Origin of the sequence: Planococcus maitriensis, from assembly GCF_003289925.1 — a bacterium.
GTDB classification, from domain to species: Bacteria; Bacillota; Bacilli; order Bacillales_A; family Planococcaceae; genus Planococcus; species Planococcus maitriensis.
Window position 1 is genome coordinate 980,418 of the sequence record NZ_QLZQ01000001.1, and the last position, 57,671, is coordinate 1,038,088.

General features: G+C 50.5%; 61 protein-coding genes and 1 other annotated feature (2 of these 62 cut by a window edge). Of the genes, 53 read left to right on the forward strand and 8 right to left on the reverse strand.

Annotated features, from left to right (window positions below; all coding sequences use genetic code 11):
• The 6 genes from coxB to DP119_RS04735 all read left to right on the forward strand — a co-directional run.
• A protein-coding gene (gene coxB, locus DP119_RS04710) for a cytochrome c oxidase subunit II (protein WP_112231312.1) crosses the window boundary here: on the forward strand, positions 1–597 show its 3' portion. It extends 486 nt beyond the left edge of the window; the window shows 597 of its 1,083 coding nt (coding positions 487–1,083); its start codon lies beyond the left edge, outside the window; the stop codon is at positions 595–597.
• 25 nt (positions 598–622) lie between these two features.
• Complete coding sequence (locus DP119_RS04715) at positions 623–2,536, forward strand: cytochrome c oxidase subunit I (protein ID WP_112231314.1); 1,914 nt, start codon at positions 623–625, stop codon at positions 2,534–2,536.
• Positions 2,523–3,149, forward strand: coding sequence for a cytochrome (ubi)quinol oxidase subunit III (locus DP119_RS04720; RefSeq protein WP_068869481.1), 627 nt, complete (start codon positions 2,523–2,525; stop codon positions 3,147–3,149). Before DP119_RS04715 ends, DP119_RS04720 begins: the two co-directional genes overlap by 14 nt.
• Before the next feature lies 1 nt (position 3,150).
• Positions 3,151–3,483, forward strand: coding sequence for a cytochrome c oxidase subunit IVB (gene ctaF, locus DP119_RS04725; RefSeq protein ID WP_112231316.1), 333 nt, complete (start codon positions 3,151–3,153; stop codon positions 3,481–3,483).
• Between the two features lie 143 nt (positions 3,484–3,626).
• Positions 3,627–4,553 (forward strand): cytochrome c oxidase assembly factor CtaG, encoded by a 927-nt coding sequence (gene ctaG, locus DP119_RS04730; RefSeq protein ID WP_112231318.1) that lies wholly within the window; start codon positions 3,627–3,629, stop codon positions 4,551–4,553.
• Between the two features lie 20 nt (positions 4,554–4,573).
• Entirely contained in the window at positions 4,574–5,035 is a 462-nt protein-coding gene (locus DP119_RS04735; protein ID WP_112231320.1) for a DUF420 domain-containing protein, read from the forward strand.
• A 315-nt stretch (positions 5,036–5,350) separates the two neighbouring features.
• On the opposite strand, the gene ytvI is transcribed toward DP119_RS04735, so the two are convergent.
• Both ytvI and DP119_RS04745 read right to left on the reverse strand, forming a co-directional pair.
• Positions 5,351–6,409 carry a sporulation integral membrane protein YtvI gene (ytvI, locus tag DP119_RS04740; protein WP_112231322.1) on the reverse strand — a complete coding sequence of 353 codons (1,059 nt, stop codon included), beginning with the start codon at positions 6,407–6,409 and terminating at the stop codon, positions 5,351–5,353.
• Between the two features lie 87 nt (positions 6,410–6,496).
• Positions 6,497–6,862, reverse strand: a complete 366-nt coding sequence (locus DP119_RS04745) for a YugN family protein (protein WP_112231324.1) — start codon at positions 6,860–6,862, stop codon at positions 6,497–6,499.
• A 140-nt stretch (positions 6,863–7,002) separates the two neighbouring features.
• On the opposite strand from DP119_RS04745, the gene DP119_RS04750 reads away from it, so the two are divergent.
• A complete protein-coding gene (locus DP119_RS04750) occupies positions 7,003–8,067 on the forward strand; it encodes a CAP domain-containing protein (RefSeq protein ID WP_112231326.1) in 1,065 nt (354 codons plus the stop codon).
• A gap of 111 nt (positions 8,068–8,178) precedes the next feature.
• Positions 8,179–8,625 carry a YlbF/YmcA family competence regulator gene (locus DP119_RS04755; RefSeq protein ID WP_112231328.1) on the forward strand — a complete coding sequence of 149 codons (447 nt, stop codon included), beginning with the start codon at positions 8,179–8,181 and terminating at the stop codon, positions 8,623–8,625.
• 34 nt (positions 8,626–8,659) lie between these two features.
• On the opposite strand, the gene DP119_RS04760 is transcribed toward DP119_RS04755, so the two are convergent.
• The gene (locus tag DP119_RS04760; protein ID WP_112231330.1) at positions 8,660–9,577 is read right to left on the reverse strand and encodes a glycerophosphodiester phosphodiesterase family protein; all 918 of its coding nucleotides are present in this window, start codon (positions 9,575–9,577) and stop codon (positions 8,660–8,662) included.
• A 126-nt stretch (positions 9,578–9,703) separates the two neighbouring features.
• Here DP119_RS04760 and DP119_RS04765 point away from each other — a divergent pair, with 126 nt between their 5' ends.
• On the forward strand, positions 9,704–9,976 hold the full coding sequence (locus DP119_RS04765; protein WP_058383491.1) for a YlbG family protein: 273 nt from the start codon (positions 9,704–9,706) through the stop codon (positions 9,974–9,976).
• On the opposite strand, the gene DP119_RS04770 is transcribed toward DP119_RS04765, so the two are convergent.
• A complete protein-coding gene (locus DP119_RS04770; protein ID WP_112231332.1) occupies positions 9,977–10,357 on the reverse strand; it encodes a DUF7147 family protein in 381 nt (126 codons plus the stop codon).
• Between the two features lie 83 nt (positions 10,358–10,440).
• On the opposite strand from DP119_RS04770, the gene rsmD reads away from it, so the two are divergent.
• From rsmD to DP119_RS04785, 3 genes are read left to right on the forward strand one after another with little or no spacing between them, the layout of a single operon-like run.
• Positions 10,441–11,016: a 16S rRNA (guanine(966)-N(2))-methyltransferase RsmD gene (gene rsmD / locus DP119_RS04775; protein WP_112231334.1), complete on the forward strand. Its 576-nt coding sequence runs from the start codon at positions 10,441–10,443 to the stop codon at positions 11,014–11,016.
• Positions 11,009–11,488 carry a pantetheine-phosphate adenylyltransferase gene (coaD, locus tag DP119_RS04780; protein ID WP_112231336.1) on the forward strand — a complete coding sequence of 160 codons (480 nt, stop codon included), beginning with the start codon at positions 11,009–11,011 and terminating at the stop codon, positions 11,486–11,488. Before rsmD ends, coaD begins: the two co-directional genes overlap by 8 nt.
• Before the next feature lie 55 nt (positions 11,489–11,543).
• On the forward strand, positions 11,544–12,569 hold the full coding sequence (locus DP119_RS04785; protein ID WP_112231338.1) for a SepM family pheromone-processing serine protease: 1,026 nt from the start codon (positions 11,544–11,546) through the stop codon (positions 12,567–12,569).
• On the opposite strand, the gene DP119_RS04790 is transcribed toward DP119_RS04785, so the two are convergent.
• Positions 12,542–13,756 (reverse strand): nucleotidyltransferase, encoded by a 1,215-nt coding sequence (locus tag DP119_RS04790; protein WP_112231340.1) that lies wholly within the window; start codon positions 13,754–13,756, stop codon positions 12,542–12,544. The two genes, DP119_RS04785 and DP119_RS04790, sit on opposite strands and share 28 nt — an antisense overlap.
• A gap of 127 nt (positions 13,757–13,883) precedes the next feature.
• On the opposite strand from DP119_RS04790, the gene DP119_RS04795 reads away from it, so the two are divergent.
• The 41 genes from DP119_RS04795 to DP119_RS04995 all read left to right on the forward strand — a co-directional run bounded on the left by DP119_RS04795 (position 13,884) and on the right by DP119_RS04995 (position 54,965).
• Positions 13,884–14,420 (forward strand): YceD family protein, encoded by a 537-nt coding sequence (locus DP119_RS04795; protein ID WP_112231342.1) that lies wholly within the window; start codon positions 13,884–13,886, stop codon positions 14,418–14,420.
• 24 nt (positions 14,421–14,444) lie between these two features.
• Positions 14,445–14,621 (forward strand): 50S ribosomal protein L32, encoded by a 177-nt coding sequence (gene rpmF, locus DP119_RS04800; RefSeq protein WP_082799159.1) that lies wholly within the window; start codon positions 14,445–14,447, stop codon positions 14,619–14,621.
• Between the two features lie 103 nt (positions 14,622–14,724).
• Entirely contained in the window at positions 14,725–15,477 is a 753-nt protein-coding gene (locus DP119_RS04805) for an enoyl-CoA hydratase/isomerase family protein (RefSeq protein WP_112231344.1), read from the forward strand.
• A gap of 162 nt (positions 15,478–15,639) precedes the next feature.
• A complete protein-coding gene (locus DP119_RS04810) occupies positions 15,640–16,989 on the forward strand; it encodes an acetyl-CoA carboxylase biotin carboxylase subunit (RefSeq protein WP_112231346.1) in 1,350 nt (449 codons plus the stop codon).
• Positions 16,986–17,201, forward strand: coding sequence for an acyl-CoA carboxylase biotin carboxyl carrier protein subunit (locus DP119_RS04815; RefSeq protein ID WP_112231348.1), 216 nt, complete (start codon positions 16,986–16,988; stop codon positions 17,199–17,201). Before DP119_RS04810 ends, DP119_RS04815 begins: the two co-directional genes overlap by 4 nt.
• Before the next feature lie 28 nt (positions 17,202–17,229).
• Positions 17,230–18,780, forward strand: coding sequence for an acyl-CoA carboxylase subunit beta (locus tag DP119_RS04820; protein ID WP_112231350.1), 1,551 nt, complete (start codon positions 17,230–17,232; stop codon positions 18,778–18,780).
• A gap of 110 nt (positions 18,781–18,890) precedes the next feature.
• Entirely contained in the window at positions 18,891–19,748 is an 858-nt protein-coding gene (locus tag DP119_RS04825) for a ketopantoate reductase family protein (protein ID WP_112231352.1), read from the forward strand.
• Positions 19,748–20,128, forward strand: a complete 381-nt coding sequence (locus DP119_RS04830) for a DUF3397 family protein (RefSeq protein WP_112231354.1) — start codon at positions 19,748–19,750, stop codon at positions 20,126–20,128. Before DP119_RS04825 ends, DP119_RS04830 begins: the two co-directional genes overlap by 1 nt.
• A 75-nt stretch (positions 20,129–20,203) precedes the next feature.
• Positions 20,204–21,823 (forward strand): bacillithiol biosynthesis cysteine-adding enzyme BshC, encoded by a 1,620-nt coding sequence (gene bshC / locus DP119_RS04835; protein WP_112231356.1) that lies wholly within the window; start codon positions 20,204–20,206, stop codon positions 21,821–21,823.
• A gap of 147 nt (positions 21,824–21,970) precedes the next feature.
• Complete coding sequence (gene mraZ, locus DP119_RS04840) at positions 21,971–22,402, forward strand: division/cell wall cluster transcriptional repressor MraZ (RefSeq protein ID WP_112231358.1); 432 nt, start codon at positions 21,971–21,973, stop codon at positions 22,400–22,402.
• Between the two features lie 21 nt (positions 22,403–22,423).
• A complete protein-coding gene (gene rsmH, locus DP119_RS04845; RefSeq protein ID WP_112231361.1) occupies positions 22,424–23,362 on the forward strand; it encodes a 16S rRNA (cytosine(1402)-N(4))-methyltransferase RsmH in 939 nt (312 codons plus the stop codon).
• A gap of 12 nt (positions 23,363–23,374) precedes the next feature.
• Complete coding sequence (gene ftsL, locus DP119_RS04850; RefSeq protein ID WP_058383507.1) at positions 23,375–23,734, forward strand: cell division protein FtsL; 360 nt, start codon at positions 23,375–23,377, stop codon at positions 23,732–23,734.
• Positions 23,731–26,052: a penicillin-binding protein gene (locus DP119_RS04855; protein ID WP_112231363.1), complete on the forward strand. Its 2,322-nt coding sequence runs from the start codon at positions 23,731–23,733 to the stop codon at positions 26,050–26,052. The genes ftsL and DP119_RS04855 overlap by 4 nt, the downstream gene beginning before the upstream one ends.
• Before the next feature lie 37 nt (positions 26,053–26,089).
• Complete coding sequence (gene mraY, locus DP119_RS04860; protein ID WP_112231365.1) at positions 26,090–27,058, forward strand: phospho-N-acetylmuramoyl-pentapeptide-transferase; 969 nt, start codon at positions 26,090–26,092, stop codon at positions 27,056–27,058.
• Entirely contained in the window at positions 27,059–28,423 is a 1,365-nt protein-coding gene (gene murD / locus DP119_RS04865; protein WP_112231366.1) for a UDP-N-acetylmuramoyl-L-alanine--D-glutamate ligase, read from the forward strand. It abuts the gene before it with no gap.
• 18 nt (positions 28,424–28,441) lie between these two features.
• Entirely contained in the window at positions 28,442–29,224 is a 783-nt protein-coding gene (locus tag DP119_RS04870; protein WP_112231367.1) for a cell division protein FtsQ/DivIB, read from the forward strand.
• The gene (locus DP119_RS04875; RefSeq protein WP_112231368.1) at positions 29,202–29,939 is read left to right on the forward strand and encodes a DUF881 domain-containing protein; all 738 of its coding nucleotides are present in this window, start codon (positions 29,202–29,204) and stop codon (positions 29,937–29,939) included. Before DP119_RS04870 ends, DP119_RS04875 begins: the two co-directional genes overlap by 23 nt.
• Before the next feature lie 2 nt (positions 29,940–29,941).
• The gene (locus DP119_RS04880) at positions 29,942–30,658 is read left to right on the forward strand and encodes a DUF881 domain-containing protein (RefSeq protein WP_112231369.1); all 717 of its coding nucleotides are present in this window, start codon (positions 29,942–29,944) and stop codon (positions 30,656–30,658) included.
• A gap of 2 nt (positions 30,659–30,660) precedes the next feature.
• On the forward strand, positions 30,661–31,023 hold the full coding sequence (locus tag DP119_RS04885) for a small basic family protein (protein ID WP_112231370.1): 363 nt from the start codon (positions 30,661–30,663) through the stop codon (positions 31,021–31,023).
• A gap of 104 nt (positions 31,024–31,127) precedes the next feature.
• Positions 31,128–32,417: a cell division protein FtsA gene (ftsA, locus tag DP119_RS04890; protein ID WP_112231371.1), complete on the forward strand. Its 1,290-nt coding sequence runs from the start codon at positions 31,128–31,130 to the stop codon at positions 32,415–32,417.
• Between the two features lie 58 nt (positions 32,418–32,475).
• Positions 32,476–33,666 carry a cell division protein FtsZ gene (ftsZ, locus tag DP119_RS04895; protein WP_112231372.1) on the forward strand — a complete coding sequence of 397 codons (1,191 nt, stop codon included), beginning with the start codon at positions 32,476–32,478 and terminating at the stop codon, positions 33,664–33,666.
• A gap of 196 nt (positions 33,667–33,862) precedes the next feature.
• Positions 33,863–34,534: a YggS family pyridoxal phosphate-dependent enzyme gene (locus DP119_RS04900; protein WP_112231373.1), complete on the forward strand. Its 672-nt coding sequence runs from the start codon at positions 33,863–33,865 to the stop codon at positions 34,532–34,534.
• Positions 34,531–35,034, forward strand: coding sequence for a cell division protein SepF (locus DP119_RS04905; protein ID WP_112231374.1), 504 nt, complete (start codon positions 34,531–34,533; stop codon positions 35,032–35,034). The genes DP119_RS04900 and DP119_RS04905 overlap by 4 nt, the downstream gene beginning before the upstream one ends.
• 18 nt (positions 35,035–35,052) lie before the next feature.
• Positions 35,053–35,316 carry a YggT family protein gene (locus tag DP119_RS04910; RefSeq protein ID WP_112231376.1) on the forward strand — a complete coding sequence of 88 codons (264 nt, stop codon included), beginning with the start codon at positions 35,053–35,055 and terminating at the stop codon, positions 35,314–35,316.
• A 156-nt stretch (positions 35,317–35,472) separates the two neighbouring features.
• Positions 35,473–36,258: a YlmH family RNA-binding protein gene (locus tag DP119_RS04915; protein ID WP_112231378.1), complete on the forward strand. Its 786-nt coding sequence runs from the start codon at positions 35,473–35,475 to the stop codon at positions 36,256–36,258.
• A gap of 88 nt (positions 36,259–36,346) precedes the next feature.
• Entirely contained in the window at positions 36,347–36,874 is a 528-nt protein-coding gene (locus DP119_RS04920; RefSeq protein ID WP_112231380.1) for a DivIVA domain-containing protein, read from the forward strand.
• Positions 36,875–36,923: 49 nt separating this feature from the next.
• Positions 36,924–37,132: a binding site (T-box leader), on the forward strand.
• 43 nt (positions 37,133–37,175) lie between these two features.
• Entirely contained in the window at positions 37,176–39,938 is a 2,763-nt protein-coding gene (ileS, locus tag DP119_RS04925) for an isoleucine--tRNA ligase (protein ID WP_112231382.1), read from the forward strand.
• Positions 39,939–40,042: 104 nt separating this feature from the next.
• Entirely contained in the window at positions 40,043–40,516 is a 474-nt protein-coding gene (lspA, locus tag DP119_RS04930; protein WP_205853835.1) for a signal peptidase II, read from the forward strand.
• Complete coding sequence (locus DP119_RS04935) at positions 40,516–41,418, forward strand: RluA family pseudouridine synthase (RefSeq protein WP_112231386.1); 903 nt, start codon at positions 40,516–40,518, stop codon at positions 41,416–41,418. Before lspA ends, DP119_RS04935 begins: the two co-directional genes overlap by 1 nt.
• A gap of 218 nt (positions 41,419–41,636) precedes the next feature.
• Positions 41,637–42,176 (forward strand): bifunctional pyr operon transcriptional regulator/uracil phosphoribosyltransferase PyrR, encoded by a 540-nt coding sequence (gene pyrR, locus DP119_RS04940; protein WP_058383525.1) that lies wholly within the window; start codon positions 41,637–41,639, stop codon positions 42,174–42,176.
• 30 nt (positions 42,177–42,206) lie between these two features.
• The gene (locus DP119_RS04945; RefSeq protein ID WP_112231388.1) at positions 42,207–43,496 is read left to right on the forward strand and encodes a solute carrier family 23 protein; all 1,290 of its coding nucleotides are present in this window, start codon (positions 42,207–42,209) and stop codon (positions 43,494–43,496) included.
• A 135-nt stretch (positions 43,497–43,631) separates the two neighbouring features.
• Complete coding sequence (locus DP119_RS04950; RefSeq protein WP_112231390.1) at positions 43,632–44,501, forward strand: aspartate carbamoyltransferase catalytic subunit; 870 nt, start codon at positions 43,632–43,634, stop codon at positions 44,499–44,501.
• Position 44,502: 1 nt separating this feature from the next.
• Positions 44,503–45,777: a dihydroorotase gene (locus DP119_RS04955; RefSeq protein ID WP_112231392.1), complete on the forward strand. Its 1,275-nt coding sequence runs from the start codon at positions 44,503–44,505 to the stop codon at positions 45,775–45,777.
• Positions 45,777–46,871 carry a carbamoyl phosphate synthase small subunit gene (locus DP119_RS04960; protein WP_167399194.1) on the forward strand — a complete coding sequence of 365 codons (1,095 nt, stop codon included), beginning with the start codon at positions 45,777–45,779 and terminating at the stop codon, positions 46,869–46,871. The genes DP119_RS04955 and DP119_RS04960 overlap by 1 nt, the downstream gene beginning before the upstream one ends.
• A complete protein-coding gene (carB, locus tag DP119_RS04965) occupies positions 46,864–50,052 on the forward strand; it encodes a carbamoyl-phosphate synthase large subunit (RefSeq protein ID WP_112231394.1) in 3,189 nt (1,062 codons plus the stop codon). The genes DP119_RS04960 and carB overlap by 8 nt, the downstream gene beginning before the upstream one ends.
• On the forward strand, positions 50,049–50,816 hold the full coding sequence (locus DP119_RS04970) for a dihydroorotate dehydrogenase electron transfer subunit (protein WP_112231396.1): 768 nt from the start codon (positions 50,049–50,051) through the stop codon (positions 50,814–50,816). The genes carB and DP119_RS04970 overlap by 4 nt, the downstream gene beginning before the upstream one ends.
• Positions 50,813–51,727 carry a dihydroorotate dehydrogenase gene (locus DP119_RS04975; RefSeq protein ID WP_112231398.1) on the forward strand — a complete coding sequence of 305 codons (915 nt, stop codon included), beginning with the start codon at positions 50,813–50,815 and terminating at the stop codon, positions 51,725–51,727. The genes DP119_RS04970 and DP119_RS04975 overlap by 4 nt, the downstream gene beginning before the upstream one ends.
• Positions 51,724–52,416: an orotidine-5'-phosphate decarboxylase gene (gene pyrF / locus DP119_RS04980; RefSeq protein ID WP_112231399.1), complete on the forward strand. Its 693-nt coding sequence runs from the start codon at positions 51,724–51,726 to the stop codon at positions 52,414–52,416. The genes DP119_RS04975 and pyrF overlap by 4 nt, the downstream gene beginning before the upstream one ends.
• Positions 52,413–53,042 (forward strand): orotate phosphoribosyltransferase, encoded by a 630-nt coding sequence (gene pyrE, locus DP119_RS04985; RefSeq protein ID WP_112231401.1) that lies wholly within the window; start codon positions 52,413–52,415, stop codon positions 53,040–53,042. The genes pyrF and pyrE overlap by 4 nt, the downstream gene beginning before the upstream one ends.
• Positions 53,043–53,151: 109 nt before the next feature.
• Positions 53,152–54,486 carry a D-serine ammonia-lyase gene (locus DP119_RS04990; protein WP_112231403.1) on the forward strand — a complete coding sequence of 445 codons (1,335 nt, stop codon included), beginning with the start codon at positions 53,152–53,154 and terminating at the stop codon, positions 54,484–54,486.
• A 68-nt stretch (positions 54,487–54,554) separates the two neighbouring features.
• Positions 54,555–54,965 (forward strand): VOC family protein, encoded by a 411-nt coding sequence (locus tag DP119_RS04995; RefSeq protein ID WP_112231405.1) that lies wholly within the window; start codon positions 54,555–54,557, stop codon positions 54,963–54,965.
• Positions 54,966–55,012: 47 nt separating this feature from the next.
• Here the strand turns inward: DP119_RS04995 and DP119_RS05000 are convergent, their stop codons facing one another.
• The 3 genes from DP119_RS05000 to DP119_RS05010 form a co-directional block, all read right to left on the reverse strand.
• Positions 55,013–55,690, reverse strand: a complete 678-nt coding sequence (locus DP119_RS05000; RefSeq protein WP_112231407.1) for an amino acid ABC transporter permease — start codon at positions 55,688–55,690, stop codon at positions 55,013–55,015.
• 15 nt (positions 55,691–55,705) lie between these two features.
• Complete coding sequence (locus tag DP119_RS05005) at positions 55,706–56,545, reverse strand: transporter substrate-binding domain-containing protein (protein WP_112231952.1); 840 nt, start codon at positions 56,543–56,545, stop codon at positions 55,706–55,708.
• Positions 56,546–56,713: 168 nt separating this feature from the next.
• Positions 56,714–57,671, reverse strand: the 3' portion of a protein-coding gene (locus DP119_RS05010; RefSeq protein ID WP_112231409.1) for an Rqc2 family fibronectin-binding protein. 698 nt of this gene lie beyond the right edge of the window; the window shows 958 of its 1,656 coding nt (coding positions 699–1,656); the start codon falls outside the window, past its right edge; it ends in the stop codon at positions 56,714–56,716.

Consider the following 57,671-nt stretch of genomic DNA (forward strand, 5'->3'; position numbering starts at 1 on the left):
GTACCGACTGGCGAACGCGTCTACTTCAACTTGATTGCTGCAGACGTTAAGCACTCGTTCTGGATCCCTTCAATTGGCGGTAAGCTCGACGTCAACCCTGAAAACGTCAACACATTCTATTTGGAGTTCGATAAAGAATCTTCGGAACTTGAAGAAGGCGTTTACTTCGGTAAATGTGCCGAGCTTTGCGGCCCATCACACGCTTTGATGGATTTCAAGGTCAAAACGCTTAACCGTGAAGACTTTGATGCTTGGGTAGCTGCAATGCAGGAAGAACAGGCTGCGCCTACAGAGACAGTTGCTCAAGAGGGACAGGAAATCTTCGAGCAGAGCTGTATCGCATGCCACGCAACCAACGCAGCGGGAGCAGCTCCTGGCGTGGGGCCAAACCTTACGACATTCGGCGACCGCAACACAATCGCCGGCTTCATGGAACACGATGAAGAAACACTGAAAAACTGGATTGCTGATCCCCAGCAATACAAACCAGGCAACTTGATGCCTGACCCAGAAGAAATCAACAATGGAGAACCATTCTCCGATCAAGAGCTCGATGCGCTTGCAGCATACTTGATGGGCTTGAAAGTTGAAGAGTAAAAGTTAAAAAAGGAGGTAAACTATTGTGAGTTCTAACTCTCAGAAAAAGGGTTTCGGCGCTACAATATGGGACTACTTGACAACAGTAGACCATAAGAAAATCGCGATCCTCTACTTGATCTCCGGCGGATTCTTCTTCCTAGTCGGCGGCGTGGAAGCGATGTTGATCCGGATTCAGCTTATGAAAGCCGGAAACGATTTCCTTAGTGCCGGAACATACAACGAAGTTTTAACAATGCACGGAACGACCATGATCTTCCTTGCGGCGATGCCAATTCTCTTGGCATTCATGAACGCCGTCTCACCTTTGCAAATCGGTGCGCGCGATGTTGCGTTTCCTTTCCTGAACTCACTTGGGTTCTGGCTGTTCTTCTTCGGGGGCGTATTCCTGAACCTTTCATGGTTCCTGGGCGGAGCACCGGATGCAGGATGGACAAACTATGCTTCTCTGGCACTTGCCTCTGAAGGCCACGGCATCGACTTCTATTCACTTGGTTTGACGATATCCGGTTTCGGTACCTTGATTGCGGGGATTAACTTCCTGGTGACAATCATCAATATGCGCGCGCCGGGTATGACTTACATGAGAATGCCGCTTTTCACATGGACGACTTTCGTAGCGTCCGCTTTGATCCTGTTGGCGTTCCCTCCGCTGACAGTCGGGATCTTCTTCATGGTCTTCGACCGTTTGTTCGGGGCTAACTTCTTCGATGTAACAATGGGCGGTAACACGATCATCTGGGAGCACTTCTTCTGGATCTTCGGCCACCCGGAAGTTTATATCCTAGTGTTGCCAGCATTCGGTATTTTCTCTGAAATCTTTGCGATTTTCTCCCGCAAACGCCTATTCGGTTACACGGCATTGGTATTTGCGACTATCCTGATCGGTTTCTACGGATTCATGGTTTGGGCCCACCACATGTTTACAGTTGGTCTTGGACCGACAGCTAACGCGGTATTCGCCCTTGCAACGATGATCATCGCAGTTCCGACAGGGATCAAGATCTTTAACTGGCTTTTGACGATCTGGGGAGGAAGCATTTCCTTCACGGTGCCGATGATCTACGCAGTTGCGTTTATCCCGTCATTCGTTGCCGGTGGGGTAACGGGTGTCATGCAGGCGATCGCGCCGCTTGATTACCAGCTTCACGATTCCTACTTTATCGTGGCCCACTTCCACTACGTAATCGTCGGTGGTGTCGTATTGGCAATTCTGGCAGGTACGCATTTGTACTGGCCGAAGATGTTCGGTACGATGTTGAGCGAAAAACTCGGAAAATGGACGTTCTGGTTCTTCTTCATCGGATTCCATTTGACATTCTTTATCCAGCATTTCCTCGGCTTGATGGGTATGCCACGCCGTGTTTACACGTTCGGAGCAGACCAAGGCTGGGATCTATTTAACGCTATCAGCTCGGTCGGAGCCTTGTTCATGGCAATCGGTGTTATCATTCTCCTCGTCAACGTCGTCATGACGGTTGCGAAGAATGAGCGCGTCGGAAATGACCCATGGGGCGACGGGCGTACGCTTGAATGGGCGATCCCGTCACCACCGCCATTCTATAACTTTGCACAAACACCGCTTGTCCGCGGGCTTGACCCGTATTGGATCGAGAAAATGGAAGGCAATAAAGAAGGCATGGTCTATGCAGAACCGCTCGGCGATATCCACATGCCGAACGGATCATTCATTCCTTTCGTCATCTCTCTCGGAATGTTCATCGCATCATTCGGTGCCATGTACTTCATGGACGATAAAGCATGGGCGTTGCCGGTATTGATCGGCGGTCTTGCGATCACATTCGGTTCGATGCTCGTCCGTTCGTTGAAAGATGACCTCGGTTTCCATGTAACGAAAGAAGAATTGATTGCGGACAATGAACGCATTCAAAGAGAAGCAAGAGCGTTGGAAGGAGGCAAAAAAGGTGGACTTAAATAAACGATATACCCCACAAACATGGCCCGATCATCCTGAAACGGCGACGCTCGAAGGGAAGAACAAGTTCGTTGGTTTCTGGCTGCTGCTGGCAGCTGAGACCGTCACCTTCGCCTCTCTCTTCGCAACATATCTTGCGTTGAAAGACAAAGGCCCAAGCGGAATGGAATTTTCCGCTGCCGGCCTGTTCGAACTGCCGCTCGTTTTTGCCATGACGATGATCCTTTTGACATCTTCGTTGACTAGTGTCTATGCGATCTATCATATGAAGAACCATAATTTCAAAGCGATGCAGGCATGGCTTGGGATTACTGTCCTTTTGGGTCTCGCGTTCCTAGGCTTGGAGATTTACGAGTTTAACCATTATGTACATCTTGGCTTCGGCTACACCAATAGTGCCTTCAGTTCCGCTTTCTACACCTTGGTTGGAACTCACGGGGCACATGTAGTATTCGGGCTCAGCTGGTTCATCGCATTGATGATCCGCAACGCTAAACGCGGGTTGAACATGTACAACGCACCGAAGTTCTATCTTGCCGCCCTATACTGGCATTTCATTGACGTAGTGTGGGTGTTCATCTTCACTGTAGTTTATCTGATGGGAGTGATCGGTTAATATGGCACACGATACTCATGATATTCACAGATCCAGAGCGGAATTCGAATTCATCAAGAAAAAACGTGCTGCTGAAATGCGCGGCCAGTTAACATCATTCGCTATGATGATCTTCTTGACATTGATCGCGTTCACTCTAGTGGCAGCTGATTTCTCAACTTACTTGATCGTGCCGATCATCTTGTTATTGGCTGCAATCCAAGTAGTGCTCCAGCTGTATCATTTCATGCACATGAGCAATAAAGGCCACGGCATGATGGCATTCTTCATGTTCAGCGGCATGTTTGTCGCATTCATGACGATCATCGCAATGGTCACCATCGTTTGGTGGTAAAAATGAAAAACTCCGGACTTCTTACAGTCCGGAGTTTTTTCTGTTTACGGCTTAAGCCGGTTAAATGTCATGATTCGTTCATTGATATGCCAAGGCATCCCCTATATAATGAGGTTACTTAAGGAAAAAGGAGGTACGGTCTAATGCCGATCAGCATTTTTGGCTTCGAAGCGTTATGGAGCCCCTGGTATTTCGGATTTCTCGTACTGATTACACTTTTATACTTTCTGCTTACCACTAAGTGGAGACATAAATTCACTGATAGTGAACCGCTTCAAACGAAACAAGCATTGCTTTTCGTCTCAGGGATGGCATTGATCTATGTCTTGAAAGGATCGCCGGTCGATTTGCTTGGACATATCACCTTGACGATGCATATGGTCCAGATGGCGCTGCTCCTGTTATTGGCTGCCCCTTTAATTATCATGGGAATCCCTTCATATCTATGGCGGGCATTCATCGCTTTGCCAATCATTAACCCTTTGTTCATGTTTTTCACTAAACCATTGATTGCTTTGCTGTTGTTCAGCTTGTTCTTCTCCGTTTATCATTTGCCGCTTGTCTTCGATTTCGTCAAGCAGGACATGCTGATCCACAGCATCGTCAGCACTTTGCTGTTCGTGTCGGCGCTTCTTTACTGGTGGCCGGTGGTCAACAATCTGGAAGGCATGCACAAATTCCACGGACTGAAGAAATTGGGCTATTTATTCGGCTTGAGCGTCTTGATGACGCCAGCTTGTGCCTTGATCATTTTCAGCACCACCCCATTTTACGCAACCTATTCAGACGGGGAAGCCTGGATGCAGGCAATGGCTTTATGTGTGCCTGCAGGGACATTGGCCCAGCTTAACTTATCGGGACCGGAACTCTTCACGAATATGTCGCTGATCGAAGACCAGCGCACAGGCGGTATTACGATGAAAATCATCCAGGAATTGGTGTTCACAGTCTTTATCTGGCTGGTCTTTCATGAATGGCTTAAAAACGAAACCGCCAATGCGGATGAAATCACTGCCAAAGTTTTGCAGGACCGCAAGGATATGGCGTATTACAGACATAATGGGCAATGACCCAAAAGGAGTTTAATTAAATGAATTTGCCGCTTTTGCCAACCATCAGTACATTCTTTATCGTCTTGAGCGCCATTTTGGTTGCGATCGGATGGAACTTGATCCTCAAACGCCGTATCGAAGCACATAAAAAAGTGATGCTTGGCGCCGGGGCTGCCGCGCTGACGTTTTTCATCATCTATGTCTCGCGCACCTTGTTCGTAGGAAACACCGCATTCGGCGGGCCGGACGAGTTGAAGATCTATTATACCGTCTTCCTGATTTTCCATATCACGCTTGCAACGATCGGGGCTGTGATGGGGCTGGTGACCATTTACTGGGGCTTGAAAAACCGCCTCGACAAGCACCGCAAGATCGGACCGTTCACGAGCGTCGTCTGGTTCTTCACTGCAATTACAGGAGTAATGGTTTACTTATTGCTCTATGTATTCTACGAAGGCGGCCATACGACATCAGTTTTCAAAGCAATTCTGGGTGGATAATAAAAGCACTGAGCATAACTTGCTCAGTGCTTTTTCGGTTTTCGAGAAAGGTTAGACACCGTATTTTCCGAAGCTTATCGCTCGCTTTCCGTGGGCTCGCGCCCAAGCCTCCTCAGCCGCTTCGCGCCTTGCGGGGTCTCGGTCGTCTCGCTGATCCACTGGAGTCGAGCGAACGCTTCTCCAAATACTTGCATAGAACATTGATTTTTGATTGTGGAATAAGTGGTTTCCTTTTTCATTTATAGCGATTTCAAATTTCTTCAACACTATGAAAAAGCACTGAGCATAATTTGCTCAGTGCTTTTATTTTGCCTTTTAAACTTTAAACTCCATCTTGATGATTCCGGCTTCGCGTGCCGAAGTAAAGAGGATGACCAGTAATGGCCCGATAAAGAATCCGAGAAAGCCGATCAATTGAAGGCCGATGAACATGGCGATCAAGGTGGCAAGGGGAGAAAGCCCGATTTGGGTTCCCATCACTTTCGGCTCGACTGTTCTTCTGATGACCAATAGCACCAGGGCCAAGATGGCCAATTGCGTTCCTTGGACGATATCGCCGACGATGAACATATAGATGAACCAAGGAGTCAATACGATGATCGAACCGAGAATCGGGATGAAATCGATGATCCAAATGACCAGCGACATGACCAGTGCATATTCCGGTGCAATGAATAATAAGGCGATCAATGAAACCGCAAAGATGATCAAGCTGACCAGGAACTGGGCTTTCAGGAAGCCGAAGACGACATTGTTCAGCCGGGCGCTCATGAAGCGGACTTTCTCGGCAGTCGACTCCTTCAGCCGGTTGAAGAGCATGCCTTTCAAATCCATTAGATCAAGCATGAACAAGAATAAGGCGATGAGGAAGACGATGAAACTGACCAAAAACGAAGGGATGCCCGTCAATAAATTGGTCACTGTATCATAATTGACGAAGGTCAAGATCCAATCACGGATGCCTTCGGCAAAAGTGATCATTTCAGTTTCAAATGAATTGACGACTTCTACCGGCATCTCGGCGGTGGAGCGCAGGAAGAAAGCTTCCACTTCACCCCACATTTGTGAAAGGGAATTTGTATATTCTGGGACCATTTTTGAAAATTGTATAATTTGCCCAACCAATTGCGTGATGATCCAATAGACCAAGCCTGAAGCGATGACTAGGAAAAGGATGAACACTGTAATGACAGCGCCTTTACGCTCCCACTTGAACCTTCTCTGCACGAATTTCACAAAGGGCTCCAGGAAGATGGCGGTAAGCAAGGCGAGGATCAGCGGAACTGCAATCGGCAATATGTATATAGAGATTAATACCAATACGGCGATGACCAGCAAAATTGTCGCCAGTTTTTTATTAAACCACTTGCCCACAATAAACCTCCTTCAATTGACTGCGTGAAATTTCACGGCAAAGCATTTGTTTAAAAAAACCGCAGTTCATATTGAACTGCGGAAATTTTACGCTTTGATTTCGAACTCGGAAATTTCTTTTTTGATGGAAGCCAAAATTTCAGCGCTAGTTTTCAATAGGTGGTCCGGGAAATGCTCGTCTTCGCCATATTCCACGCCGTGCGGATAGTAATGCTTGCCGATGACTGGCTTCAAGACACGGACAACCGCATCGTTCGCGTCAACATCTCCATCAATGGCATATGCGAATACGCGCAAATAATATGTGCCTTCACGGACCATGAATTTGCGGTCGTATGTGACGCGCTCATAATCCCACTGGCCTTCTTTCGTCAAGCCATGCTTGTTCATGATGTCCTCAAGCAATGTAATATCCACTTCGATGTTCTCTAGTCCTGTATTTTCAAAATACATGGGATCTCCTCCTCTATAACAAAAAAAGACTGAATGCTCCTTTAATAATAGATCATATTTTGGGTACATGCAATGGCTAGATTGTGTCAGAATGCAGGCGGCTGTTATAATGGGGAAAATGGGTGTCAGGAGCTGATTCAATGAAGGACTTGTTACGCATCATGATTTTCTTGGCGATTGTCCTGATTGGGCTGTTCTACTTGGACCCGTCAATCAGTGAAAACGAATTGCTTGAAGCTCCACGCCCTGCCGACCCTTTGCCGGCGGATAACTTAACGGAGTCGGCACTCGATGTGGAACGGCCGGCGAGCGGGCTTTCCGTACATATCGGGGGGGCAACGGAAGATTGGCTTGAAGAGCATGGCCAGCCCGACCGTATCGAACCATCCGCCTATGCATATGAATGGTGGGTTTACGACGCTGCATATTCCAATTTTGTCATGGCCGGGGTCAAGGAAGGGCGGGTTGTCCAGGTGTTTGCGGCAGGGGAATCGACGGATATCGAACCTTATGACATCGGCCAGACGCTGGAGCAGCTCTACAGGTTTACGATCGTCCAGAACGAAGTGACCGTTAAATACGGCACCAATACCTATACATTCAATTTAAGTGAACAGGACATGGATAAGCGGCTCTTGGTCAGTTTCGAAGACCTGTATGCACAATTGTATATCGATGCTGAAGACCAGCAACTGGAGGCAGTCAGGTTCATGGATGCAGAAACGCTGATCCGGCACCAGCCTTACGATATGATGTACTCTGGGGATCTATTGGTGACGCCAATGCCGTCATCGACGCTGCAGCGGTCGATCGATGAGGCGAACGCCAAGCAATTGGTCGATTTGACCAATGTTTATAGGCTTCGCCATCAACGTTCCTTGGTCGAGGAAAATTTCGGCATCAGTTTATTGGCCAAACAAACGAGTGAGGAAATGGCGCGTATGGAATTCACTTCCGCAGAGATGGAAGTGGCGGATCTGGAAGCCCGCCTGCAAGGGGCGGATATCCCGTTCGACCTCGCTGCCATCAATACGGCTTCGCGTTACTATGATGCGCCTGAGACATTGCACGGGTGGTTCAACTCCCCGGCCCACCGGGGAACTTTATTGAGCACGCAATATAACCAGGTCGGCGTCGGGGTGTTTGGCAAATACTACAGCCAGATCCTGTTGAAACAGGCTCCCGGTGCCTATGAAAGCCAATAAATAAAGCAGCGGCACTGGACAATCCATCGCTTTCAGCCATTTATGGGAGTGAACAGCATAGGAATCCGGAAATAAATCTGATATGATGTAAGCGTAGAGGAGGAATGCAAAGTGATCATGACCTACGAATGGGTCGGTATAACTGACTCTGCGGACGAGCTGAGTGAAATGATACTGCAATCAGAGCAGGCAGCGAAATATCGCGAGGCCTATGACTCTGTCTATAGCGATAAACTATTGGCGAGAGAGATCCACGATTTCGCCAGGCTGAAGGAGCTGTACGAAGAAGTGCAGCGCTTCGGCAAATACCACCCGGATTATAAGCGGGTAATGAAACAAATCCGTGTAGACAAGCGGCGGCTGGACCTGAATGAGAAAGTTGCAGAGCTTCGGCTCGCGGAAAACGAGCTGCAGGACTTGATGGACCAAGTCAGCTTCATCCTTGGCCGGTCGGTGTCAGAAGCGGTCAAGATCCCTTCGAGCAATCCGTTCTTTTCTTCGGATTCCTCATGCGGGAGCGGCTGCGGCACAGGCGGCGGCTGTTCTTGCTCCGCATAATAAAAAAAGTGCAACCGATGTCGGTTGCACTTTTTTATTGGCGTTTTTCTTCCACTGCCGAGATCAATTCAAGGGCGATATCAGGGCGGTCGGTAATGATGCCTTTGGCTCCGGCGCCGATCAATTTTTCCATCGCTTCCTTGTCGTCGATGACCCAGTAATGGACCGGGACATTCAATCGGTCCAGGAAGGCAATGAACCGTGCAGAGTCGAGGCGGAACACCGAATGCTTCACCGGGATCTGCACAACGTCAGCCCGGGGCACATAAAGATGGCCGAACTGGCTATTGAATGCAGTGAAGGCTTTGCGCACTTCGTTTTCCCCGGCGCCGAGAGCCACGCGGTTCTGTGCGTATAGATTGAAGCGGTCGATCTGCTCGTCGTAAAAGCTGGTGACGACGACGCGGTCTTCCGCACCCATGGATTCGATCAAGCGCCAAAGTTTGGAAGGGACCAGGCTGCCCTCATAGGTATCAGGGGCATCTTTGATGTCGATATTGATGTACATCTGCGGGAATTTCTCCAGCAATTCACGAAGCAGGACGGCTTTTTCGCCTTTTCCGCGATAGGAATTCTCGCCTTTGCCATCGACGAAATGGTAACCGAAATCAAGCGCGCGCAGCTCATCCAGTGTCATTTCAGCCACTCGGCCAGCTGAGCCGGAGGTACGGTCGACAAACTCATCGTGGAACACCAGGATTTCCTCATCGTTGGTCATGCGGATGTCGATTTCGAAACCGTGCACCCCAAGTTCTGCAGCCCGGTCGAAGGCTGCCATCGTATGCTCAGGTGCGAGTGAGCTGCCCCCGCGGTGGGCGAGGACGATTGGATGCCCATAATCGAGAACGGCTTTCTGCGGCCGTTCCTGCGGTTCGGTAAATGCTTTTGAACCGGCCCAGGCAGCGGCGCCGACTGCGGCGGCGGCCAGGCCGATTTTCGTTTTCTTGCCCATATATGTATTACCCCCTGTTTTGGTAGTATCCACATTATAGCGGAACGCTGCACTTGCTGTCAGTTTATTCGGTTGCGGCTTTTTTTAAACCTATGGTATTCTAGAGTTTAGAAAAGAGGGATAGATATGCATGATCGCCAAGGTCTGATTGTCTATGTGCATCAGCTGAAACAAGCCAAATCGTTGCGGAAGTATGGGCACGTCCATTTTATTTCCCGCAAATTGAAATATGTCGTCGTCTACATGGACCAGGACAAAATCGAAGCCACGAAAGAAAAATTATCCAAACTCCCGTACGTAAAGAAAGTGCTGGAATCCCAGCGTCCTTTCCTTAAGACGGAATATGAGAATGCCAAGCCGGATAAAGCGAAAGAATACGATTATAAAATCGGCTTGTGATCATTGCATCGGCGGAATATAATGGTTGAGCCTGAGAATGGCGATGAGATGGCCGAAATAAAGTTTGGTGTCTGCGTATTGCGAAGAATGCTTGACGTCCATGCGAATCGGCTCATGGCCAAGTCGTTTAACCGCATCCTCGAACACGGCCAGGCGCTTAGACCCGTCCGGTATGCCTTCGCGGCATAGATAGATCGGCATGAAATTGCCTTCTTGGGCCGGCTTGAATGCAGCGGCGATGGAAACGACAGGATGCCCGTCTTTCGTTTTGGAAACGAAAACGAATCCGTGCATGAACCGCTCTTTATTGCTCTCCATCAATTGGCGAAGTTCATATATATCGCCGTACCCTTCTCCAAGTTCGATAAAACGTTGTATCATTTAAAACACGTCCTTTCCAGAATCCATTCTACCATTGTGGGCGGCATTTGCAGTACTAAAATGATAAAGTAAGAGGCGATAGTATGCGTGTAGTAGCAGGACAGGCAAAAGGCCTGCCTTTGAAAGCGGTTCCGGGAAATTCGACGAGGCCGACGACTGATAAAGTGAAAGAATCCATCTTCAATATGATCGGCCCATTTTTTGACGGCGGAACGGCAGTGGACTTGTTTGCCGGCAGCGGCGGGCTTGGGATTGAAGCGTTGAGCCGTGGGGTTGACCATGCCATATTTACCGACAAAGACAAAAAAGCTGTGGAGACGATCCATGCCAATTTGGAAAAAACCAGATTCAAAGAATCGGCGGAAGTCTACCGTGCCGATGCTGAACGCGCATTGAAAGCCATGAAGAAAAACGGCGTAAAGGCGCGCTTGCTGTTTCTCGATCCGCCTTACCAGATGGAAAAAGCTTACGGGCTGTTGGGGAAGGCGGCTGAACTCGGCCTGCTTGAAGACGAAGCGATTATCGTGTGCGAACACGAGCGGGATATCGAATTGCCTGATGAAACAGCGGGATGCGTCCGTTTTAAAAAGGAATTATATGGAAACACCATCATTTCAATTTACCGCTACCAGGGGGAAGAGGGAGAACGTATTGACTAAAATTGCAGTAGTACCGGGGAGTTTCGACCCGATTACGATGGGCCATTTGGACATCGTAAAACGGGCATCATCGATTTTCGATGAAGTGAAAGTGGTGGTCATGAACAATTCATCAAAAAATCCATTATTCGATGTGGATGAACGGATGGCCTTGATTGCCGAAGTGACCAAAACCATTCCGAATGTGACCGTCGATTCTTTTGCAGGCTTGTTGATCGACTACGCGGTGGAAGTAAAAGCGAATGCGATCATCCGCGGCTTGAGGGCGGTATCGGATTTTGAATACGAGATGCAGATTACGTCCATGAACCGTTTTTTGAATGAGAACATCGAGACTTTGTTCATGGTGTCAAACAACCAATATTCTTTCCTCAGTTCGAGTATCGTCAAAGAAGTGGCGAAGTATCAAGGCACGATATCCGGGCTTGTACCCGAAGCGGTGGAAAATGCATTAATAGAAAAGTTCAAATAAGTCACGTGATACGTGGCTTTTTGTTGTTGGCCGAACAAAAAGGAGAGGATATCCGATGAAAAATAAAAAACTGTGGTTTTTTGTGCTGGTGATGGCGCTCGTCGTATTTGTCAGCTCCTACCGTCTGGATGCATATATTTCGCGCCCCGGCGACGCGTACGAGCTATCGCCGCTGGTGGAAGTCGATGGGCGTGACGAAGATGACGCGGGCACACTCAGCTTGATGACCGTGACGATGTTCAATGCGACGCCTGCATTGTATATCATGGCCCAATTCCAGGAAGGGTATAAAGTGCTCGACCCGGAACAAGTAAGAAGCCCGCATGAAAGCGATGAGGAGTACAATGTCAGGCAATTGAAGCTGATGTCCGATTCCCAGGTCAATGCGCTGCAAGTAGCCTTTGAAGAGGCTGGAAAGCCGTATGAAGTTTCAAGCAACGGCGTCTTCATCTTGAACGTACTCGAAGACGGAGCTGCTGCCGGTTTATTATCGCCCGGCGACCGCTTGATGGAAATCGATGGGCAGGCCTATGATTCGATGGAAGAATTCCTTGATTACTTAAGCACAAAAGAAGTGGGGGATGAAGTGGAACTGGTGATCGAGCGCGATGAGCGCACCATCAACCAAACGGTCACACTCGCGCCGTTGCCGACGGAGCCAGAGCGGGCGGGCATCGGCATTTCATTTGTCGAAGACAAGGAAATCGAAACGACTCCGGATGTTTCGATCGATTCGGACACCATCGGCGGGCCGTCTGCGGGGTTGATGTTCACTTTGGAGATCTTGAACCAATTGCTGGATGAAGACATTACCAAAGGCTATGATATAGCGGGAACCGGTACGATGGAAAGCGACGGGACGGTCGGCCGCATCGGCGGGATCGACCAGAAAGTCATGGCGGCGGACCGTGCCGGCATCGATATTTTCTTCGCGCCCGATGATGAAACCGATTCGGAATTGCCGAGCAATTTCGACCAAGCCCTGGAAACGGCAGAGGAAATCGGCACCGGGATGGATATCGTCCCGGTCACCGACATCGATGCCGCGCTTGATTATCTAGCGGAACTATCGCCGATGTAAATAGGCGGTGTCGTGTATTCTTTTTTCAATGAGTCTGCGCCTGCCGCTTGAAGGTAGAGCGCGGAAGCGCGAATATCGAGCTGTCCCATGTTTCCTGTCAAATCCGCGGCGCGGCTGATGACAGGGAGCGGGGTGGCTTTTTTCTGTTCGTTCAAATAACGCCTGCCATTGTTTGTCATGCCCAGCAAGCGGAGGTATTCGGGACGGATGGCGGCTTGTGCTTCCGACTGTGTGTACCCGGTGAAGATGTGGGTCAGCATGCGCTGTATGCGCGTACGGGTAAAGCGTTTGCTTTTCACCCGATTGATGAACGCATCGAAGGTTTCCGAACGCTTGGCCGACTCATGAATGAGGTTTTCGATGCCTTCAGTCACTTCGGCAAACCGGGCAAGCGCTTTTGGCCCTTCGCGCAAAATGGTGAAACGCAGCATCGGGTAGAATCTTTGCCAGTCGACGAATCCTTCCTGCTCCGCGTGAACACGCTCAAGCAAGCGGATGCTGCTCGGTGGAAGATACGGAGCCAGTTCGGCAAGTTCTTCGCCCTCGAAGAAAGCATTGCGGATTCCCGTCGCGCTTGCGATTGCGACGCCTGGCTCCAGAGGGTCGTGGTAACCCGCACCGATGCGCTGTATCGTCAAGGGGGCCATCGTGCTGTGGAGGGCGTGGGCAGCTTCTACATAATGATAGCCAAGGATATTGTTCGGTTTGGTCAAGTCGGCATAACGCCCGCTGCCATTCGTTAAGCTCAAGTATGCGTCGTTCAGCGCTTTCGGGTAGCTGATGCCGGTCTGGACCCGGTCATGGATGACTTTTTCGTATTGCTCTTTTTCAGTACTCAATAATTCCAGGCTGTTCAGGAACGGCTCGATCTCGCCTTGCTCGCTGCCAAAGCAAAAAGAAGCGCATCCTGCTGCATCGAGCAAGTGGATGGCGCCACGCGCAAATTCTGAAGCCTGAGCTGTCGCGAAAGCATAGGGCAATTCGATGACGACATCGACGCCAGCCGAGAGCGCCATTTCAGTGCGCACCCATTTATCGGCGAACGCCGGCTCGCCGCGCTGGAGGAATTGGCCGCTCATGACGGCGATGACGACATCGGCGCCGGATAGCTCCTTTGCTTTTGCCGCATGATGCAAATGGCCATTATGGAAAGGGTTATATTCAACAACGATTCCTGTCGCTTTCATTACAGCACCTTCTTTTGGTATGATTAGTTCTAGTATAACGATGGGCGAATTATGGTGACAAGATTTTTTCTTGACATCGTTTGTTCTACATTATATAATCAACTTTGTTGTCTTGAGGTGATTACTTATGAAAATAGCGATTCAACAGCTACAAAAGTATCGTAACGACGGGATGCCGATTGACCAGTATGTTCAATTGGATGAGGCGAAAAAGCGCAATAGCGATATTCGCGCCGTATCTCCTATACACGTCACAGGACACTGTACGATTGGTTCGCAACAAATGACGTGCATGCTCCATCTTGAAGGGACGCTAACGCTGCCCTGCGCACGAACTTGGGAAGATGTCGAATACCCGGTCAGCATCGACACCGTGGAAATCTTCGATTGGTCTGAAAAAGGCCGTGAAGAAGGCGAGGGCGAATATGTCCACGCGGTAACGACTGAAGTCATCGATCTTCAGCCGATATTGGAAGAGCTGATCGCCCTTGAAGTCCCTATACAGGTCTTTAAGGAAGATTCGGAACAAACCGTCATCAAAGGCGGCAACGACTGGTCTTATTTGACAGATGAAGAAGTTCAGGCCGAGAAGGAAGAAGCACAATCAAAACCGGATCCAAGACTGGCTGATTTAGCCAAGTATTTCGATCAGACAGATGAATAGAATCATTGTAAGGAGGTGTCACCAATGGCTGTACCGTTCAGAAGAACATCCAAAACCGCTAAAAGAAAACGCCGTACGCATTTCAAGCTATCCGTACCTGGTATGGTAGCGTGCCCAAGCTGTGGCGAAAGTAAATTGGCTCACCATGTCTGCAAAGCATGTGGATCATACAAAGGCAAAGAAGTAGTAGCTAGCAAATAAAACAGTATTTGCTTAGAAAGAGGTTATCTGGAGGCCATGGCTCCCGATAACCTTTTTCATTTGCCGAAAAACAGGTAGAATGGAACTTGAGGTGAGCATAATTATGGCATACATAATCGAAACGAAAAATCAGGTCATGACATTCACGATCGACCGGCCGCAAATCCGCAATGCCATCAATAACGAAGTGATGGAAGGATTTGAAGAACTTGCCAGACGAGCAAGGGTAGAAGACATCCGCTTTGTCATCATCACCGCAGCAGGCGAGCAAGCCTTTTGTTCAGGCGGTGATCTATCCGTTTTTCACGAGCTAAAGACTGAACAGCAGGCATGGCCAATGCTCAGCCGCATGGGTGAAGCCCTGTACCGCATCAAGACAATCCCCGTGCCTGTCATTGCGCTTGTCAACGGCACGGCGGTCGGCGGGGGCTGTGAGATTGCGACGGCTTGCGATTACCGTCTTGTCAGAAGCCACGCCAAATGCGGCTTCATCCAAGGGACGCTTGCGATCACAAGCGGCTGGGGTGGAGGCACATACCTATTTGAAACCTTGAAACAAGATGCTGCACTTAAGATGCTCAGCGATGCGCGCGCATACACGGCAAGTGAACTGCTCGAGAACGGCTGGGCCAGCGCCATCATTGAAGAAGACGGGGATATCGACCGGTTTTTGGAATCGATGCACCGTGTCCTGCCTGCCGTTCACCGCGCGTATAAAGAGATCGCCATACGCAAATGGCAGGAAACAAACCTGAAACAGCGCGTCGATCAAGAAATCCGTGAATGCGCTAGATTATGGGCGGAAGAAGCTCATCATCAGGCTGTAGATGGTTTCTTGAACAAAAGCAAAAAATAAGGCTCCTTAGGGGGCTTATTTTTTATGGTTCAACGATAGCTTCACCACGTGACAGAACCGAACAGACGGAACATTATGGAAAATATTTTTTTCTATAGTTGAAATCGCTTACAAAATTCGTATATGCTAGAGAAGGGAGAAAACTTAGGGGGTATTTCATACATGAAAAAAATCCTGATTGCCAACCGGGGCGAAATTGCACGGCGCATCATACGCACATGCGACCGCCTCGGTATCGAAACCATCGCAATCCACTCCGAGGCAGATGGGGACCTGCCGTATGTGAGTGAAGCGACAGAAGCGGCGGCGATCGGCCCGAATCCGGTCGCGCAATCCTATCTACAAGCAGATAACATCATTGAAGAAGCAGTAAAGCGCAACGCTGAAGCGATCCATCCGGGCTATGGCCTGCTATCGGAAAATGCGGATTTTGCGCGCAAAGTCACAGATGCAGGGCTTATCTTTATCGGCCCGAAACCTGAAGTCATCGAGACGATGGGCGATAAGCTCGGCTCCCGGCACACGATGAAACAAGCTGGCGTGCCGGTCGTTCCAGGCACAGCTGAAGGGGTATCAGATATTGATGCGGCCGTGATGGAAGCGAAAGAGATCGGTTATCCGTTGATGTTGAAAGCAAGTGCGGGCGGCGGCGGAATCGGCATGGTGTTGTGTGAAAATGAGCAAGCGCTCACTCAGCAGTTTGATTCGGTGAAAAACCGTGCCAAAGCCTATTTCGGCAACGATATCGTCTATTTGGAGAAATTCATTGCCAATGCACGCCATATCGAAGTGCAGATTTTCGGGGATGAGTCGGGCAATATCGTTCACTTGTACGAGCGCAATTGCTCCGTGCAGCGCCGCAACCAAAAAGTCATAGAAGAATCGCCGTCTCCGGACTTGCCGGAATCCGCCAGAGCCAAGCTGTGCGAAGCAGCCGTTCAAGCGGCGCGCGCGGTCGGCTACACGAATGCGGGAACGGTCGAGTTCATCGTTGATGAAAATAACGACTTCTATTTCCTGGAAATGAATACCCGGCTGCAAGTGGAACACCCGATTACGGAAGAGGTGACAGGCGTGGACCTCGTCGAATGGCAGATAAATGTGGCCAGGGGAGAAACTTTGCCCGGGCAGGACACGATCCGCACAAGCGGCCATTCAATCGAATACCGCATCTATGCGGAAGACCCGAAAACCTTCTTTCCCTCACCAGGGACATTAGCTGTCTTGAAATGGGCCGCCGGTGCACGCATCGAGACAGGTTACGAAGAAGGCAATATAGTGACGCCATTCTACGACCCCATGATCGCCAAGGTAATTTTGACGGGAGCCTCGCGGGAAGAAGTATTGGAGAAATCCAGGAAGTTCTTCGACGGAACGGCAATTGAAGGGGTCAAGACCAACCTGCCGTTATTCGACCGATTCATTGAATCCAAACCATTTATAGAAGGAAATTATGCGACGGCCGTATTGGCTCAGTGGCTTACACAACAGAAGGAGGAAAAAACAGTATGAAACAACTAACAGCAACTATGGCCGGAACGGTCTTGAATATTTCAGTATCCGAAGGGGATTCCGTATCAGCGGGACAAACCGTCATGACCCTTGAATCGATGAAAATGGAAATTCCGGTAGAAGCGGAATTCGGCGGGAAAGTCGAAAAAGTCGATGTGGAAGTTGGCAGCTTCGTCAACGAAGGGGACACATTGGTGACGCTCGGCGAATAAGGCATTTGAATCCAAAGGGGTGGGAGAAATGACGAAAACGACTGAAACAACGGGGTACAATACACGGTTAGAAGAAAAGCTTTCCAAGATTTTTGCGGGGGGCCAAGAGAAATACCATGAAAAATTGAAAGAAAGCAATAAACTATTTGTCAGAGACCGCTTGAACTTGTTGTTCGATGACGGTGATTATATTGAAGATGGGCGCTTCGCGAATGTGGAAGCGGAAGATCTTCCGGCTGATGGCGTCGTGACGGCGATCGGGAAAGTGAGCGGCGAAACCGTCTGCGTCATGGCGAATGATTCTACCGTTAAAGCAGGGTCGTGGGGTTCACGGACTGTGGAGAAAATCATCCGTATCCAGGAAACGGCAGAAAAGATGCAAGTGCCGATGCTTTACCTGGTCGACTCAGCAGGCGCGCGCATCACCGACCAATTGGAGATGTTCCCGAACCGCCGGGGCGCTGGACGAATTTTCCATAACCAAGTGCGCATGTCCGGCATGGTGCCGCAAGTATGCTTATTATTCGGCCCATCTGCGGCTGGCGGGGCATACATCCCGGCATTTTGCGATATCGTCATCATGGTCGAAGGCAACGCTTCGATGTATTTGGGATCGCCGCGCATGGCGGAAAAAGTCATCGGCGAAAAAGTGTCGCTCGAGGAAATGGGCGGCGCCCGCATGCACTGTACCGTAAGCGGTGTCGGCGATGTGCTCGTATCCACTGAAGAAGAAGCGATTTCGGAAGCACGCCGCTATATGGCGTTCTTCCCGGCGAATTTTGCGGTCAAGCCTGGAAAGATTGAAGCGAAAGCGAAAAAAGCAGGCCGCAGCCTGGAAGAGATCATTCCCGAAAACCAGAACGCGCCGTTTGATATGTATGAATTGATCGACCAGTTGATCGATGAAGACAGCTTCTTCGACATCAAGAAGCTCTTCGCGCCTGAATTGATCACGGGCCTAGCGCGCATTGACGGGCAAGCGGTCGGCATCATCGCCAACCAGCCGAAAGTGAAAGGCGGCGTCCTGTTCGGGGATTCTGCGGACAAAGGCGCAAAATTCATCAACCTATGCGATGCGTTCTCGATTCCGCTCCTGTTCCTGGCTGATGTGCCTGGCTTCATGATCGGGACGAAAGTCGAACGCGCAGGGATTATCCGCCACGGGGCCAAGTTCATCTCCGCGATGAGTGCGGCTACTGTGCCGAAGATTTCGGTCGTCGTGCGTAAGGCTTATGGCGCCGGTTTGTATGCAATGGCAGGCCCGGCATTTGAGCCGGATGTATGCATTGCGCTTCCGACAGCGCAAATTGCCGTCATGGGCCCTGAAGCGGCGGTCAATGCGGTCTATTCCAACAAGATCGAAGCGATTGAAGACCCGAAAGAACGCCTTGCCTATGTACAGCAGAAGCATCAGGAGTATAAAGAAGAAATTAATATTTACCGTTTGGCGTCAGAGCTTATTGTCGATGAAATCGTCGCGCCGTATGCACTTCGCGAAGAATTGTCCAAGCGCTTGTCGATTTATGCGACGAAAGATTTGCCCTTGCCATATCGAAAACATCCGATCATTCCTGTATAATGAGTATTAGACGTGGAGTCTGCCTAATAAGGCAGGCTTCTTTTTTAGCAGACGCTCAAGACAAGCGAGCGTCTCCTGCCTACGATTGCTCTCAAAAAGGAGGGGTTTCCATGAAATTCGCAATTATCGGCGGAAACGCCCAGGCATTGCTGCTTGCACATCTACTGAAAAAAGAAGGCGAAGTCCAGCTGATCGTCATGGACGAAGAACAAGCCGCCGATCTCAACGCGCATGGCCTCATATGTGGAACCGAACAACAGCGGATCGCTGCTTATACCGATTTCGAACAGGTGGACCCGAACGCTTACATATTCATTACGGTTCATTCAGAAGAACTGCCGCCCACATTAAGGCTGCTGAAAATCCGCCGTCCGAGCAATCCGCTCGTGTTTATCCAACAAGGGATGCTCTATGTCGAAAAAGCCCGTTTGCTGGCACACCGCCAGATCGCGGCCGGCACATTGGATTGCGACGCGGTCAAAGTCAATGCACATGAAATTAAGTACACAAAAACGCCTCAACTCAGCTTTGGTTTATTGAAGGGCGAGCCAGCGCATTTCGAACCGCTCACTAAAGTGGCCCAGATGGCTGTGCAGTGGACAGAGGACATCGAAAAGCGGCTGTTCGAACAACTGTTGAGGGACAGTCTCATCAATCCGTTGACGGCCATGATGAAAATCGAGAAGGGGCGCTTGATCACGGAACCGAATGCTTACGAATTATTCCGCAATCTGTACAACGAAATGTATTTGGCGTTTCCGGAAATCGAAACCTTGCAGCCGATCGAACGTGTCGCAGCTTATTGCGCCTCACACCCCGGGGAAATATCGGCTATGCTTGCAGACCGCATGGCCGGGGACCCGATGGATGTAGATGGCCTGATGCTGTATATCCTGCAGATTTCAAAATTGGATCTGCCTTTATTCAAAGCGTTTTACCATTTATTGAAGACTGTTGAGGAAAACTGATGGAATGGGTATCTACTGCCGGGAACGTATTGCTTTACGTCCCGTTTATCTTGTTTTTATTTGTCTACGCATTGAGCTATAAATCCAAGAAACGCAAAGCGCTTGGCATCGCTGCCGATATCACCGCTTTTCTCTTGTTCTTTTCAGTGCCGGCATCGATTGAATTGCTGTTTGGAGCAGAAGTCCAGCCTTTCATCTTCATGGCAGCCTTATTGTTTGCGATTTTTCTCCTGATCCGGGAATGGAAGACCCAGAAAGAACTGGAAGTGATCAAATTCCTGCGCAAAGCCTGGCGCATTTGTTTCTTGGCTTTATCTGCAATTTATGCTGCCACTTGGCTTACGGGGCTGATATTTTTAGCGGCCCAATCATTCCGCTAAGCGGATTTTTTCTCAAGCAATCCACCTTTTGTTATAGTAGTCTTTGAATGTAAAGCGAAAAGGGGATTCAAATTCATGAAATTAGAGGAGAAATACATACCGCCATCCTCCAAATTGATGGCTGATTATACGAATGAGGAACCAAAGATTTTGCAATACTTTTCCTATAAGCCTTCTTTGGAACAAGCCCGTACAAGGCTTGAATCCCTTGAAAGCCACCCGGTCGACCGGAAAAGACTGGCATCCATCATCGAGGGCTATATGGAGCCTTTCGGGATATCTGAAGCGTCCAGGAAAAATCTGGCGCATTTCGAAGCAGGCGCATCGGTTGTCGTCACCGGCCAGCAGGCTGGATTGCTGACCGGGCCATTATATACGGTGCACAAAGCGATTTCCTCAATTTTATTGGCGAAAGAAGCTTCTGAAAAGCTGGATACGCCGGTCGTTCCGGTTTTTTGGATTGCCGGTGAGGACCACGACTTGGCAGAGATCTGCCATATTTACCGCGAAACGAACGGGCGTGTCGAGAAACTGAATTATCCGCATGCCAAACTGGGGAAATGCGCTGCTTCATACGCGCCGCTCAAAACCGGGGAAATCGAGTCGTTTTTGGAAGAGTATTTCCGCAGCTTGCCTGAGACCGCCCATACGAAGGAAATCCATTCCCTAGTGTTCGGCCATCTTGGGAAAGCGGATACGTTCACCTCATTTTTCGCAAGCCTGCTCAACCATTTCTTTGAAAAAGAAGGCTTGCTATACATCGATGCCGCATACGATCAATTGCGCGCTTATGAATCAAGCTTTTTTACAAAAATCATCGAAAACAGCGGGGCAATAGCGGAAACCGTTGTGGAAGCCGAAACTGCACTTCAAAAGGATGGCTATTCGGCAGGGATCGATGCCAAAGAGGAAGCGGCGCATCTTTTCATCACGATTGAAGGCGAGCGCTTGTTGCTTGAACGTGACGGAAGCCGTTTTGCCGTCAAGAATACCGCTCTGAGCTACACGGAACAAGAACTCTTGGATATCGCAAAGCGCGAGCCACAACGCCTCAGCAATAACGTCGTGACACGCCCATTGATGCAGGATCTCGTCTTCCCGGTTCTCGCTTTTGTCGGGGGGCCTGGAGAGATCGCCTATTGGGCAGCATTGAAAGGCGCTTTTGATGTAATGGGCATGGAAATGCCGATCGTCATGCCGCGGCTCAATGTCAGCCTGGTCGACCGGCGGACGGCAGCGCTATTGGACAAGAGGGGCCTGAGTTTCGAAGATGTCGTTGTCGAGCGGAAAATCCCCCAGCTGCGCAATGAGTTGCTCGATCATATAAGGGATGAAGAGACCGAAGCGAAAATCGACAAGGTCAAGCAAGGCTTGGCTGAAGAGTACGAAGAACTGGTTAGCCGCTTTACGGCGGTGAGCGCCGGTCTCACGCCTTTAGCCGAAAAGAATTTACGCATCCACTTGAATCAGCTCGACTTCCTGAAAAACAAGCTGCAAGATGAAGTGGCAATACAGAACAGCACGCAGTTCAATCAGCTGGCAGCGATTGAAAATGCTTTATTGCCTGAGGGCGGTTTACAGGAAAGAGTTTACAACCCGGTCCCATATTTGAATCAATATGGTGCGGCCTTGGTGGAAGACCTATTGGCCCTTCCGCTAAATTATGATACCACCCACAAAATTGTCATTCTTTAACTTGGAAAAGCCTGCATATGCAGGCTTTTTTTATATGAAGTAAACTCTTTGAGATGAAATGCTGTAACAATAGTGAAATATTTCAAAAACAAGTGGTGGCATGTGGGGGAATGTGGTACATTAATTATAATAAGTGGGGTGAAAGGCATGTTCATGGGCGAATTTCAACACAATGTTGATGCTAAGGGCAGATTAATCGTGCCTGCAAAATACCGTGAATTGCTTGGTGAGCATTTTGTGATCACCAGGGGCCTGGATCAGTGCTTATTTGGTTATCCGATGAATGAATGGAATAAAATTGAAGAAAAATTAAAAGAAATGCCAGTTACGAAAAAAGATGCGCGTGCATTCACCCGTTTTTTCTTCTCAGGGGCACAGGAAGTGGAACTTGATAAGCAGGGGCGCGTCAATATACCTGCATCGCTATTGTCATATGCGAAAATCGAAAAAGAGTGCGTCATACTAGGCGTCTCCAACCGGTTCGAAATATGGGCGAAAGATGCATGGGAAACGTATTTCGAAGAATCCGAAGAATCCTTTAATGAAATTGCTGAAAACTTAACTGACTTTGATTTTTAATTAACGAACGGGGGGACTGGGTTGTTCAATCACACTACAGTTTTGCTGCATGAAACTGTCGATGGGCTGAACATTCGTCCTGATGGCATATATGTAGATTGTACACTCGGCGGTGCGGGCCATAGCGAATATTTGGCCCAGCAGCTATCCGATCAGGGACATCTGTACTGCTTTGATCAGGATGTGACAGCAATCGAGCATGCAAAGGAAAAACTGAAAGACCATTTACATAAGATCACTTTCATCCATGCGAATTTCAAGCATTTAAAAGATGAATTGGAAAAACACGGTGTCGAGAAAGTGGACGGCATCTTGTATGATTTGGGCGTTTCCTCGCCCCAGCTCGACACGCCGGAACGCGGTTTCAGCTATCACCACGACGCCCCGCTCGATATGCGGATGGACCAGAGCGCGGAACTAAGCGCTTACCACGTCGTCAACGAATGGCGCTTTGAAGACTTGGTGCGCATTTTCTACCGCTACGGGGAGGAAAAATTCTCCAAGCAAATTGCGCGTAAAATCGAGGCTGCCCGGGAAAAGCAACCGATCGAAACGACAGCGCAGCTGGTTGAATGCATCAAAGAGGGCATACCGGCACCCGCGAGGCGCAAAGGCGGCCATCCGGCAAAGCGCGTGTTCCAAGCGATCCGTATCGCAGTGAACGATGAGCTCGGGGCTGCTGAGACTTCTTTGCAGGATGCAATCGACATGCTTGCAGTCGGTGGAAGAATCAGCGTCATCACTTTCCATTCGCTTGAAGACCGCTTGACGAAGGCATTGTTCAAGGAAGCTTCATCGCTTCCGGAGTTGCCTCCGAACTTGCCGGTCATCCCGGATGGGCTAGAACCGAAATTGAAATTAATCACTCGAAAACCAATATTGCCATCGGAAGAAGAATTGGCGCATAATAATCGGTCGCGTTCCGCCAAGTTGCGGATTGCGGAGAAAATCAAACTCTAAGGACGTGTTTAAATGGCGTTGAATGCGAGAACCCAAACCTACATCCAGCAGCCGGCCGTTCCGCAAAGTCCGAATAGACAGCCGGCAAAAAAGAAAAAACGCATCACCAAAGGCGAGAAGATCCTTTATACAGCTTTCCTGGCTGTCTGCATCATGTGCGCATTGCTCGTCTTGCAAAACCAGTCGACGATCCAAGCTTCCACGCAGGAAATCCAGACAATTGAAAATTCAATCAATGAAACGACGAAACAAAATACCGATTTGTCCGTGCAAGTAAGTGAACTGTCTTCATATGAGCGCATTTGGTCGAAAGCAAAGGATTACGGCTTAAAATTAAATGAGCGAAATGTAAAGGTAGTGCCAGGGCAATGAAGAAAAAATTTCGTTTTCAAGGAGGAGCCTTTCTGCTATTTTTACTATTTGCAGGGCTCTTTTTCCTTTTAATGGCCAGAATAATCACAATTCAAGCGACGGGCAAAGTGGAAGGCCAGGAATTGGCTGCGAGAGCAGCTGCCAAATACAGCCAGGAAGAAGTATTGACCGCAGAACGCGGGAAGATTCTGGACCGCAACGGTGAAGTCATTGCAGAAGATACATTGACATATAAACTAGTGGCGGTGCTGGATGAATCGGTGACGACAAATCCGGAACAACCGAACCACGTCATCGATGCCGAAGAAACAGCGGCGTACCTGTCTGAGCAATTGGGGACGCCCAAAGAAGAATTGTTAAGCATTTTGGAAAATGGGATTGAAAAAGACCGTTACCAGGTGGAGTTCGGCGCAGCCGGGCGTGAAATCAGCCATACCCAGATGCTTGAAATGAAAGAAAAAGATTTGCCGGGCTTATTGTTCGTCAAGGACCTTAAACGCCTTTACCCGAACGGTGTGTTCGCTTCCCATTTGATCGGATTCGCCATGAAAGAAGAATTCGAGGACGGGCAAGTGAAAACCAAAGGCAAGATGGGCTTGGAATCGATCCATGATGAAGTATTGACGGGCAAGAACGGGAAAATGGAATTCGACACCGATAAATGGGGTTATTTATTGCCGAACAGCCAAGAAGCTGTCACTCCCGCTGTCGATGGATCCAATCTCCAATTGACGCTGGACCGCACGCTCCAGAACTTTCTGGAAGATGCCATGTCGAGCGTCCAGGAAGAATATAATCCGGCGCGCATGATCGCAGTGATCGCAGATCCGGATACAGGCGAGATCTTGGGCATGTCCCAGCGCCCGACCTTCAACCCGAACACGCGCGAAGGCTTATCGGACAACTGGTTGAATGAAAGCATCGAGCTGACGATCGAGCCTGGCTCGCCGATGAAAGTCTTCACATTGGCAGCGGCTGTCGAAGAAGGCAAATGGGACCCGAATGCTTATTACGATTCCGGTACCTATACATTGCTGGACCGCACGATCGGCGACCATAACAGCGGCCGCGGCTGGGGCAGCATCACGTTCCTTGAGGGCTTCCAGCGTTCTTCCAACGTCTCGATGGGCTATTTGCTTGAACGCCTCGGGCCGGATACTTTCATGGATTACGTGGACGCTTTCGGGTTTGGCGAAAAAACGGGCATTGACTTGCCGAATGAAGCGGCAGGAAAAATCCTCGATCAATACCCGATCAATAAATTGACCACCTCCTACGGGCAGGGATCGACTGTGACGCCAATCCAGATGATCCAGGCAGCTACTGCCATTGCCGGAGACGGCACGATGATGAAACCGTATATCATCGACCAAATCAAAAACCCCGATACAGGCGATGTGACGGTGAAATCCGAGCCTGAACAAGCCGGCACGCCGATTTCAGCCGAAACGGCGAAAGAAGTGCGGGAAATCATGGCTTCCACTGTCACATCGGAAGTAGGGTCGGCAAAAGGCTTCGCATTGCAGGACTATTCTGTTGCCGGGAAGACGGGAACAGCGCAAGTTCCAGGAGAAGATGGCCGATATATGTCGGGCACGAACAATTATTTGTTCTCATTCCTCGGAATGGCACCGGCAGAAGATCCGGAACTGTTGATTTATATCGGGGTGCAGCAGCCTCAATTGCCAGCGGATGAATACGGTTCGGTGCCCGTGTCCAAAATCTTCACTTCGGTCATGGAGAATGGGTTGAAGTATTTGAACATCGCACCAGAGAACTCCGTGGAAGCAAAAACTGTCGAAGTCGATGATTATACAGGGCTTCCTGTGGGAGAAGCGGTTTCCCAGCTCAAGGCCAAGGGGTTGAACCCGGTCATTGCTGGCGATAATTCTCAAATAAGCGACCAATATCCAAACGCCGGCGAGAAACTGGTGGCTGGTGAAAACATCATTTTGAGAACCGGCGGCACCACGGCTATCCCGGATTTCACAGGCTGGTCGAAACGGGAGCTGCTGGCATTCCAGGCACTCAGCGGATTGCCGCTTGGGATTGCCGGGCAAGGCTTCGCCATGACGCAAAGTGTTGCCGAAGGCGCCGTGCCAGAGAGCGGTGAATCTGTTATCATCGAATTGCAGCCTCCCGAAGTGTTCTATCCGGAGCAATCGCTGAATGCTGAAGAGGCACAGTTGCCTGACGGTGAATCAGCTGCAACGGAAAGCCAAGAAAGCGCTGGGCCGCTGCCGGAAGAATCAACGGAAGAGCCGACAGGACCAATGGAAGAACCGACGGAACCATCCGTAACTAACGAAAATGAATAAATGAACGAGTGTACTCGTCTTTAAAGGAGCTCTATTAATGGAAGGTATAAATTTATTTGGATTCGGGATCGCATTGATCATGACCGTCGTATTGATGCCGGTATTCATCCCGCTATTGAAACGCATGAAATTCGGGCAAAGCATTCGCGAGGAAGGCCCGGAATCGCATCTGAAAAAAACGGGGACACCGACGATGGGGGGATTGGTGTTCCTGATCTCTATTATTGTGACGGTCTTATTGGTAGCCGCTTTCAATGGTGAATTGGCGACCCAAGTAGTCATTTTGCTGATTGTCCTATTCGGTTATGGATTGATCGGATTTTTGGATGACTTCATCAAAGTGGTGTTGAAGCGCAACCTTGGGCTGACCTCTCTCCAGAAATTGCTGGCGCAAATCGTCATCGCGGTCTTATCCTTCTTTTTGCTGCGCGCAAACGGATTCGATACAGCACTAGGCATTCCCTTTACGGATGCATCCATCGAACTCGGCTGGGTATACGTCCTGTTCATCGTGTTCTGGCTGGTCGGCTTCTCGAACGCCGTCAACTTGACGGACGGGCTGGACGGGCTGGTCGCAGGAACGGCCTCCATCGCTTTTGCTGCATTCGGCATGCTGGCAATCACCCAGCAGGAAACCGGGATCGCTTTGTTCACGTTTGCCGTGGCAGGCGGGTTGCTCGGCTTCCTTGTCTTCAACAAATACCCTGCCAAAGTATTCATGGGCGATACAGGATCCTTGGCTCTTGGCGGTGCCTTGGCCATGGTTTCGATCCTATTGAAACAGGAATTGCTTCTGCTCTTGATCGGGTTGGTGTTCGTCATCGAAACCGCTTCGGTCATCTTGCAGGTCGGGAGCTTTAAATTACGGAAAAAACGCATTTTCAAAATGAGCCCGATCCATCACCATTTTGAGTTGAGCGGCTGGTCTGAATGGAAAGTGGTCACCGTATTTTGGGGTGTCGGCCTCGTCAGCGCCGCGATTGCCGTTTTATTGGAGGTTATGTAAATGAAAGATTTACCGCAATTGCATCAAAAGAAAGTGCTAGTGCTCGGGTTGGCGAAAAGCGGCTTTACGGCTGCCCGCCTTTTACATAAACTTGGGGCATTCGTGACGGTCAATGATTCCAAACCGTTCGAAGAAAACCCCGAAGCCCAGGAACTGTTGAATTTGGGGGTAACTGTCATCTGCGGACGCCATCCCGAAGATTTATTGGATGAAGGCTTTGAACTGGTCATCAAAAATCCAGGGATTCCGTACCGCAACCTGTTGATCCGGAAAGCTTTGGAAAAAGGCATACCCGTCTGGACGGAAATCGAGCTGGCCTACCGCATCAGCGAAGCGCCATTTATCGGCATCACCGGATCGAACGGGAAAACCACGACAACGACACTGTTATTCCATATGCTCAACCAAGACGGCAAGTCACCGCTTATTGCAGGGAATATCGGCACGGTGGCAAGCGGCGTGGCGGAAAAAGCGACAGCTGACAATGTCATCGTCACAGAGCTTTCCTCATTCCAATTAAAAGGGACGGAATCCTTCCGCCCTCATATCTCGATCATCACCAATCTATACGAAGCGCACCTCGATTACCACGGATCGCTGGAGGATTATATTGGGTCGAAAAAGAAAATCACGGAAAACCAGGCCGCAGAAGATTATTTCATCTACAACGCCGACCAGCAGATGCTTGTGGACCATGCCAAGACAGTCAAAGCACAAGGCATTCCTTTCACATTGAAAGGCCGTACAGAAGAAAGCATCAGTGCAGACAGCGAATTCATTTATTGGCAAGGGGAACCGCTGATCGAACGCAAGCGCATCATGCTGGCGGGGGAGCACAATCTCGAGAACATTTTATCCGCCACTGCGGCAACGCTTCTTTCCGGAGGAACGAAAGAAACGATCATCCGCGTGTTGACTTCTTTCACAGGGGTCAAGCATCGTTCCCAATATGTGGGGGAATGGCAGGGAAGACGCTTCTACAACGATTCAAAAGCGACGAATGCCCTCGCCACCAAAAGCGCACTGGAAGCATTCAGCGACAACATCGTATTGCTTGCGGGCGGATTGGAGCGCCAACATTCACTGGAAGAATTGCGCCCCTATATGGACCGTGTAAAAGTCCTCGTCACTTTCGGGGAGACGGCGGACCGTTTTGCTGAATTTGCGGGAAGCTGCAATGTCCCGACCGTGATCAAGGCAGGCTTGATGGAGGATGCTGTCGATCAAGCGGTCAGCAGTTCATCACCGAAGGATACGATTTTATTATCTCCTGCTTGTGCGAGCTGGGATCAATACGAAAGTTTTGAAGTCCGTGGCGATGCGTTCATCGAAGCGGCACGAAAATATACAGAAGCGAACGAATAAGGTGAAGGAGCGGCGGATATGGACAAAGTTATAGACATCGAAGAACGCATACCAACGCTCCGGGAGCGGCGCAGGAGAAGGTCGAACCGCAAGTTTGCGGCTTTACTGACCGTTTTCATTTCCTTGCTGTTCATTCTTTTATACAGCCAATCCACTTATAGCGAGATTCGCGACATCAAGGTGACAGGCGCTGAATTGTTTGATGGCGAGAGCTATAAGCAAGCAAGCACCTTATCGGTCGGGGAGTCGATGTGGTCATTCAACAGCGATGAGATCGAAAAGGAAATCGAATCGCTCGAATGGGTCGAATCGGCAACTGTCGAAAAGAAATGGCTGACCTCTGTCGAAATTGAAATTGAGGAATTCGTCGAGATGGGGTATTTGGACCAAGGCAACAGCTATCAGGTAGTCCTGTCGAATGGCGTAGTGCTCAACCAGCCGATCAGCGTCGTGGAAGGCCCGATCTTTTCGAATTTCGAAGATGAAGCGAAACGGGAAGCGCTGATCGAGGAATTGGTCAAAACCGACCCGGAAGTCCAGAATCTCATCTCACAAGTTATTCTGGATACGGAACAGGAACGTGCGGATTACATCACGATTTACATGAATGACGGAAATGAAATCAAGGCAATTTTATCGACGTTGGCAGAGAAGATTAATTATTATCCGTCTGTCACCGCCCAACTGGAAGACCGTAAAGGTATTATCGATATGGAAGTGGGAATCTATTTCCGTTCCTATAACGATGTGTTCGGATTGGCGGAAGCGGGTGAGGAACTTGAAAATGCCGAAGAACAATGAACGGAAAAGCATCAGCAAGTCGATCATCTTCTCACTGGTCTTCCTGGTGCTCGGTTTCATCATGGCCTATTCCTACAGTTTGTCGAACCAGCGGGAAGCGGAAAGCGATTTTACGGGAGCCAGCTTTTTCGAGCAGAAAGAACAATACCGCAAAGAACTGATCGAACAGCAGGAGCGCAATAAAGAATTGCGGGATGAGCTGGGGGATAAGCAAAAAGCCGTTCAGGAATTCGAGCGGTCCGTGGTGGATGGCGAGGAAAACTATACGGAATACGCCCGGGAGGCAGAAGAATTGAGACGCTTCCTCGGGCTTGTTCCAGTTGAAGGGCAAGGCTTGAAAGTGACTCTCGAGGACGGCGATTACACAGCTGACCATGTGAATCCTAATGATTACATTGTCCATGAAAGCCATGTATTCCAAGTGATCAATGAACTCTATATTTCCGGGGCGGAGGCAGTTGCCGTTAATGGGCAGCGGATCCACGGCAATTCCCATATTGTCTGTACGGGCCCTGTCATTACAGTTGACGGAATTCAGCACCCAGCGCCTTTTACCATTGAAGCGATCGGCGACCCTGAAGTCTTGGCTGCCTCCATGCAATTATCAGGGGGCGTCCAGGACCAGCTCGTCAACGATAACATCATTGTAACGCTCGATTCAGGGCAAGCCATCCGCATGCCGGCACTTTTGTCGGAGTTGGATACAGGGGGATGACGATGAAAAAACGCATTACCGGCCGTTTTACGGTCATTCTTTTTGTCATCGGTTTTATGAGTGCGACACAATACAATACAGTGAACACGGATAATACCCGGGATTCCCGGGATACGTGGGAAATCCGCCAGCAATTATCCCGTGAAAAGCAACTTCATTCGGAATTGCTGTCGGAAATCAGTTTGCTGGATGATACACTTGGCAAGTATAGCGACAAAGCGACCAAAGAGCCGGAAGCCATCTTGAAGGAAACGGTCGAAGACCTGCGGATCGGCGCGGGCCTTACGCAAATCACCGGCCCAGGAATAGAACTTGAGATCAGCCCATCGCTTGAAGCGATTGCGCTCGGAACCGAAATAACGGAAATTCCGCCGGATTTATTGATCCGCTTGGTAAATGAAATCAACCGTTTTGACGGGATCGAATTAGCGATTGCCGGAGAGCGTGTCATCAACACGACGGCCATACGCGATATCAATGGCTACACAACGGTGAACACGGAGCCTATCTCAACACCCCCGTTCACGATTGGCATTACAGCAGAGAGCATGGAGGAAGCGCGGAAACTTTCCAGTTATTTGACGGCATCCGCGATCCATGATGATTTTTACATAGACGATTTGACGATAGCTATTTCTGAGCCGCAGGAAGACCTGGCGCTGCCGGCTTTTGATGAAGAGATCAGCATGGAATATCTTGAAGCCGGAGAGGGGGAGTAGGCATGTGGATTTCGATTCTTGGATTGCTGTTGGGCATTTCGCTCGGTTTGCTGACGGATATCCAAATACCGCCTGAATACGCCAGTTATTTATCGATAGCGGTACTGGCTTCCTTGGATACACTCTTCGGGGGCATACGGGCCCATTTGCAGCAGGTATACGACGATAAAGTTTTCGTGTCGGGCTTTTTCTTCAATATCGTGCTCGCCGCAGGCCTTGCTTTTCTCGGTGTCCATTTAGGTGTAGATTTATACTTGGCGGCCATTTTCGCATTCGGTGTCCGGTTATTCCAGAACATTGCAGTGATCCGCCGCATTTTATTGGCCAGATGGGCTGAAAAAAAGAAGCTTGGTGAGGCAAATTGACGAATTGCAGGAAAATTTTCTAAGTTTCGCTATTTTACTTAGACAAGGTGTGTATTTTACAATAGAATGTAATGTAGAGAAGTTTTATAAGGAGGTGCCACGAGTTGAGTCAATCAGAATTATATGTAAGTTTGGATATCGGGTCTTCCTCCGTCAAAGTATTGATCGGGGAAATGACCAATAAATCGTTGCACGTCATCGGCGTTGGCAACGTCAAATCTAATGGAATCAAAAAAGGTGCGATTGTTGATATAGATGCAACTGTCCAGTCCATTAAAAAAGCCGTCGACCAGGCAGAGAGAATGATCGGCAAAGAAATCCATGAAGTGGTGCTGGGCATTCCGGCAAACCAAGTGGCGTTGCAGCCGGTGAAAGGGATCGTTGCAGTAAACAGCGAGAACCGTGAAATCACGGATGAAGATCTGGAACGCGTACTGGAAGCGGCACAAGTGATGTCGATCCCACCGGAACGTGAACTGGTCAACATCATTCCAGAAGAATATGTCGTCGACCATCTGGGCGAGATCAAAGACCCGAGAGGCATGATCGGCATCCGGCTTGAAATGGATGGTACAATGGTGACGACTTCGAAAACGGTCTTGCACAATGTCTTGCGCTGTGTCGAACGCGCGGGCCTTGAAATCCGCGAGATATATGTCCAGCCGCTAGTAGCCGGAAGCTATGCGTTGACGGAAGATGAAAAAAATCACGGAACGGCCTGTATCGATATCGGCGGCGGATCGACTTCCATCGCAGTATTCCGCGACGGCCATCTGCGTGCGGCGTCCGTCATCCCAGTCGGAGGCGACCATGTGACGAAGGATCTGTCGATCGTCTTGAAAACCCCGACAGAGCAGGCTGAAAAAATCAAACTCGAGCACGGCCATGCGTTCTTCGACGATGCTTCTGAAGAAGAAGTGTTCGAAGTGCCGGTGATCGGTTCGGATTCGAGAGAACAATACAGCCAAAAATACATATCTGAAATAATCGGAGTTCGCATGGAAGAACTTTTCGAATTGATTTTGGATGAGTTATATCGCCTCGGCATCGACGAGTTGCCTGGCGGTGTCGTATTGACGGGCGGAATGGCAAAAATGGACGGCCTCCCTGAATTGGCAAGAAGCATCCTCCAAACGCGGGTGCGCCTGTTCACGCCTGAATTCATTGGAGTTCGCGAACCGCAGTACACAACAGCGGTCGGCTTGATCCAATACGCTTATGCAGAAGATTTGTTCTACGGGAATGTCGGCCATGGTTCAGCGGCTGCACATTCGCAAAAGCCCGAATATGTAGAGCAACAGCCGAAAAAGCAAAAGCAGCCAAAGCAGCCGAAACAGGAAAATGAAGGCGTCGTAAGTAAAGCCAAAAAAATGTTTGACCGTTTTTTTGAATAAAATCATCATTGTGTCCGGCTTATGTTCAAAAGCTGAGCAATCTTAGGAGGAAAATAGAATGTTGGAATTTGATACAAATATCGATGCATTAGCCGTAATTAAAGTCATTGGTGTCGGTGGCGGCGGTAATAACGCGGTCAACCGGATGATCGAACATGGGGTACAAGGCGTGGAATTCATCGCGGTCAACACGGACGCACAAGCTTTGAACCTTTCGAAAGCGGAAACACGCCTGCAAATCGGCGGGAAATTGACGCGCGGCCTCGGTGCCGGCGCTAACCCGGATGTCGGGAAAAAAGCGGCAGAAGAAAGCAAGGAACAGATCGAAGAAGCTTTGCGCGGAGCCGATATGGTATTCGTAACTGCCGGTATGGGCGGAGGCACCGGTACAGGTGCTGCACCTGTCATCGCAGGAATCGCCAAAGAACTTGGCGCATTGACAGTGGGCGTCGTCACCCGCCCGTTCACATTCGAAGGGCGCAAGCGTTCGACCCAAGCGATCGGCGGAATCGCAACGATGAAAGAATCGGTCGATACACTGATCGTCATCCCGAACGACCGTCTACTCGAAATCGTCGACAAAAACACGCCGATGCTTGAAGCATTCCGTGAAGCGGATAATGTCCTTCGCCAAGGTGTACAAGGCATCTCGGATTTGATCGCAGTGCCTGGTCTTATCAACCTTGACTTTGCCGATGTGAAAACGATCATGTCGAACAAAGGTTCAGCACTTATGGGCATCGGAGTCTCTTCAGGAGAAAACCGCGCCGCAGAAGCCGCGAAAAAAGCGGTATCCAGCCCGTTGCTTGAAGTATCTGTCGATGGGGCGAAAGGCGTCTTGATGAACATTACAGGCGGATCGAACTTGAGCTTGTATGAAGTACAGGAAGCAGCCGATATCGTCGCTTCCGCTTCCGATGAAGAAGTGAACATGATCTTCGGTTCCGTCATCAACGATAACTTGAAAGACGAAATCGTTGTAACGGTCATCGCTACCGGCTTCAACGAGGAATTGTTGAACCCGGCTGGACGCGCACCTCGCGGGTCTGGATTGAACGCAAACCGCATCCAATCGATCCAACAGCAAAACCCGGCTCCTTCCATCCGTGAAGCACGCCGCGAAGAACAGTCACAGCGCCGCGAAGAGCAAACTCCTTACTACAACCAGGAGCCTCAGCGCCAGGATAAGCAAAGTGAAGATGCACTCGATATCCCGACATTCCTGCGCAATAGACAAAAACGCCGTTAATAGGAAAACAGCTGCCGAATTGGCAGCTGTTTTTGTTTTGGAAGCTGAAAGAAGCACTTTCAAAGCCAGCTGCCACGGTTCCTTCATAATTTCGTTGGAAAATGGGCAGCTTTATGGTTTTAATGCAAGGCTGAATTGATAAATCAGCCTTGGCTTGGTACAATAAAGTGAACGTCTATAGAAAAGTTGTGAGCATATGAAAGCGATTAAACCGGAATTTGAAGAAATTGCCCATACATTAAATCAAATCAATAGCGGCATTGAAATCGTCGCAGTCACGAAACAAGTCGGAATCGACAGAACGCAGGAGGCCATCGATGCGGGCATCCGCCATCTCGGCGAAAACCGCCCTGAAGGCCTCAAGCTGAAGCATGGAAAGGTCAAGGGTGATGTTTTTTGGCATTATATCGGGACGCTTCAGTCACGGAAAGTCAAAGAAGTGATCGGGCTCATCGATTATCTTCATTCACTGGACCGCTTGAGTTTGGCGAAAGAAATCCAGAAACGTGCCGATAAGCCTGTAAAGTGCTTTATCCAGGTCAATGTTTCCGGTGAGAAATCCAAAAGCGGATTTTCTCCAGAGGAAGTTCCCGCGTTCATCGAATCCTTGAAGGATTTCGATAAGGTGCACGTGGTCGGCTTGATGACAATGGCGCCGAATACAGAAGACGAAAAGCTATTGAGAGCAACATTCAAAGGATTGAAAGATTTGCAGCTGCAGATTGCTGCTGAAAAATGGGAGCACGCCCCTTGCACAGAACTGTCGATGGGCATGTCGAATGACTACCTGATTGCGGCTGAAGAAGGCGCGACATTCGTCCGCGTCGGGACCGCGTTGGTAGGGTCAGAAAGTGAGGCGGAAAGATGAGCATGAAAGACAAATTCAAGAATTTCTTTTATCTGGACGAGTACGAGGAAGAGCCCGTCCAGGAGGAACGCAAGCAGCGCCCTGTGCAGCGTTATGAGAAGCCTGCGCCGGCAGCTGCCGAACAGCCGCAGAAAAAAGTGGTTAAAGCACCGAAGCCAGTGAAAGAACGCCGTGAGAATTTGGAGGAACCTACCGTGCAGAATATAGTCAATTTGCAGAATTCATCTGCTTCTTCATCGAAAGTCAGCTTGGCGGAACCGCGCGTCTATGCGGAAGCACAAGATATCGCAGAAAGCTTGAAAACAAAACAGGCCGTCGTGGTCAACTTGCAGCGCATCGAACGGGACCAAGGCCTTCGGATCATCGATTTCCTGAGCGGCACCGTCTATGCACTGGGAGGGGATATCCAGCGCATCGGGACCGATATCTTCCTTTGCGTGCCGGACACAGTCGAAGTGGATGGCGCCATCTCCGATTATTATCACGACGATCAACAATAGAAAGGTGCTTAAAATCGAATGATTCTTCTTGTTAATCTATTGCTAGGAGCTATTAACATTTATTTCTACATCCTGATCATCAGCGTCTTCATGAGCTGGGTGCCGAGCATCAAGGAGTCCGCGTTCGGGCAAATGATCTCCCGGATCACAGATCCATACCTGGATATTTTCCGCCGCTTCATCCCGCCGATCGGCATGATCGATATCTCGCCGATTGTGGCAATTTTCACTCTGAGCCTCGCAAGCCAAGGGATCATCACTTTGGCTCAGTACCTTCTCTGATAAGTAGCTGAATAATATCAGCTGATATAAGAAGACGGAGAATCCAATTCTCTGTCTTTTTTGTTTGGGGCGGACAGCGAAAGGGTTTTTCCGCTAAATGTAGAATGCTAGTTAAAGTTAAACAAACGAAGCAATCCGAGAATTGGAGGGAACAGCATGGAAGAGATATTCCAGCATTTCCGTAAAGACGAACAACAGTTTATCGAGCAGGCATCGGACTGGCTGCAAGATGTAGAAGATATGTATGCGCCGAAGCTGACGGGTTTCCTGGACCCGCGCCAGCGCTTCATCGTCAAATCGCTGATCGGCGGCCGGGAAGTGCAAATGGCTGCTTCCGGCTTGTTCAGTCAGGCAGAGCGCCAGCGCGTCCTGTTGCACCCCGCCTATTACGTCCCGGAAGAAAATGATTTCCAAGTCACCATGTTCGAGCTGCGCTATCCGGTCAAATTCGTGTCATTGAAGCATCCCGACATTCTCGGCGCGCTCATGTCGCTTGGTTTGGAACGAGGGAAATTCGGGGACATCCGGATCGGCGAAGGCACCGTGCAGCTCGCTGTGATGACGGAAATCGCCCCGTATTTGCGCGCCAACTTCACCAGTGCCGGCAAAGTGAAAGTCCAGCTCGAAGAAGTGACCGACCCCGCCGACTATCTGCCGGTCATCGAGGAGTGGGCGGAAGAGGCGCATACGGTCAGTTCGTTGCGGCTCGATACGGTCATGAGCTCGGTCTATAAAATTTCCCGGCAAAAAGCCGCCGCATTGATCGGCGGGGGAAAAGTGAAGGTCAATTGGACAGTACAGGAAAGTGTGTCGTTCGAATTGCACGAATCCGATTTGATTTCAGCGAGAGGGCTTGGCCGTGTGCAAATCATTGCGATCGAAGGGCGGACGAAAAAGGACAAGATCCGCCTGCAGGTGGGCAAATTGGAATTGAAAAAATAAACACTGCCGAATGTGGTGAATATTACTGAAATTTCTCGCCATGACAGGTATAATGAGTGTAAACATGCAGAGAGTAAGGAGAGATACGATGCCTTTATCACCATTAGATATACATAATAAAGAGTTCAGCCGCGCATTCCGCGGTTATCAGGAAGATGAGGTCAATGAATTCCTCGAACAGATCATGAAAGATTATGAAAAAGTCATTAAAGAACGGAATGAAATGGAAGAGCGCATGAAATCCACGGATGAGCGCATGGGCCATTTCACCAATCTGGAAACGACTTTGCAGAAATCGATCTTCGTCGCGCAGGAAGCGTCAGAAGAAGTCCGCCGCAACGCCCAGAAAGAAGCGGATTTGATCGTCCAGGAAGCGGAGAAGAATGCAGACCGCATCGTCAATGAATCTTTGGCGAAAGCGCGCCGCATCGCGACCGAAATCGAAGAGTTGAAAAAGCAGTCGAAGATTTTCCGCAATCGTTTCAAGATGCTTGTGGAAGCGCAGCTTGATTTGATTGAAACGGAAGACTGGAACACATTGCTTGAATACGACTTGGACACGGAAAACCTTGACCAGATCGAGAAGAACGAAGCGGAAAGCGCGGCGAAGGAATAAGCCCGCTCTTGACTGAAGCCCATTCTGCTTCTATAATTACGACATACTTACAAACGCATTGATGGAGACAGTACAAAACGGAAATCCGATCGAGCGAGCCGGGGGCGGTGGAAGCCTGGCGCGGGTCCGTCTTGGAAAATCACTCCTGAGCTGGACCGGTGAACGCAAGTAATCGGGCCCGTTCCCGCCACGTTACGGTGTAGAGTTGGCAGCACACAGCTGCAACAAGGGTGGTACCGCGAGCTTCTCGTCCCTTTCCAGGGATGGGGGCTTTTTATTATGCTTACAGGAGGAATGGAAAATGGATTATAAAGATACATTATTGATGCCAAAAACCGAGTTTCCGATGCGCGGCAATTTGCCGAACCGGGAACCTGAAATGCAAAAGAAATGGGAAGAAATGGACATCTATAAAAAAGTCCAGGACCGGACAAAAGGCCGTCCGTTCTTCGTGCTTCATGACGGGCCGCCATATGCGAACGGCGACCTTCACATGGGACACGCTTTGAACAAAGTATTGAAGGACATGATCGTCCGCTCGCGCAGCATGATGGGCTTCCACGCCCCTTATGTCCCAGGCTGGGATACACACGGTTTGCCGATCGAGCAGGCATTGACCAATAAAGGCGTGAACCGCAAAGAATTGTCACTCGCGGAATTCCGCAAGCTATGTGAGGAATACGCATACGAACAGATCGACAGCCAGCGTTCACAATTCAAACGGATCGGCGTACGCGGTGACTGGGAAAACCCATATGTCACTTTGAAGCCGTCCTATGAAGCGCGCCAGATCGAAGTGTTCGGCAAAATGGCCAATAAAGGCTATATCTATAAAGGCTTGAAGCCGGTCTACTGGTCCCCGTCCAGTGAATCGTCGCTTGCTGAAGCGGAGATCGAGTATCACGATAAAAAATCACCATCGATCTATGTATCCTTCCCTGTTACAGACGGAAAAGGCGTTTTGGATGAAGGCGTCAAGCTGGTCATCTGGACGACGACGCCTTGGACGATCCCTGCCAACCTCGGGATTTCCGTTCATGCGGATCTGGATTACGTGGAAGTCTCTCACGGCGGTTCGAAGTTCGTCGTTGCGAAAGATTTGCTCGAAGAAGTGGCGAAAGAGCTGGAATGGGCGGATTATGAAGTGGTCCGCACAGTGAAAGGCCAGGAACTGGAGCATATCCAGGCGAAACACCCATTGTATGACCGTACGTCACTCGTCATGCTTGGCGACCATGTTACGACCGATTCCGGTACGGGCTGCGTCCATACCGCTCCTGGACACGGGGAAGATGACTTCCTGATCGGCAAGAGATACGGCTTGGACGTTCTCTGCCCAGTCGATGAGCGCGGCGTCATGACGGACGAAGCGCCAGGATTTGCTGGCGAGTTCTATGACAAGGCAAACAAATCGATCACCGAAGCGCTCGATGAAGCAGGCGCTCTCGAAGCCCTGTCGTTCATCACCCACTCCTACCCGCATGATTGGCGCACGAAAAAACCGGTCATCTACCGCGCGACGGCGCAATGGTTCGTATCGATCGACGCGTTCCGCGACCAGATCCTGAAAGCGATCGATGAAACAGCGTTCACGCCGGCATGGGGCGAAACACGCCTTTATAATATGCTGCGTGACCGCGGTGATTGGAACATTTCCCGCCAGCGCGTGTGGGGCGTGCCGATTCCGGTATTCTATGCGGAAAACGGCGATCCGGTCATCACGGAAGAGACGATTGCGCATATCGCCGATCTATTCCGCGAACACGGATCGAACATCTGGTTCGAACGCACGGCGGCGGAATTATTGCCGGAAGGCTTTAAGCACCCGAGCAGCCCGAACGGCATCTTCACAAAAGAGATGGACATCATGGACGTCTGGTTCGATTCCGGTTCGTCCCACCAGGCAGTGCTCGATGAGCGCGAAGACCTTCAATACCCGGCTGACCTTTATCTCGAAGGCTCTGACCAATACCGAGGCTGGTTCAACTCCTCGCTTACGACGAGCGTCGCCATCAACGGCATCGCTCCGTATAAAGGCGTATTGAGCCACGGCTTTACATTGGACGGCAATGGCCGCAAAATGAGTAAATCGCTTGGCAACGTCATTGTGCCGGCAAAAGTCATGAACCAAATGGGAGCGGACATCCTGCGCCTATGGGTTTCTTCTGTCGACTATACAGCGGATGTACGCGTATCGGATGATAACTTCAAGCAAGTATCTGAAGTGTACCGCAAAATCCGCAACACGCTGAAATTCCTTCACGGCAACTTGGCTGATTTCGATGAAACAAAAGACCGTGTAGCGTTTGAAGACATGCGTGAAATGGACCAGTACATGGTCATGAAATTGAATAAATTGATCGAAACAGCGACTAAAGGCTATGAGAATTATGAATTCGCATCTGTCTATTTGGCATTGAACAGCTATTGCGCCAATGATCTCAGCTCGTTTTATCTCGATGTCGCAAAAGATGTCGTCTATATCGAACGCGCTGACCATCCGCACCGCCGTGCGATGCAGACAGTGATGTTCGACAGCTTGATGGCACTCGTCAAGCTTGCATCCCCAATCTTGCCGCATACAGCGGATGAAATGTGGTCGTATCTGGAATCCGCTTCAGAAGAAAGCGTCCAGTTAACCGACTTCCCAGAAGCAGTAGAGCGTCCTGAATTCAAGGATCTTGAAGCGAAATGGAGCCGTTTCATGGACGTCCGCGACGATGTCTTGAAAGCTTTGGAAGAAGCGCGTGCTGCGAAAACGATCGGGAAATCGCTTGAAGCGAAAGTAACGGTCTATGCAAGTGACGAGTTGGCGAACTTATTGCCAGCTATCGATTCGAATCTCGCGCAATTGTTCATCGTTTCCGAATATGAATTCGGCGGGGCGAGAGAACAAGCGCCAGAAAATGCGCTTTCACTCGATGAAGTATCAGTCATCGTAGAAAAAGCACAAGGTGAGAAATGCGGCCGTTGCTGGACGATCTCCAAGCATGTCGGCGAATCGGAAGCACATCCTGAGCTTTGCCCACGTTGTGCAGAAGTCGTTGAAATCGAATACGCTTAAGTTTGAACGGTCCGAAAGCCGGTTATCCGGTTTTCGGACTTTTTTCTTTTTTCGCCCGCTCTGTGTTAAAATGAATAGACTGATGAATGACGGAGGAAATACAAGTGATTTATTATGGGATTGCTCTACTAATTATTGCATTGGATCAATGGACCAAATGGCTGGTCGTCAAAAATATGGAGCTCGGGGAACGGATTCCTGTGCTCGAACCGTATCTCGGATGGCTGTCCCATCGAAACCGCGGCGCGGCGTGGGGGATGCTAGAAGGGCAAATGTGGCTGTTTGCCGTTATCACTGTCGTGGTGATTGTGGCGATTCTTTATTATTTCCATAAGCATGCTGGAGGGCAGCCGCTGTTTCAATTGGCGCTGATGGTGCTATTGGGAGGCGCGATCGGTAATTTCATCGACCGGATGTACCGCGGTGAAGTGGTCGATTTTGTCGATGTGCTGATTCCAGTAATCAATTATGATTTTCCGATCTTCAATGTAGCGGATGCTGCATTGACCATTGGTGTCGTCTTAATGGTCATTTATGTGATCATGGATGAAAAACAACAAAAGAAAAAGGTGTCTTAATGGAAGAACTGACGATAAACATTACAGAAGAACAAAAAGGCGAGCGCATCGATAAAGTGATTTCTGCAATCGATGAGGAATGGTCGCGTTCGCAGATCAGCAATTGGGTCAAAGATGGCCATATCAAAGTAAATGGCGAAACGGTGAAACCGAATTACAAAGTGCGTTTGGAAGATGAGATTCTCATCACGCCGCCGCTATTGGAAGAATTGGATGCAGAACCGGAAAACTTGAACCTTGATATCGTTTATGAAGACGAAGACGTGCTCGTCGTCAACAAACCGAAAGGTATGGTCGTCCACCCGGCTCCAGGACATGCGAGCGGGACGCTCGTCAACGGCCTCATGTACCATTGCACCGATCTTTCGGGCATCAATGGCATCGTGCGCCCGGGAATCGTCCACCGTATCGATAAAGATACGTCTGGCTTATTGATGGTCGCGAAAAACGATCTCGCCCATGCATCTTTAGTGGATCAATTGGTCGAAAAATCGGTGACGCGCAAATACATCGCACTTGTCCACGGGCATATCGCCCACGACAAAGGCACCATTGATGCACCAATCGCGAGAGACCCGAAAGAGCGCCAGAAGATGGCTGTTGTCGATAAAGGCAAGCATGCGGTGACGCATTTCACTGTGCTTGAGCGTTTCGGTGATTTCACATTAGTGGAATGCCGACTTGAAACGGGACGCACGCACCAAATCCGTGTCCATATGCGTTATATCGGCTTCCCGCTTGTCGGCGACCCGAAATACGGACCGAGAAAAACGATGGATATCGGCGGCCAGGCCTTGCATGCAGCCGTTATCGGTTTTATCCATCCACGGACGAAGGAATACCTGGAGTTCTCGTCGGCTTTGCCTACAGAATTCGAGAAACTTCTCGAGACTCTCCGCTGAGGGGGTTGACAAACGAAATGGCTGTTCTTTATACTTAGACCAGTCAACTGAATACGCATCACCTTTAAGAACAGTCCAGAGAGGCTGAAAAGGGATATTCGCAAAGCCGGAAGTGTGTCTTCCGGAAGGTTTTTTTCTGCGCTTATGCACCCTTCGCCTCTTCGGCGGAGGGTTTTTTTATGCAGAAATTTCGATGCAATCATAAAGGAGTGGAACACATGGCAGAAAAAGCGGTCATTCTCGATGATAAGGCAATCGGACGTGCGATTACACGCATCGCCCACGAAATCATCGAGCGCAATAAAGGAATCGACGGGTGCATCTTAGTTGGGATCAAGACAAGGGGTGCATTCATCGCCAAGCGTTTGGCGGAGAAAATCGAACAAATCGAAGGCAAGCCCATTCTGACAGGGGAACTGGACATCACGCTTTACCGGGATGATTTAAGCCAGAAAAACCCGGGCCAGGAACCGCTTGTCCAGCAAGTCGATATCGAACACAGCATCAAAGACCAGAAAGTCATCCTTGTTGACGATGTGCTCTACACGGGCCGCACTGTCCGCGCAGCGATGGACGCGGTCATGGACCTTGGGCGGCCGGCTCAGATCCAGCTCGCGGTATTGATCGACCGTGGACACCGGGAATTGCCGATCCGCTCCGATTATGTCGGGAAAAACATTCCGACATCGAGTGAAGAACGAATCGTGGTCGAGATGACAGAAAGCGACAGCACCGACCGCGTCACCATCAACGACTAAGAATTACTACAGAGACAGGGGAGAAACAACTTGAGCAATGCCATTCTAGACATACACGATAAACCAAAAACGGGGCAATGGATTTCCCTTAGCCTGCAGCACATGTTCGCCATGTTCGGCGCAACGATCCTGGTGCCGCAGCTGGTTGGCTTGAGCCCCGCGATCGCGCTATTGACGAGCGGCATCGCCACCATCATCTTCGTCCTCATCACGCAATTCAAAGTGCCGGCTTACCTCGGATCTTCATTCGCCTTTATCGTCCCGATACAGATCGCCACGGAAACAGGCGGCATCGGCTCGGCGATGATCGGCGCGATGTTCGTCTCGCTCGTCTACGCAATCGTCTCGCTGATCATCTGGAAGACCGGCTACAAATGGCTCATGAAACTGCTGCCGCCGATCGTCGTCGGCCCGGTCATCATTGTCATCGGGCTTGCGCTCTCTGGCACTGCGGTTGACATGGCCATGAACATCCCCACGGCAGACGGCGGCTCTGAATACAGCCTGCTGCATTTCTCAGCCGCTTTGGTCACGCTTGCTACAGCCATCATCTGCAACATCTACTTCAAGAACATCATCTCGCTCATGCCGATCCTGATCGGCATCATCGCGGGTTACGCTTACTCGGCACTCATCGGCATCATCGACTTTGCTCCAGTGGCAGCAGCTAGCTGGTTCCAAGTACCGGAATTTTTGCTGCCGGGAATTGATTACTCTTTCCAAGTGACACCGACTTTGTTGTTCGTCATGGTGCCAATCGCCATCGTCACAATCTCTGAGCATATCGGACATCAGCTCGTACTCGGCAAGATTGTCGACCGCAATTACATAAAAGACCCGGGACTTCACCGCTCGATTTTGGGCGACGGCATCGGGACGTTCATCTCCTCGCTTGTCGGAGGCCCGCCGAAAACGACTTACGGCGAAAACATCGGCGTACTTGCCATCACGAAAGTGTTCAGCGTCTATGTCATTCTGGGTGCTGCGGTATTCGCCATCCTGTTCTCGTTCTTCGGAAAATTGATGGCAGTCATCGACACGATTCCGACAGCAGTGCTCGGAGGTATCTCGATCCTGTTGTTCGGCATCATCGCTTCGTCCGGACTACGGATGCTGGTCGATAACGGCATCGACTTCGGCAACAACCGCAACTTGGTCATCTCGTCGGTCATCCTGGTCATCGGGATCGGCGGCGCGAAACTCGAGTTCAGCGAATCGTTCGCGATCGAAGGAATGGCGCTAGCCGCCATCGTCGGCGTAATCTTGAACTTAATCCTGCCTGGGCTCGATAAACAGGAATTGGATGATGGAACTGAATAAACTTACCTTTTAAGGAATGTCCAGAGAGGCATGGAAAGGGTTATGGATAGGGGTGCAGTCTACCCTTATTTCCTTACACCTTCCTGCCCCTGGGAAGGTGTTTTTTTGTACAGTCAACGAAAGGGCGTGAGCAAATTGCCGAATCTGTTAACGATGAACAATCTTGAAAACGACAAAATCATGAACTTGCTGAAGCGTGCCGAGCAGTTCGAAAAGGGTGAGAAAGCATCACTCGACGGAGCGGTCGTCAATTTATTCTTCGAACCGAGCACACGGACGAAGATGAGCTTCGAGATGGCTGAACATCGGCTCGGGCTATCCGTTCTGCCATTCGAAACAGCGTTTTCCAGTATTCTAAAAGGCGAAACGCTGTATGACACGGTGAAAACGATGGAAGCGATCGGCGTCAAGGCGGTCATCATCCGCCACGAGGAAGAAGAGTATTACCAGCAGCTAGCAGGCTGCAAGGTGGCGGTCATCAACGGCGGCGATGGATCGGGGCAACATCCGACACAATCATTGCTCGATTTGTACACAATCCATCAGGAATTCGGGCGTATCGACGGCATCCACGTGACGATCGTCGGCGACATCGCCCATAGCCGGGTCGCCAAATCGAACGCCGCCGCACTCAAACAGCTCGGCGCGAAAGTCAGCTTCGTGTGCCCGGAGGAATGGAGCGGCGATTACGACACGACTGATGACCTGGATGCTTTGATCGGCGAAACGGACGTCGTCATGATGCTCCGGGTGCAACATGAACGCCACGCCGTATCCGCTTTGTTTTCCAAAGAACGCTATCATAAAGAATTCGGGCTGACGGAAGCGCGCGAGCGGAAAATGAAAAAAGGCGCCATCATCATGCATCCGGCACCGATAAACCGGGGAGTGGAGATCGCGGATTCACTCGTCGAATGCAAGCGCTCAAGAATTTTCAAGCAAATGGAAAACGGCGTTTTCGTCCGTATGGCTGTACTTGAATATGCAATGAAAGGGAGAGAATAAAATGGGATTATTCATTAAGAACGTAAAGATGTTGAACGGGGAACAGCTGGAGGCGACGAACATCCGCATCAAGGATGGCCGCATCGAGGAGATCGGCGCACACTTGAACGGGCAGGGAGAAACGGAAATCGACGGCAAAGGCCGAATGATCGCACCAGGATTCGTGGACGTCCATGTCCATTTGCGTGAACCAGGAGGAGAGAAAAAAGAAACGATCGAAAGCGGCACGAAATCAGCGGCGCGCGGCGGCTATACGACCATCTGTGCCATGCCGAATACACGGCCGGTACCGGACACGAAAGAAAATCTCGATCTCGTCAATGGCTTGATCGAAAAAAATGCGCTCATCCGGGTTTTGCCGTATGCGTCGATTACGATTCGCGAAGCGGGCAAAGAACGCACTAATTTAAAGGAACTGAAAGAACACGGCGCCTTCGCGTTCACGGACGACGGGGTAGGCATCCAGGAAGCAGGGATGATGCTAGAGACGATGAAAGAAGCCGCAGTACTTGATATGGCTGTCGTCGCCCACTGCGAAGACAATAGCCTGATCTACGGCGGAGTCATGCATGACGGCAAAAAAAGCAGAGAGCTAGGGCTCCCGGGGATTCCGTCGGTTGCGGAATCGGTGCATATCGCGCGTGACATCCTGCTCGCTGAAGCGGCAGGTGCCCATTACCACGTATGCCACGTCAGCACGAAAGAATCGGTGCGCGTCATCCGCGACGCAAAACGGGCTGGTGTCCGCGTAACGGCGGAAGTGACGCCCCACCATCTATTGTTGACGGAAGACGACATCCCAGGCGACGATGCGAACTACAAAATGAACCCGCCGCTTCGCGCAAAAGAGGATTACGAAGCGCTTCATGAAGGGCTGCTTGACGGCACGCTCGATTTCATCGCGACGGATCATGCCCCACACGCTGCGGAAGAAAAAGCGAACGGCATGGAAAAAGCGCCATTCGGCATCGTCGGCTTCGAAACGGCATTCCCGCTCCTTTATACGGAATTTGTCCAGAGCGGCAAATGGACACTCAGTCAATTGATCGGCTGGCTGACGAAAAAGCCGGCGGATGTGTTCGGCCTTCCTTATGGGACACTAGCAGCAGGGCAAGCAGCCGATCTGGTACTGCTGGACTTGAATAAACAGCAGGAGATCCGCACGGAAGATTTCCTTTCCAAAGGAACGAATACGCCATTTGGCGGGCAAACTTGCACCGGCTGGCCAGTAATGACCATTTTTGGCGGTGACATCGTATGGCAGGAGGAAAACTGATGAAACGTTATTTGATCTTGGAAGACGGTACAGTATTCGCTGGGGAAGCGTTCGGCGCACAAACGGCATCATTCGGGGAAGTAGTATTCAACACAAGCATGACGGGGTATCAGGAAATCCTATCCGACCCATCGTATTGCGGGCAAATCGTCACGATGACCTACCCGCTGCAAGGCAATTATGGCATCAATAGCGATGACTTTGAATCGATCGAACCTGCCGTTAAAGGCATAGTCGTCCGGGAAGCCGCGGATTTCCCCTCGAATTTCAGAAGCACGATGAGCTTGAGCGAATTGCTCGAGAAAAAAGGCATCCCGGGTATCGCGGGAATCGATACACGGAAGTTGACTCGGCTGATCCGCGTCAACGGATCGATTAAAGGCATCTTGACGGCTGCCGGGGAAGATCCGGATTTTGAACAAGTGATCGAGAAGCTGCAGGAAACCGATTTGCCGACCGACCAGGTGGCGCAAGTATCGATTAAGCGCCCTTATCCAAGCCCGGGACGCGGAAAGCGCGTCGTATTGATCGATTACGGCATGAAGCACGGCATTTTGCGCGAGTTGAACAAGCGCAAATGCGATGTCATCGTCGTGCCGCATAATACGAGCGCACAGGAGATTCTCGCCTGGGGACCGGATGGCGTCATGCTGTCGAACGGACCGGGAGACCCGAAAAACGTCCCGGAATGTGTGGGAGTCGTCGGCGAACTGCTCGGCGCAGTGCCGATTTTCGGGATTTGCCTCGGGCACCAATTGTTCGCAAGAGCATGCGGCGCGGAGACATTCAAGCTGAAATTCGGCCACCGCGGCGGCAACCACCCCGTTCGTGACCTTTCAACCGGAAAAATCGAAATCACCTCACAAAACCATGGCTATGCTGTCGACGAAGAAACCTTGCAGGGGACACGCCTGAAAGTGACGCATACCGCACTCAATGACGGAACGAACGAAGGGCTGGCGCATCTCGATTACCCAGCTTTCACCGTGCAATACCACCCGGAATCCTCACCGGGGCCGGAAGACTCGAACTATCTATTCGACCGATTTTTGGAAATGATGAACGCACAGCGGAAGGAGCAACAACATGCCTAAAAGACAAGATATCAAAAGCATCCTCGTAATTGGTTCAGGCCCGATCGTCATCGGCCAAGCTGCAGAATTCGACTACGCGGGTACACAAGCCTGCCTCGCCTTGAAAGAAGAAGGCTACCGCGTCATCTTGATCAACTCCAACCCGGCGACGATCATGACCGATACGGAAATCGCCGATAAAGTGTATATCGAGCCGATCACTCTGGAATTCGTCAGCCGCATCCTTAGAAAAGAGCGGCCGGATGCACTGCTTGCGACACTTGGCGGGCAGACGGGGCTGAACATGGCCATCGAACTGGACGAATCAGGGATTTTGGATGAATTGGATATTGAAATTTTGGGGACCAAACTGGAAGCGATCCATAAAGCGGAAGACCGTGATTTGTTCCGCACCTTGATGAACGAACTCGGGGAACCGGTGCCGGAATCCGATATCATCCATAATATGGAAGAAGCGAAGCGCTTCGTTGAACGCATCGGCTACCCGGTCATTGTCCGCCCGGCATTCACGCTTGGCGGAACGGGCGGCGGCATTTGCCATAACGATGAGCAATTGCACGAAATCGTCGCGAGCGGCTTGAAATACAGCCCGGTGACACAATGCTTGCTGGAAAAATCGATCGCCGGCTTCAAGGAAATCGAATACGAAGTGATGCGCGATGCGGAAGATACCGCAATCGTCGTCTGTAATATGGAAAACATCGATCCTGTAGGCATCCATACCGGCGACTCGATCGTCGTCGCACCTAGCCAAACCTTGTCGGACCGTGAATACCAGATGCTCCGTAATGTATCATTGAAAATCATCCGCGCTTTGAAGATCGAGGGAGGCTGCAACGTCCAGCTCGCGCTCGACCCATACAGCTTCGATTATTACATCATCGAAGTGAACCCGCGTGTCAGCCGTTCCTCTGCACTGGCATCGAAAGCGACCGGCTACCCGATCGCCAAGCTGGCCGCAAAAATCGCGGTCGGTTTGACGCTTGGCGAAATGATGAACCCGGTGACAGGGCGCACTTACGCCGCATTTGAACCGGCGCTCGACTATGTCGTATCGAAAATCCCGCGCTGGCCATTCGACAAATTCGAAGCGGCAAAACGCAATCTCGGCACACAAATGAAAGCGACCGGCGAAGTGATGGCGATGGGCCGCACGTTCGAGGAATCGATGCTGAAAGCGGTCCGTTCGCTCGAAACAGGGCAATTCCATCTGGAGCTGAAAAACGGCAAGGACATGAGCGATGAATGGATCGAAAAACGCATCCGCAAAGCCGGCGACGAGCGGCTGTTCTTCATCGGCGAAGCGCTCCGCCGCGGAGTGACGATCGAAACGATCCACGATTGGAGCCAAATCGATTTGTTCTTCCTGGAGAAGTTCGATAAAATCGTCCGCTACGAAGAAATCCTGCAGCAAAACCCGTTTGATTATGAGACGGCGAAAAAAGCGAAACGCATGGGTTTTGCAGATAGAACGATTGCCAAACTATGGGATACAGAAGAAGCGAAAGTGTACGAATGGCGCAAAGAGCAAGGCTTGATGCCGGTCTATAAAATGGTCGATACATGCGCTGCGGAATTCGAATCGGAAACACCGTATTTCTACGGCAGCTACGAAGATGAAAACGAATCGATCCGCACCGACAAAGAAAGTGTCATCGTGCTAGGCTCCGGCCCGATCCGCATCGGCCAGGGCGTCGAATTCGATTACGCCACCGTCCACTCGGTCTGGGCAATCAAAGAAGCCGGATATGAAGCGATCATCATCAACAACAACCCGGAAACGGTCTCGACCGATTTCTCCATTTCCGACAAGCTCTACTTCGAACCGCTGACAATCGAGGACGTCATGCACATCATCGACCTCGAACAGCCAAAGGGTGTTGTCGTCCAGTTCGGCGGCCAGACAGCGATCAACTTGGCCGACAAGCTCGAGAAAAACGGCGTGAAGATTCTCGGCACGACACTTGAAGATATCGACCGTGCGGAAAACCGCAATAAATTCGAAGCAGCACTCCATGAAATCGGCATCCCGCAGCCGCTCGGCAAAACCGCGGTGTCGACAGAGGAGGCGGTCGTCATCGCTTCTGACATCGGCTATCCGGTATTGGTCCGCCCGTCTTATGTGCTCGGCGGCCGTGCGATGGAAATCGTCTATAACGAAAGCGATTTGATCCATTATATGGAACATGCTGTCGAAGCAAGCCCGGAACATCCGGTGCTGGTCGACCGCTATTTGACGGGAGAAGAAATCGAAGTCGATGCGATCTGCGACGGCGAGAATGTCTTGATTCCCGGAATCATGGAGCATATCGAACGGGCAGGGGTGCACTCCGGTGACTCGATTGCCGTCTATCCGCCGCAAAACATTTCTCAACAGCAAATCGACACCTTGACGGATTACACGACACGGCTTGCCAAAGGCTTGAACATTGTCGGCCTGTTGAACATCCAGTACGTCATCTCAAAAGGCGAGGTGTTCGTCATCGAAGTCAATCCGCGCTCAAGCCGTACGGTGCCGTTCCTCAGCAAAATTACGAGCATTCCCATGGCGAATATCGCAACGAAAGCGATCTTGGGGCAAAGCATCATCGACCAAGGCTACACGACGGGGCTTGCGCCGCTGAAAAAAGGCGTCTACGTCAAAGTGCCGGTCTTCTCATTCGCGAAACTGCGCCGCGTCGACATTACGCTTGGCCCGGAGATGAAATCGACCGGGGAAGTGATGGGCAAGGACGTCACGCTTGAAAAAGCGCTTTATAAAGGATTGGCCGCTGCCGGCATGGAAGTGAAAGACCATGGCACTGTACTTCTGACAGTGTCTGATAAGGATAAAGAAGAAGCGGTCGGCCTGGCGAAGCGCTTCCGGGATATCGGATACCAAATTATGGCAACTGGCGGTACGGCTCAAGCTTTTGAATCTGCCGGCATTGCCGTTGCTGAAGTCGGGAAAATCGGTGCGGAAGGACGCACTTTGCTGGATGTCATCCAAAACGGCGACGCGCAAATCGTCATCAATACCTTGACAAAAGGCAAGCAGCCCGAACGCGATGGGTTCCGCATCCGCCGGGAATCGGTGGAGAACGGAGTGCCTTGCCTGACTTCACTCGATACAGCGGAAGCGATGCTCAGAGTCATCGAATCGATGACATTCCAGGCAGAGGAAATGGGGGCAGGTGTATGATCAAACAGGAAAAAATGGCGATCGTCTCCCAAATTGAAATCGCAAAGAATATTTTTGAACTGACCGTCGCAGGTTCTTTGGTACAGGAAATGAACGAACCGGGGCAATTTGTCCATGTGCGTGTGGCGGACAGCTTTGAACCGCTATTGCGCCGGCCGATCTCGGTGGCGAAAATCGACAAGGAAGCATCGAGTTTCACGATGATCTACCGGTCGGAAGGACGGGGGACCAGCTTATTGTCACAGAAGACAGAACGCGACACACTCGATGTCCTGGGACCGCTCGGGAATGGTTTCCCCATTGAGGAAGCTGGTAAAAAAGCTTATTTGATCGGCGGGGGGATCGGTGTGCCGCCGCTATACGAACTGGCGCTGCAACTGAATGCGAGAGGGGTGGAAACCGTCCACATCCTCGGCTTCGAAAGCAGCGAAGCGGTATTCTATGAGGAAAAATTCCGCATGCTCGGCGATACGCATATTGCGACAGTCGATGGTTCGCACGGGACGGAAGGCTTCGTGACCCATATTTTGAATGGCTTGCCGAACGATTTCGATGCGTATTATTCCTGCGGGCCGACACCGATGCTTGAAGCGGTGCAATGGGCATACCCCGAGAAAAAAGGGTTTTTATCGTATGAACAGCGCATGGGCTGCGGCATCGGGGCATGCTTTGCATGTGTCTGCCGGACGACCAGAAGCGAAACGGACTACATCAAAGTGTGTTCAGATGGTCCGGTATTTCCGGCAGGGGTGGTGATTTCATGACGGATTTAAGTGTGCAATTGCCAGGACTCGACTTGAAAAACCCGATCATGCCGGCATCCGGCTGTTTCGGGTTCGGAAAGGAATACGCCCAGCTTTATGATCTGTCAAAGCTCGGTTCGATCATGATCAAAGCGACAACTGCCGAGATGCGCCTCGGCAACCCGACGCCGCGCGTTGCGGAAACTTCATCCGGCATGCTCAATGCGATCGGGCTGCAAAACCCCGGACTTGTAAAAGTAGTCGATGAACAATTGCCTTGGCTCGAACAATTTGATGTTCCCATTATCGCTAATGTGGCTGGTTCACTTGCAGAGGATTATGTAGAAGTCGCAAGAACCATTTCCAAGGCACCGAATGTCCATGCGCTGGAATTGAATATTTCCTGCCCGAACGTCAAGCAGGGCGGCATCACCTTCGGGACGGACCCGAACGTTGCGAAAGAATTGACGCGCATGGTAAAAGACGTCTCGGACGTGCCGGTGTATGTGAAATTGTCGCCGAACGTCACCGATGTCGTCCAGCTCGCCAAAGCGGTTGAAGAAGGCGGGGCGGATGGTATCACGATGATCAACACACTGCTCGGCATGCGTCTTGACCCGAAAACGGGACGGCCGGTCATCGCCAATATTACAGGGGGGTTATCGGGCCCCGCGATAAAACCGGTCGCACTGCGCATGGTTTATGAAGTGCGGCGCCATACGGATTTGCCGATCATCGGCATGGGCGGCATTGCGGAAGTGGATGACGTTATCGACTTTCTATCGGCGGGAGCGAATGCTGTCGCAGTAGGAACAGCGAACTTCGTCAACCCGTTCGTGTGCCCGGAGCTGATCGACAAGCTGCCGGAACGCTTGCACGAACTGGGCTATGAATCCGTTCAAGAACTCACCGGAAGGAGCCATCGCCTATGACCAGCAAACCGATCGTTGCACTCGATTTCCCGTCGAAGCTCGATGTGGAAGAGTTTTTATCGGAGTTCGCAGAACCATTGTTCCTGAAAGTGGGAATGGAATTGTTCTATCAGGAAGGGCCGGAACTCGTCCATACATTGAATCGTTACGGCCATGATATTTTCCTGGACCTGAAATTGCATGACATCCCGAATACCGTTGAATCTGCCATGCGCCGCATTGCGGAACTCGGCGTCGATATGGTCAATGTCCACGCAGCTGGCGGCATGGCCATGATGGAGGCCGCAAAACGCGGACTCGCGGGCAGCGGGACAAAATTGATCGCGGTGACGCAATTGACCTCGACGAGCGAAGAACAGATGCAACAAGAGCAATTGATTGCGGTGAGCCTGGAACAATCGGTCTTGCATTATGCGAAACTGGCGAAACGGGCGGGGCTTGACGGGGTCGTCTGTTCGGTGCATGAAGCGAAAGCGATCGGCGAGGTGTGCGGGGACGATTTCCTGCGCGTCACCCCGGGCATCCGCCCGGCTGCATCGGAAAGCCATGACCAAAAGCGCATTGCGACTCCAAGCGATGCAAAAGCACAAGGTTCGACCCATATCGTCGTCGGAAGGGCCATCACCCGCTCGGAAAACCCGCAAAAAAGCTATGATTACATTAATGGAGAATGGAGCGGTCGTTCATGAGAAAACAAATTGCACAGCAGCTATTGTCAATCGGCGCGGTGGAGCTGCGCCCAAACGATCCCTTCACATGGGCATCCGGTGTCAAATCGCCGATCTATTGCGACAACCGGCTGACGATGTCTTATCCAGCAGTCCGCAAGGCGATTGCCGACGGGCTTGCGGAAACGATTCGCCGTGAGTATCCCGACGCGCAAGTGATTGCGGGAACCGCGACGGCGGGCATTCCGCATGCGGCATGGGTAGCCGAACGCCTCGACCTGCCGATGGTCTATGTTCGTTCAAAACCGAAAGGCCACGGGCAATCGAATTTGATCGAAGGTAAAATCGAGCCAGGCCAAAAAGCGGTCGTCATCGAAGACTTGATCTCCAAAGGCGGATCCGTGCTGCAGGCGGCACAAGCGTTAAAAGATGCCGGATTTGAAGTGGCAGGAATCGCTGCGATCTTCACTTACGGGTTGCCACAGGCAACACAAGCTATACAGGAAGCCGGATTCACCTTCCACACATTGACGGATTTCCCGTCTTTGGTGGAACAAGCCCAGGAAAGCGGAGCGATAGCGTCAAAGGATTTGCCAATGCTCAGCGAATGGCACGAAAAACTGAAAGCCGGCGCATTGACTTCATAACAAAACCTTCGTGCATCTACAGGATGTGCGAAGGTTTTTTCGTCCGTTCAGGGAACTAGAGAAAGTGAAAAAGGATATGGTATAACTAATGACAAGGAGGCGGTAAGATATGGGTTTTACGAAGCAAGAGATCCGCAAATGGACAGATGAGCATCCGCTGATGGAGGATTTGCTCGACTTGAAGCCAGTCGTTTGGCTCAACCCGAAACGCAGGGATATGGGGCATGTGCAAGGCCTGCCCGTGACGATCGATGATCTCGAAGAAGCGGAGCAATTATGGCTGCGCTTTGCCCCGTATTTAATGAAAGTGTTCCCCGAAACAACGGAAACAGGGGGCATCATCGAATCGGAGCTGCAGGAAGCGGGGCGCATGCAAAAGCAATTAGAAGCGTATTACGGCGAGCAACTGCCGGGAAAATTGTACGTCAAATGCGACAACGAGCTGCCGGTTGCGGGTTCGGTCAAGGCACGCGGCGGATTTTTTGAAGTGCTGCGCTATGCAGAAACGCTGGCACTGGAAGAAGGGCTTGTCACGCGTAAGGATTCCTATGAATGGTTTGCAACGGAAGAAGCTAAAACGTTCTTTGGAGGTCATTCCGTCGGCGTCGGCTCGACCGGGAATTTAGGGCTGAGCATCGGCATCATCAGTGCAGAGCTTGGATTCAAGGTCTCCGTCTATATGTCAGCGGACGCCAAAGAGTGGAAAAAAGAGCTACTCAGGAAAAAAGGCGTCCGCGTAGTCGAATTCAGCGGTGACTTCAGTGAAGCGGTCACGGCTGGGCGCGAAGAGACGCTTCGATTGCCGAACGGCTATTTTGTCGATGACGAGAAGTCCCGCGAATTGTTTCTCGGCTATAGCGTGGCTGCGCTGCGTTTGAAACAACAGCTGGAGCAACAGGAAGTTCAGGTGGATGAAGAGCATCCGCTATTCGTCTATTTGCCATGCGGTGTCGGCGGGGCGCCAGGGGGCATCGCATTCGGGCTGCGCCATATGTTCGGCGATCATGTCCATCCGGTGTTCATCGAACCGACCCATTCGCCTGCTGTCTTGCTCGGGCTCATGACGGGCTTGAAGAGCGGCATCAGTGTCCAGGACATTGGCATCGACAACCGGACGGAAGCGGATGGCCTTGCGGTCGGCAGGGCATCGAGTTTTGCATCCGCGAGTTCTGAGCAATTGATATCGGGCATTGCAACGGTCGAGGATGAGGAATTATTCCCGCTGCTCGCCATGCTGAAAGACAGCGAAGGGATCAAGGTTGAACCTTCCGCAGCAGCCGGGTTTGCCGGGCCGTTCATGATGGCAGCGACAAATTATGCTGAAGAACATGGTATCGATCCCGGAAAAGCTGCCCATATCGTCTGGCTGACCGGTGGCGCGCTCGTGCCTGAAGAAGAGACGGCCGATTTCTATGCAAGAGGGTTGGAGAAACTGGGACAATAGGCAGGATTTTCATTTCATTCCACGAATAGAAGAGTGAACGATAAACGAAAAAGAAGGGAAGCGGAGACATGGCCATTCAAGCGAACCAGATTTTCGTTAATTTGCCAGTTAGGGATTTGGAGCGGTCGATGAAGTTTTTTGGCGAAATGGGTTTTGATTTCGATGAGCGGATGACGGACAATAACGCCACATGCATGATTATCGGCCAAAATATGTATGCGATGCTGCTAGTGGAAGATTTCTTCAAAAGCTTCACCCATAAAGACATTGCCGATACATCCAAAAGTGCAGAGGCGATCATTGCCTTATCGGCGTCAAGCCGTGAAGAAGTCGATGAATGGGTAGAGAAAGCGATGTCAGCAGGAGGCAGTTCCGCGAACGAGCCGATGGACAATAAGTTCATGTATTCCTGGAGTTTTAACGATCCGGACGGCCATTTATGGGAAGTCATGTATATGGAAGACGAGGCATTCGAATAGCAACACATAAAACCCGCGCCGGAAAATTCGGCGCGGGTTTTGCGTATTCACAAATATTCGGCGTAACGCTTTTCCAGGTAGTTCTGCAATACGGTCATGACCGTGCAGATCGCCCAGTAGATGAGTGCGACGAGTATGAGCAATGTCAACAGGTCGTATTCGCGTGCGCCGACAATCCGCGCTTTCTGGAAAATTTCCGGCACCGTGATCATCGCAGCGAGCGACGAAGCTTTGATCAAGTCCAAGTAGACATTCGATAAAGGCGGGACAGCGATGCGCACCGATTGAGGCAAAATGATGCGGCGCATTGTTTGCCAGTAACTGAGGCCGAGGGCGGTGGACGATTCCCATTGCCCTTTGTCGACGGATGCCAGTGCCGAGCGGAACACTTCAGCGATATAGGCGGCACTATTGATGGTGAAGCCGATAAGCGCTGCCTGCAGGGCGGTGAATTCGACACCGATGACAGGGAGCGCGAAATACAGCAAAAACAAGATGACGAGAATCGGCACCCCGCGCATGAAGGAGATGTAAAGCCGGGCTGGCAGATGGAGCAGGGGCTGTTTCGATGTCCTCGCGAGCGCAAGGAAAAAGCCGATGACCAAACCGCCCAGCATGCTGCCCATCGAAATCAACAGCGTCAACCAAATGCCTTCAAGCACGTAGGGCAGGGAATTGATCGCAAGTTCAGGATCGAATAACAGCCCCCATTCGATATCGCTCATAACAATGGGCCTCCTTTAGTTTTCCTCTTCGATGTCCGGTTCAATGGAAACATCGGCACCGCCGAAGAATTCAGCTGAAATGTCGCTGATGGTGCCATCCGCAAGCATCTCCTCAAGCGCGCCATTCACTTGTTCGAGCAATTCTTCGTTGTCTTCATTCATGACAAGGCCGACTTCAGACGGCAAGTATTTGATGTCCGGGTGGATCGTGATGTTGAGCTCCGGGAACGCTGCCACTCCGAAAGTCGATAAATAATAATCGTTCAGGATGACGTCGGTCCGGCCAATCGACACATCACGCAAATAGATTTCATTCGTTGCGTTGTCATATGTCACTTCTTCTGCACCGTAGTCGCGGGCGATCTGCATATAGACCGATGTCGAAGCACCGGCTGCTTTTTTGTCTTCCAGGTCTTCCAGTGATTCGATGCCGGATAAGTCATCTTTTCGGACAACCGCTGTACCATAGGAATATTTGATCGGTGTGGAGAACAGGAATTTATCGGTCATGTCTTCCGTCACTTCGATATCGTTCGCTGCCATATCGAGCTGTCCTGTGCTGACGCTTGTCAGCATTTCGTCGAATCCGAGTTCGCGGAATTCGATGTCAAGATCCAGGCGTTTGCCGAGTTCCCGTACGACTTCTACTTCAAAGCCCGTCAATTCGCCGCTTTCTTCGTCGCGGAATGAAGTCGCCAACAGTGTGCCGGATGTACCGACAGTCAAGACGCCTTCCTCCTGGATGCGGTCCCATTCTGACGGCTGTTCGGTTTCAGCAGCTTCATTTCCGCAAGCTGATAATGCAATTGCTGCAGTGCCGAACAGGGCAGCAGTTATGTATGTTCGTTTTGTCATGATATTCAATGATAGGCCCCCTTAATTGATGTCCTATAAAAAGATAGCATTAACTATAGCTTGGGGCAATGCTTTGCCGCATTATTTATTTTATAATATTATTATGTAAACTTATCTTATGGTAAGAAAAAACCCGCACTGCAAAAGCCAGTACGGGCATGTCCAAACTTATTTTTTCAATTTTAACACCAGATCTTCATCGGGAGTGACGTAGACGGTTTTCTGTTCGAAATAAATCACGAAACCGGGCTTGGCGCCGCTCGGTTTTTTCACTTGGCGGACTTCGGTGTAATCGACTGGGACGGAGGCCGATTCGCGCGCTTTGCTGAAATAAGCGGCGATGCTGGCAGCTTCTAGGATGGTGTCTTCATCCGGTTCTTGCGAATGGATGATGACATGCGATCCCGGAATGTCTTTCGTGTGCAGCCATGTATCGGATTTCGATGCGACCTTGAAGGTCACATAATCGTTTTGTTTATTGTTTTTGCCGACTGAAATCGGAATGCCGGTGCTCGATACATAATGCTCGACATTCGGCTTTTGCGGCTTTTTCTTTTTCTTCGATTTCTGTGCTTTCATATAACCTTGTTCAGCCAATTCTTCGCGGATTTCTTCGATATCGGAGAGCCCCGCCTGTTGCACTTGTTGCATGAGCAATTCGAAATAGCGGATGTCTTCTTCGGTCTTTTCGATTTGCTCATGCGTTTTGACGACGGCCGTTTTGGCTTTTTGGTAACGCGAGTAGTATTTCTGGGAATTCTCGATCGGTGTCTTGCGCGGGTCGAGTGTGATCGTCACAGTTTCTTCATTATAATAATTGACGACTTCCGCTTGTTTCATTCCCTTTTTGATGGTGTGCAGATTAGCCATGATCAATTCGCCGTTCAATTGCAATTGATCTCGTTTCTTTGCCTGGTCCTGTTCTTTCTGAAGTTTTTTCAGCTTCAGTTTCAGTTTGGCGATTTCGTTTTGAAGCCAGCGCTCCAAATCCCCTGCCTGCTGCTTGACACGGTCGCGTTCGGCTTTGGCATAATAAATCCGGTCGAGCAGTTCGGATAAATTGTCAAAACGCATATTGTCCTGCCCGAGATGCGTCAATTCAGTCGCGGAAAAATAGCTTTTTCCA

Coding starts and splice junctions, on each gene's coding strand:
- DP119_RS04760 (WP_112231330.1), bottom strand. CDS start 9,577: ATGGGCAAGAAAACGAAAATCGGCCTGGCCGCCGCCGCAGTCGGCGCC.
- DP119_RS04820 (WP_112231350.1), top strand. CDS start 17,230: ATGACGAAAACGACTGAAACAACGGGGTACAATACACGGTTAGAAGAA.
- mraZ (WP_112231358.1), top strand. CDS start 21,971: ATGTTCATGGGCGAATTTCAACACAATGTTGATGCTAAGGGCAGATTA.
- DP119_RS04795 (WP_112231342.1), top strand. CDS start 13,884: ATGAAAATAGCGATTCAACAGCTACAAAAGTATCGTAACGACGGGATG.
- DP119_RS04955 (WP_112231392.1), top strand. CDS start 44,503: ATGGGATTATTCATTAAGAACGTAAAGATGTTGAACGGGGAACAGCTG.
- DP119_RS04745 (WP_112231324.1), bottom strand. CDS start 6,862: ATGTATTTTGAAAATACAGGACTAGAGAACATCGAAGTGGATATTACA.
- DP119_RS04885 (WP_112231370.1), top strand. CDS start 30,661: ATGTGGATTTCGATTCTTGGATTGCTGTTGGGCATTTCGCTCGGTTTG.
- DP119_RS04790 (WP_112231340.1), bottom strand. CDS start 13,756: ATGAAAGCGACAGGAATCGTTGTTGAATATAACCCTTTCCATAATGGC.
- ctaG (WP_112231318.1), top strand. CDS start 3,627: ATGCCGATCAGCATTTTTGGCTTCGAAGCGTTATGGAGCCCCTGGTAT.
- DP119_RS04825 (WP_112231352.1), top strand. CDS start 18,891: ATGAAATTCGCAATTATCGGCGGAAACGCCCAGGCATTGCTGCTTGCA.
- DP119_RS04810 (WP_112231346.1), top strand. CDS start 15,640: ATGAAAAAAATCCTGATTGCCAACCGGGGCGAAATTGCACGGCGCATC.
- DP119_RS05005 (WP_112231952.1), bottom strand. CDS start 56,545: ATGACAAAACGAACATACATAACTGCTGCCCTGTTCGGCACTGCAGCA.
- DP119_RS04990 (WP_112231403.1), top strand. CDS start 53,152: ATGGGTTTTACGAAGCAAGAGATCCGCAAATGGACAGATGAGCATCCG.
- DP119_RS04735 (WP_112231320.1), top strand. CDS start 4,574: ATGAATTTGCCGCTTTTGCCAACCATCAGTACATTCTTTATCGTCTTG.
- DP119_RS04750 (WP_112231326.1), top strand. CDS start 7,003: ATGAAGGACTTGTTACGCATCATGATTTTCTTGGCGATTGTCCTGATT.
- mraY (WP_112231365.1), top strand. CDS start 26,090: ATGGAAGGTATAAATTTATTTGGATTCGGGATCGCATTGATCATGACC.
- DP119_RS04805 (WP_112231344.1), top strand. CDS start 14,725: ATGGCATACATAATCGAAACGAAAAATCAGGTCATGACATTCACGATC.
- bshC (WP_112231356.1), top strand. CDS start 20,204: ATGAAATTAGAGGAGAAATACATACCGCCATCCTCCAAATTGATGGCT.
- DP119_RS04995 (WP_112231405.1), top strand. CDS start 54,555: ATGGCCATTCAAGCGAACCAGATTTTCGTTAATTTGCCAGTTAGGGAT.
- ileS (WP_112231382.1), top strand. CDS start 37,176: ATGGATTATAAAGATACATTATTGATGCCAAAAACCGAGTTTCCGATG.
- rsmD (WP_112231334.1), top strand. CDS start 10,441: ATGCGTGTAGTAGCAGGACAGGCAAAAGGCCTGCCTTTGAAAGCGGTT.
- DP119_RS04910 (WP_112231376.1), top strand. CDS start 35,053: ATGATTCTTCTTGTTAATCTATTGCTAGGAGCTATTAACATTTATTTC.
- pyrE (WP_112231401.1), top strand. CDS start 52,413: ATGAGAAAACAAATTGCACAGCAGCTATTGTCAATCGGCGCGGTGGAG.
- DP119_RS04830 (WP_112231354.1), top strand. CDS start 19,748: ATGGAATGGGTATCTACTGCCGGGAACGTATTGCTTTACGTCCCGTTT.
- pyrF (WP_112231399.1), top strand. CDS start 51,724: ATGACCAGCAAACCGATCGTTGCACTCGATTTCCCGTCGAAGCTCGAT.
- DP119_RS04960 (WP_167399194.1), top strand. CDS start 45,777: ATGAAACGTTATTTGATCTTGGAAGACGGTACAGTATTCGCTGGGGAA.
- ftsZ (WP_112231372.1), top strand. CDS start 32,476: ATGTTGGAATTTGATACAAATATCGATGCATTAGCCGTAATTAAAGTC.
- ctaF (WP_112231316.1), top strand. CDS start 3,151: ATGGCACACGATACTCATGATATTCACAGATCCAGAGCGGAATTCGAA.
- DP119_RS04880 (WP_112231369.1), top strand. CDS start 29,942: ATGAAAAAACGCATTACCGGCCGTTTTACGGTCATTCTTTTTGTCATC.
- DP119_RS04815 (WP_112231348.1), top strand. CDS start 16,986: ATGAAACAACTAACAGCAACTATGGCCGGAACGGTCTTGAATATTTCA.
- DP119_RS04770 (WP_112231332.1), bottom strand. CDS start 10,357: ATGATACAACGTTTTATCGAACTTGGAGAAGGGTACGGCGATATATAT.
- DP119_RS04920 (WP_112231380.1), top strand. CDS start 36,347: ATGCCTTTATCACCATTAGATATACATAATAAAGAGTTCAGCCGCGCA.
- DP119_RS05000 (WP_112231407.1), bottom strand. CDS start 55,690: ATGAGCGATATCGAATGGGGGCTGTTATTCGATCCTGAACTTGCGATC.
- DP119_RS04900 (WP_112231373.1), top strand. CDS start 33,863: ATGAAAGCGATTAAACCGGAATTTGAAGAAATTGCCCATACATTAAAT.
- ftsL (WP_058383507.1), top strand. CDS start 23,375: ATGGCGTTGAATGCGAGAACCCAAACCTACATCCAGCAGCCGGCCGTT.
- pyrR (WP_058383525.1), top strand. CDS start 41,637: ATGGCAGAAAAAGCGGTCATTCTCGATGATAAGGCAATCGGACGTGCG.
- carB (WP_112231394.1), top strand. CDS start 46,864: ATGCCTAAAAGACAAGATATCAAAAGCATCCTCGTAATTGGTTCAGGC.
- DP119_RS04975 (WP_112231398.1), top strand. CDS start 50,813: ATGACGGATTTAAGTGTGCAATTGCCAGGACTCGACTTGAAAAACCCG.
- DP119_RS04915 (WP_112231378.1), top strand. CDS start 35,473: ATGGAAGAGATATTCCAGCATTTCCGTAAAGACGAACAACAGTTTATC.
- DP119_RS04970 (WP_112231396.1), top strand. CDS start 50,049: ATGATCAAACAGGAAAAAATGGCGATCGTCTCCCAAATTGAAATCGCA.
- murD (WP_112231366.1), top strand. CDS start 27,059: ATGAAAGATTTACCGCAATTGCATCAAAAGAAAGTGCTAGTGCTCGGG.
- DP119_RS04765 (WP_058383491.1), top strand. CDS start 9,704: ATGCATGATCGCCAAGGTCTGATTGTCTATGTGCATCAGCTGAAACAA.
- DP119_RS04855 (WP_112231363.1), top strand. CDS start 23,731: ATGAAGAAAAAATTTCGTTTTCAAGGAGGAGCCTTTCTGCTATTTTTA.
- rpmF (WP_082799159.1), top strand. CDS start 14,445: ATGGCTGTACCGTTCAGAAGAACATCCAAAACCGCTAAAAGAAAACGC.
- DP119_RS04905 (WP_112231374.1), top strand. CDS start 34,531: ATGAGCATGAAAGACAAATTCAAGAATTTCTTTTATCTGGACGAGTAC.
- DP119_RS04935 (WP_112231386.1), top strand. CDS start 40,516: ATGGAAGAACTGACGATAAACATTACAGAAGAACAAAAAGGCGAGCGC.
- DP119_RS04870 (WP_112231367.1), top strand. CDS start 28,442: ATGGACAAAGTTATAGACATCGAAGAACGCATACCAACGCTCCGGGAG.
- DP119_RS04785 (WP_112231338.1), top strand. CDS start 11,544: ATGAAAAATAAAAAACTGTGGTTTTTTGTGCTGGTGATGGCGCTCGTC.